This window comes from Propionicimonas sp., from assembly GCF_049840635.1.
In the GTDB taxonomy this organism is placed as follows: Bacteria; Actinomycetota; Actinomycetes; order Propionibacteriales; family Propionibacteriaceae; genus Propionicimonas.
This window is the reverse complement of sequence record NZ_JASGKL010000005.1, coordinates 114,406-168,777: the sequence shown is the minus strand read 5'-3', so window position 1 is coordinate 168,777 and position 54,372 is coordinate 114,406. Positions and strand designations below refer to the sequence as shown.

Genomic DNA, 54,372 nt, shown 5'->3' with positions numbered 1-54,372 from the left:
GACCAGGCGCCGGTCGCCTGCGGCATCAGGCCGATCCGGGCGTTGGCGGACGCGCTGCCCGCCGGCTCGCCCAGTACCGTGATCCGGCCCGCGTCCGGGCTGAGCAGGCCCGTGCAGCAGCGGATCATGGTCGTCTTGCCCGCCCCGTTCGGGCCGAGCACGGCGGTCACCTCGCCGGCTGCCGCGGTCAGCGAGAGCCCGTCCAGCACCGCCCGTCCGCCCAGCTCCAGACGCACGTCTTCGACGGTCAGGGCTGCGGGCACCCGCTCAGTCTAGGGGCTGCGTCGGCCGGAAAAGGCCGCTGCCCGGCCCCCTCGCGGGAACCGGGCAGCGGCGGTCGTGCGGGTCGGTCAGGCCTTCGCGGGGACCTCCACCGGGGCGTCCGCCACGGGCGCGGTTGCGCCGGTGCCGGGCTCGGCGGGAGCCTCCTTGAGGTAGGCGAAGTCCGCCTTGGTGAGCATCGGCTGGTCGATCCGCATGCCGTAGAACGACCGCCACACCATGTAAACGCTGGCCAGGAAGAACACCACGGCCAGGATCGCGTTCACCGTCGGGTTGTTGATGATCAGCGAGAGCTCGATCGCCAGCATGCCGAACAGGGTGGTGAACTTGATCACCGGGTTCAGGGCCACCGAGGAGGTGTCCTTGAACGGGTCGCCCACGGTGTCGCCCACGATGGACGCGTCGTGCAGCTCGGTGCCCTTGGCCTGCAGGTCGACCTCCACGATCTTCTTCGCGTTGTCCCAGGCGCCGCCGGCGTTGGCCATGAAGATGGCCTGGTAGAGCCCGAACATGGCGATCGAGATCAGGTAGCCGATGAAGAAGTACGGCTCAACGAACGCGAACGCCAGGGTGGCGAAGAAGATGCCGAGGAAGATGTTGAACATCCCCTTCTGGGCGTACTGGGTGCAGATCTCGACCACCCGCCGGGAGTCCTTGACCGAGGCCTTCTCGGAGGTCTCCAGGTTGATGTTGCCCTTGATGAACTCCACCGCCCGGAACGCCCCGGTCGTGACCGCCTGCATCGAGGCGCCGGTGAACCAGTAGATGATCGCGCCACCGGTGAGCAGGCCGAGCAGGAACGGCACGTGCAGCAGCGAGAGGTTGGACACGTTCTCGGTGAGCCCGTTGGTGAGGCCCATGATGATCGAGAACACCATCGTGGTCGCGCCCACGGCCGCCGTGCCGATCAGCACCGGCTTGGCGGTGGCCTTGAACGTGTTGCCCGCGCCGTCGTTCATCTCCAGCAGGTACTTGGCCCGCTCGAAGTTGGCGGTGATGCCGTAGTCGCGCTTGAGTTCGTCCTCGATGCCGGGGATTGACTCGATCTGGGACAGCTCGTACACCGACTGGGCGTTGTCGGTGACCGGCCCGTAGGAGTCGACGGCGATCGTGACCGGGCCCATGCCCAGGAAGCCGAACGCGACCAGGCCGAGGGCGAACACGCCCGGGGCCAGCATGATGCCGCCGGCCGAGGTGTTGGCCGGGTCGATGCCGGGGATCAGGGTGGACACGAAGAACGCGCCGCCCATCAGCGCCACGATGGCGATGCCCAGCCAGTAGGCCGAGAAGTTGCCCGCGACGAGGCCGGAGAGGATGTCGAGGGACGCACCGCCCTCCTTGGCCGACTTCACGACCTCCTCGGTGTGCTTGGCCTTCACGCCGGTGAACACCTTGACCAGCTCGGGGATGACCGCGCCGGCCAGCGTGCCGAAGCTGATGATCAGGGCGAGCTGCCACCACAGGTTCGGGTAGCCCTCGAGGTTCGACATCAGCATCGCCGAGATCACGAAGGTGAGGATGATCGAGACGATCGAGGTCAGCCACACCAGCGAGGTGAGCGGGGTCTCGAACTCCATCTCGTCCGCGTCGCCGTACTTCGCCTTCGCCCACAGGTTGTTGGCGAAGTAGGACAGGGCGGACGCGACGAGCATGATCGCGCGGATGAAGAAGATCCAGATCAGGAAGTGCGCCTGCAGGTCGGCCTGGACGCCGAGCAGGATGAACGTGATCAGCGCGACGCCGGTGACGCCGTAGGTCTCGAAGCCGTCGGCGGACGGGCCGACCGAGTCGCCCGCGTTGTCACCGGTGCAGTCGGCGATGGTGCCGGGGTTGCGGGGGTCGTCCTCGCCGATCTTGAACACGATCTTCATCAGGTCGGAGCCGATGTCGGCGATCTTGGTGAAGATGCCGCCGGCGATGCGCAGCGCGGACGCGCCGAGCGACTCGCCGATCGCGAAGCCGAGGAAGCACGCGGTCGCGATGTCGGCCGGCATGAACAGCAGGATCAGCAGCATCATGATCAGCTCGGTGCTGATCAGGACCATGCCGACGCTCATGCCCGAGCGCATCGGGATGTTGTGCACCTTGTAGGGCTTGCCCTCCAGCGCGGCGAACGAGGTCCGCGAGTTCGCGAACGTGTTCAGCCGGATGCCGTACCACGCGATGCCGTACGAGCCGCCCATGCCGATGATCGCGAACAGCAGCACGATCACCACGCGTCCCCAGCCGCCGGAGGTGTTCAGGAAGCCGAAGTAGATGAAGATCGTGGCGCCGATGAACGCGAACAGCAGCAGCAGGAACCGGCCCTGCTGGAGCAGGTAGGCCTTGCAGGTCTCGTAGATGAGCTCGGAGACGTCCCGCATGGACTGGTGGACCGGCAGGTTCTTCAGCTTCATGTAGCTGAGCAGGCCGAAGGCGAACCCGCCGATGCAGATGATCAGGCCGAGGAACAACAGCCACCACCCGCTGATCCCGCCGAACGTCACGGCGTGCAGGTCGGGCAGCGGCAGGTCGAACTCACTCGTGTGGGTGGTGTGGGTGGTTTCGCCCCCGCCGCCGGAGCAGGCGGTCAGGACGGGGGCGAGGAGCCCGAAAACCGCGATCAGGCCGGGCCGCACGCGCCGGTGCGGCCGTCCCTGGGCTGGTTGGGTATCGAGCACGGGTGTGGTCACGATGGATCCTTTTGGAGTGTCCGTTTGGTTGGGGATGACCTGTCACCTTTGACAAGACGAAGTCACCGTCTGCACTCTACGACGCAGTGTCGTAGATGCTGGAATCGCGTCGACTGGTGGAAGGGAGCGTCTCGCCATCCGGGTGCCCGCTGCCGCGCGGAGTTGAGCGGACGCGACAATAAGGTGAGAATGGCGTTGTGAAAAGCGATGCGGAACTGGACGTTGATGCCTTCGGGGCGGAAGCGGAGCAGCAGGCCGCCGACGCCTCCACCCGTAGCCGGGTGGCTCGTTCCATCCTCCAGCATGGTCCCTCCACTGCGAACGACCTTGCCGGCCGGCTGGGGCTGACCCCGGCCGCCGTGCGCCGGCACCTCACGGTACTCGCCAGCACCGGTCAGGTCACCAGTAGGCAGCAGCGAATCTACGGCCACCGCGGACGCGGTCGCCCGGCGAAGGTGTTCGCGCTGACCGACACCGGCCGCGCGGAGTTCTTCCAGGCCTACGACCGGCTCGCGATCCGGGCGCTGGAGTACCTGCGCCAGGCCGCCGGCCCGGACGCGGTCGACACGTTCGCCGCCCAGGTGGCCGACGCCGTCACCCAGCGATTCCGCAGCATCGCCGTGGAATACGAGACCCCCGCCGAGGCGTTGGTCGAAGCGTTGACCGCCGAGGGCTTCGTCGCGTCCCTGCAGCCTGTGGCCTCCGGCGTGCAGCTGTGTCAGTACCACTGCCCGGTCGCCCACGTGGCGGCCGAGTTCCCGCAACTGTGCGAGGCCGAGACCAAGGTGTTCGCCACACTGCTGGACTCCCACGTGCAGCGGCTGGCGACCATCGCCCACGGCGACGGGGTGTGCACCACCCACGTCCCGCGACCGGTGGTCCCGGCCATGCATCCGTCTCCGACACCGAAGGGTTGATCCGATGACCTCCACAGCTCCCACGGCACCCGGCCTGGGTTCCACCCAGGAAGAGCACCTGCAGGCCCTGGGCCACTACCAGTACGGCTGGCGGGACTCCGACGCCGCCGGCGCGGCGGCGAAGCGTGGCCTCACCGAGGACGTGGTCCGCAACATCTCCGCGCTCAAGAACGAGCCGGAGTGGATGCTGAACACCCGCCTGAAGGCCCTCAAGCTGTTCGAGCGCAAGCCGATGCCGGCCTGGGGTGCGGACCTGTCGGGGATCGACTTCGACACGATCAAGTACTTCGTGCGCTCGACGGAGAAGCAGGCCCAGAGCTGGGAGGACCTGCCCGACGACATCAAGCGCACCTACGACCGGCTCGGCATCCCCGAGGCCGAGAAGATGCGGCTCGTCGCCGGCGTCGCGGCGCAGTACGAGTCCGAGGTCGTCTACCACAAGATCAACGAGGAGCTCGAGCGCCAGGGCGTGATCTTCCTCGACACCGACACGGGTCTGAAGGAACACCCGGACATCTTCGAGGAGTACTTCGCCTCGGTGATCCCGGTCGGGGACAACAAGTTCGGGTCGCTGAACACCGCCGTGTGGTCGGGCGGCTCGTTCATCTACGTGCCGAAGGGCGTCCACGTCTCGATCCCGCTGCAGGCCTACTTCCGGATCAACACCGAGAACATGGGCCAGTTCGAGCGGACGCTGATCATCGCCGACGAGGGCTCCTACGTCCACTACGTCGAGGGCTGCACCGCGCCGATCTACAGCTCCGACTCGCTCCACTCCGCCGTGGTCGAGATCATCGTGAAGAAGAACGCCCGCGTGCGCTACACCACGATCCAGAACTGGTCGACGAACGTGTACAACCTCGTCACCAAGCGCGCCACCTGCGAGGAGGGCGCGACGATGGAGTGGATCGACGGCAACATCGGCTCCAAGGTGACCATGAAGTACCCGGCCGTGTACCTGCTCGGTGAGCACTCCCGCGGCGAGACGCTCTCGATCGCCTTCGCGGGCGAGGGCCAGCACCAGGACGCGGGCTCGAAGATGGTGCACGCGGCGCCGAACACGTCCAGCTCGATCATCTCCAAGTCGGTCGCGCGGTCGGGTGGACGCTCGTCCTATCGCGGCCTGGTCCAGGTGCAGGAGGGCGCGCACCACTCCGCCAACTCGGTGAAGTGCGACGCGCTGCTGGTCGACACGATCTCCCGTTCCGACACCTACCCGTACGTCGACGTCCGCGAGGAGGACGTGTCGATGGCGCATGAGGCGACGGTGTCCAAGGTGAGCGAGGACCAGCTGTTCTACCTGATGAGCCGCGGGATGGGCGAGGACGAGGCGATGGCGATGATCGTGCGCGGTTTCGTCGAGCCGATCGCCAGGGAGCTGCCCATGGAGTACGCCCTCGAGCTCAACCGGCTGATCGAACTGCAGATGGAAGGAGCCGTGGGCTGAGCCCGCGGCAGGACGGGGAAAGACAAGACGTGAGCGCTGTTCCGAACGTTGCCGAGGCCGCGGAGGCCATCGAGTCGCACCTGCACCCGGTGGCGTCCTTCGACCTCGCCGACCATCCCGTGCCGAACGGCCGCGAGGAGGTGTGGCGGTTCACCCCGCTGCGCCGGCTCCGCGGCCTGCTGGACGGGGCACCCAGCGGTGCCCACCTGACGTGGGAGACCGTGCTGCCCGATGGCGTGACCGTGCGCGAGATCAGCACCGCCGACGCGGTCGCGCTCGGCGTGCCGGCGCCGGTGGACCGGCCCTCGGCCCTCGCCGTCGCGCAGGGCGGAGGTGCGGTCCTCGTCGAGGTGCCGGCCGGTGCCGTGCTCGCCGACCCGGTGGTCATCGACCTCATCGGCAACAGCGTGGACGACCAGGTGTACGGCCAGGTCGTGTTCTCGATCGGTGCCCACGCGAGCGCGACCGTCGTGCTGCGCCACCGTGGCTCCGCGAAGTACGCCTCCAGCGTCTCCGTCCTCGTCGGCGAGGGTGCCAACCTCGCGTTCGTCGGCCTGCAGGACTGGGCGGACGACGCCGTCCACGTCGGCCACGTTGGGCTGAAGATCGGCCGTGACGCGCACGTCCGCACGGTCACGGCCAGCCTCGGCGGCGACCTCGTCCGCCTGGTCGAGACCGCAGAGTACGACGGACCCGGCGGCGAGCTCGAGCAGTTCGGCCTCTACTTCGTGGACGCCGGCCAGCACATCGAGCACCGGTTGTTCGTCGACCACAACGCCCCGCACACCCGCAGCCGCGTCGACTACCGCGGCGCGCTGCAGGGCAAGGGTGCGCACTCGGTGTGGGTGGGCGACGTCCTGATCCGCAAGGTCGCCGAGGGCATCAACACCTACGAGACCAACAAGAACCTCGTCCTGACCGACGGCTGCCGCGCCGACTCGGTGCCGAACCTCGAGATCGAGACCGGGGAGATCGAGGGCGCGGGACACTCCTCGACGACCGGACGGTTCGACGACGAGCAGCTGTTCTACCTGCGCAGCCGAGGGATCCCCGAGGACGAGGCGCGCCGGCTGGTCGTGCACGGCTTCTTCGTGGACATCATCCGGCGGATCGGCGTCCCCGACGTCGAGTCGCGCCTGCTCGCGACGGTGGAGAAGGAACTGGCCATCCTGGTCGGTTCGACGGCCGACCACACCGGGGCGGCCGAGTGAGCTTCGTCCGTGCCTGTGCGGTCGGTGAGGTGCCGGTCGGGTTCGCGATCGGCGTCGACCTCGGTGGAGACGCCGACATCGCCGTCGTGAACACCGACGAGGGCTTCTTCGCCATCCGCGACGAGTGCTCGCACGCCGCCGTCCCGCTCAGCGAGGGCGAGGTCGACGGCTGCACGCTCGAGTGCTACATGCACGGTTCCCGCTTCGACCTGCGCACCGGGCGTCCGCTCGAGCTGCCGGCCGTGGCCCCCGTGCCCGTCTACCCGGTGCGGGTGGACGGCGGCAACGTTTTCATAGACCCAGACAATCCGATCGACATCCAGGAGCAGTAAGTGTCAGAACTCCGTATCAGCGGCCTCCACGTCGAGGTCCAGACCGAGAGCGGCCCCAAGGAGATCCTGAAGGGGGTCGACCTGGTCGTCCGCAGCGGCGAGGTCCACGCGATCATGGGCCCCAACGGGTCGGGCAAGTCCACCCTGGCCTACTCGATCGCGGGTCACCCCAAGTACACGATCACGTCCGGCTCGGTGACCCTCGACGGCGTCGAGCTGACCGGGCTCACCGTCGACGAGCGAGCCCGGGCGGGCCTGTTCCTCGCGATGCAGTACCCGATCGAGGTGCCGGGTGTCTCCGTGGCGAACTTCCTGCGCACCGCGAAGACCGCACTGAGCGGCGAGGCGCCCAAGGTGCGCACCTGGGTGAAGGACGTCAACGCCGCCCTCGAGCGGGTCGGCCTGGACGGGACCTTCGCGAGCCGATCCCTCAACGAGGGCTTCTCCGGCGGCGAGAAGAAGCGCAACGAGATCGCCCAGCTCGAACTGCTGAACCCGAAGTTCGCGATCCTCGACGAGACCGACTCCGGCCTCGACATCGACGCGCTCCGGATCGTGTCCGAGGGCGTCAACCGGTACACCGCCAACGGCGACCGCGGCCTGCTGCTGATCACGCACTACACGCGGATCCTGAACTACATCAAGCCCGACTTCGTGCACGTCTTCGTCGACGGCCACGTCGTCGAGGAGGGCGGCGTGGAACTGGCCGACCGCCTCGAGATCGAGGGCTACGACCGGTTCGTCCGCGCGGCCAAGGCCGATGCCTGATCCCTTGGACCTCGACCGGGTCCGGCGTGACTTCCCCATCCTGGACCGCAGGGTGGGGGAGTGGCCGCTGACCTACCTCGACTCGGCGAACACCTCGCAGAAGCCGAAGCGGGTCGTCGAGGCGGTGGCGCGCCACTACCTCGAGCACAACGCGAACGTCGCCAGGGCCATGCACACGCTCGGCGGCGAGGCGACCGCAGCCTTCGAGGGTGCCCGCGCGAAGGTGGCCGACTTCATCGGTGCCGCAGGGCCCGAGGAGGTCGTGTTCACCAAGAACGCGTCCGAGGCGCTGAACCTCGTCGCACACAGCCTGGGCGGCCGCCTCGGCGTCGGCGACGAGATCGTGGTGTCCGTGATGGAGCACCACTCCAACATCGTGCCGTGGCAGCTGCTCGCCGAACGCACCGGGGCGACCCTGCGCTGGTTCGACATCACCGCGGACGGCCGGCTCGACCTGGAGAAGGCCGTGGCCGAGCACCTGATCAACGAGCGCACCGGCATCGTGTCGGTCGCGTGGGTCTCCAACGTGCTGGGCACGGTCAACCCGATCCGCGAGATCGCGGCGATGGCACACCGGGTGGGCGCCCACGTGGTGGTGGACGGCTCGCAGGGCGTCCCACAGCTGCCCACCGACGTCGCCACGCTCGGCGCGGACCTGCTCGCCTTCACCGGCCACAAGATGCTCGGTCCGACCGGCATCGGCGTCCTGTGGGGGCGCTACGACCTGCTGGAGACGCTGCCGCCGTTCCTCGGCGGCGGCGAGATGATCGAGATCGTCCGGATGAGCGGGTCGACCTTCGCGAAGCCGCCAGCGCGGTTCGAGGCCGGCACGCCCCCGATCGCGCAGGCGGTGGGGCTGGGCGCGGCGATCGACTACCTCAACGCCCTCGGCATGGACGCGGTCGCGGCCCACGAGCAGGAGCTGACCGCCTACGCGCTCGCCCGGCTGCAGGAGGTCGAGGGGGTCGCGATCCTGGGGCCCACCGAGGCCGTCGACCGCGGCGGGGCGATCGCGTTCACCCTGACCACGCCGGACGGGCTCGAGGTGCACCCGCACGATGTGATGCAGCTGCTCGACTCCCGCGGGATCGCCGTCCGCGGCGGCCACCACTGCGCACGTCCGCTGCACGAGCGGCTCGGACTGACCGCGTCCAGCCGGGCTTCGGGGTACCTGTACACCACGCAGTCCGAGTTCGACCGGCTCGCCGAGGGGCTCGACTACGTGCGGGACTTCTTCGGGGGTGTGCGATGAGCGTGGAGGCGATGTACCAGGAGATCATCCTGGACCACTACAAGGCGAAGCACCACAGCGGGCTGCGGGAGCCGTACCAGGCGCAGGTCACCCACGTGAACCCGACCTGCGGCGACGAGGTGATGATGCGGGTGGAGCTCGACGGTGACCGGGTCATCGACGTCTCGTACGAGGGCGTCGGCTGCTCGATCTCGCAGGCGTCCACCTCGGTGATGACCGACCTGGTGATCGGGAAGACCGTGCCGGAGGCGCTCGCGCTGCACGAGGAATTCACCGAGATGATGCACTCGCAGGGGAAGGCGGAGCCCGACGAGGACCGGCTCGAGGACGCGGTCGCGTTCATCGGGGTCTCCCAGTTCCCGGCTCGCGTGAAGTGTGCGCTGCTGGGCTGGTCGGCGTTCAAGGATGCGGCGGCGCAGGCGCTGGCCGTCGAAGGAGAGGTGGAGGAATGAGCCAGAACCCCCGTCCGTCCGACCTGGTGCAGGACACCTTCCCCGACCCCGCGGCGCACGCCCGGCCGTCGGAGGAGGACGTGCTGGAGGCGATGAAGGACGTCGTCGACCCCGAGCTGATGGTGAACGTGGTCGACCTCGGCCTGATCTACGGCGTGACGATCGACGACGAGGCCAACGCGACCATCGACATGACGCTCACCTCGCCCACGTGCCCGCTCACCGACCGGCTCGAGTACGACACGCAGCTGGCGCTGGAGGGCCTGGTGAACTCGGTCACGATCAATTGGGTGTGGCTGCCGCCGTGGACGCTGGAGCTGATCAGCGAGGACGGCCGCGAGCAGCTGCGTTCGATCGGCTACAACCTGTAGGACGCGACCCGGCGGCCGCTCCCGACGCGATTGCCCCTCGGCTGCGTAATGTGATATCACTTAGATATCAGATTACGAGTGAGGGGAGTGGTCCCGATGTCCGAGAAGGATCTGCCGCGCGACACGCAGGAGGCCGCGGGAGGCGATCCGGCCGGTGTGCCCGTCGGCCATGACGGTGCGAGGGTCGAGGTGTCGGAGCGCGCGGCGTGGTCGGTGCCGGGAGGCGCGGCGCTGGTCGGCCTGTTGGTGGTCTTCGCCCTGGCCGTCTGGCTGGTCGTCCTGGCGGCGCAGGCGGAGGACGCCGGACTCAGCGGAGCCGGCTTCGGCGTCACCGGCGTCGTCCTGCTGCTCGCGGGCAGCGTGCTGGCGACGGGCATCTCGGTGGTCAGCCCCGGTGACACCCGCGTCCTGCAGTTCTTCGGACGCTACGTCGGCACGCTGCGGCGGACCGGCCTGCAGCTGAACCTGCCGCTGGTGAAGGGCACGCGGGTGTCGGTGAAGGTCCGCAACTTCGAGACCAACGAACTCAAGGTGAACGACGCCGACGGCAACCCGGTGAACATCGCGGCGATCGTGGTGTGGCAGGTGGCCGACACCGCGAGGGCGCGATTCGCTGTCGAGGACTACCGCGAGTTCGTCCGCGTCCAGTCCGAGGCCGCGCTGCGCCATGTCGCGACGACGCACCCCTACGACAATGCGGCGGCAGGAGAGGAGTCGCTGCGGGGCTCCACCGACCTGGTCGCGGCAGAGCTCGCCACGGAGGTCGCCGCACGGATCGCCATCGCGGGCCTGGAGGTCGTCGAGGCCCGCATCTCCAGCCTCGCCTACGCGCCGGAGATCGCCCACGCCATGCTGCAGCGGCAGCAGGCCGCGGCCGTGATCGCCGCGAGGGAGAAGATCGTGGAGGGCGCGGTCAGCATGGTGCAGGGTGCGCTGCGGCAGCTCGAGGCCGAGGACGTCGTGGCTCTGGACGAGGAGCGCAAGGCGGCGATGGTCTCCAACCTGCTGGTCGTGCTGTGCGGATCGACCCAGGCCACGCCCGTGGTGAACGCCGGGACGCTCTACAACTGAGCCGATGGTGGAACCAGAAGGTGCCGGGTCCGGGCCGGCGGGAGGACGGGAGCGCAAGTCCGTCCTGCTCCGGCTCGACCCGGCCGTGCACGAGGCCCTGGCCCGCTGGGCGGCCGACGACCTGCGGTCGCTCAACGCACACATCGAGTTGCTCCTGCGCCAGTCCCTGGCGAAGGCAGGACGCGCGCCCCGCGACGCCGGCCCGCTACCCCGCCGGGGACGGCCGACCAAGGGCGAGTGAGGGGTCGCGAGCGTACGTGGCGTACGGGTCTAGTCGAATGCCTTCAGGATGATGAGCAGCCTGCGCGGGGAGTCTGGATCGACGACGGCGTAGAGAACTCCATGGGTGCCGAGGGGTAACGCCTTCTCTCTGGACGCGCTCTGGTCGAAGTACTGGCTGAGCCGCCAGCCATCGTTATCGGCGGCGGTGAGTGCGTTCGCCTGGGCGGACACGGCCTCTTCGGGCCGGGTGAAGGTGATGACCCGCTGGATGGACGCGAAGTTGACTCCGGATGCGAGCTGCGGGATGGCCCCGCTCTCGGAGGAGTTGATCATGGTCGCGTTGGCGGGTGTCCAGCGCGACATGCTCTCCAGACGGAGAAGGTTGAGCTTGGCATCGAGCGGGCCAAAGCTGCAGGTGGCGAGCATCAGAGCGATGCAGACCACCATTCCGGCAGCGAGGAAGACTCTCCGGCGCCGCGTCATGGCGGCACGCTACCTGAGGATGGTCGACCGCGTGGGCGTAGCGGTCGCGTCCGCCGCCGGCGAGTTCGATCGTGGGCACCGTCAGGGGCAGCTGTTCTGAAGCACGGATCGAGGTGAGACACCCCGAAGATGGTCTCCCATCTCGTGTCGGCTGGTTCAGCGGGTCAGCGTTCGTCCCCGGCGAACTGCTCAGCCAGAAGTGAGTTCGTGGACCGGGCGATCCTGTTGCTCGCTTGCAGCTCGGTGACGACGAGGCCGAGTCGCCAGAAGATCAGGAAGGGCATCGGCAGCACCGCCAGCGCGTAGAGTCCGGCGAGGACCATGAGCAGTTCCATCGTTTTCCTATCTGTAGTTCGGAATCAGAGCCAGATCGCGTCTATCATTTCTCCGCTGATGCGCTGTCGGCGGCGTTCCACGACCATCGCCATTTCCGGCGTATGAAGGCCTTCACCGGCGTCCTCCTGTCTCGCCGTTCAGCCCCGGGTTTCGACGGGGCCCGGGCGGGGCAGCATGGCAGGCGTGGAACGACACCTGACCTGCCATCTGGAACTGTCCGCCACGGGTCCGGCGGAACTCGTCCTCTCGATCTCCACCGCGAAGGGCGTCCCCCTCTCCGCGGAGTCGCTCGTGGTGACGGCGGGCGGTGCCCCGGTGACGCCTGAGGAACTCCTCGAGGACCACGGCACCCGGCTGCACCGGTTGTTCGTGGACGCGGGACCCGTCCTGGTCGACTACGCGGCAACCGTGGCGGGGCTGGCCGAGCCCGCGCCTGTGACCGCCGTCGACCGGCTGCGCTACTTGCGGCAGAGCCGCTACTGCGAGGCCGACCGGCTCGCGCCGACCGCCGCGGCCGAGTTCGCCGGGCTCACGGGAACGGCCCTCCTGGCCGCTGTCGTCGAGTGGGTGAACGCGCGGCTGACCTACGTGAGCGGGTCGAGCACGGGCACCGACAGCGCGCTGGACACGCTGCTCGCCCGCCAGGGCGTGTGCCGCGACTTCGCGCACCTGTCCATCGCCCTGCTACGCGCACTCGGCGTCCCTGCCCGACTCGCCGCGGTGTACGCGCCCGGCCTCAGCCCGATGGAGTTCCACGCCGTCTGCGAGGCGCTCGTCGATGACACCTGGTGGGTCGTGGACGCCACCGGGCTCGCCCCCCGACAGAGCCTCGTCCGGGTTGCCACCGGACGAGACGCCGCCGACACCGCCTTCCTGACCAGCTACGGAGCCTCCGTCGAGCTCGTCGGCCTGGAGGTGACGGCCGTCGCCGAGCAGTTCGCCCTCGACGACCAGGCCACCCTGACCCAACTCCGCTGAGGCCCGCGCCCGTCCCCCTCTTCCGTCGAGGGCCCGTGCTGGTACTCGAGGGCCACCGCTCCCGTCGAGGGCCCTTGTCTGGACAACGGCTCTGGACGTGAAGGGTGGCGCTCGTTGGGTGTTGGTGGCGGCGGCCCTTCGTGACGCCGTCCCTCGTTCGTCGGGGCGGCTCCTCAGGGACCGTGCCCGCCTGGTTGTTGTCGTCCCGGTCGTGCCGGGATCTCCGCGCCGCCCGCAACTGTCATCCCGGGCTTGACCCGGGATCTCCGCGTCAACCGACGTACGAGGGTGCGCTGCGAGCCGGGTTCAGAGCCTGAACGGCGGGTCCGAGAGGGCCTCGGCGAGGCCGTGTCGGGCGACGGCGGCGAGTGCCGGCATGTCGTCGCTGGCGAGCGCGAAGACGCAGGCCAGGCCCAGCGCCCACGCCCAGGCGCGACCCCAGGCACCGCCGTCGTAGGCACCCGACCGCGTGCAGGACGCCTGGAACTCGCTTCGTGCAGGGGCGTCGAACGCCAACCACGCCACGGACAGGTCCCCGGCCGGATCGCCCGCACAGACGTCGCCGAAGTCGATCACGCCGGCCAGGGTGCCGTCACTGTGCAGCAGGAGGTTGAGCGAGTGCGGGTCGCCGTGCAGCCACACCGGGGGGCCCGACCAGGCCGGGGCGGCCGCGCACTCCTGCCAGCGCCTCCACGCATCCTCCCCGGCCACGGTGCGAATCCTGGGCCCCCAGTCCGCGGCCCTCGCCGTCAGCGGTACCCCACGGAACGGGTTGACCGGGGCGTCGGCCTCCGCCGGCCTGTGCAGGGCGACGAGGAAGGCGGCCAGCCCGTCCGCTGCGGGCGCGCGGTCGCGCACGGGAACCTCCGTGGCACTGTGGCCGGGGAGCCGCGGCACTACCGTCCACGGCCACGGGTAGCCGTGGCCGGGGCGTCCGGCGAACACAGGGACGGGGACGGGTACGGGCAGCCTCGGCGCCAGCCGGGGGAGCGCCAGGATCTCGTGACCGATCAGCTCGGCCGCGGCCGCACGGCGTGGCAGCCGGACCAGCAGGTCCGGGCCGAGCGCGAACAGCTCGTTGTCCCAGCCGTGGCTGAACGCCTCGACGTGCTCGTCGGCCAGGTGCGGGCACTGGTCGGCCAGCAGCCGGCGCACCAGCGCGGCGTCCGGGCTCACCTCGGCGGCGGGAATGCGGGGCACCCGCGACAGGGTAGCCTTGCCGGGCGATGTTGGTGGTACGTGAACTGGAGGTCCGGGCAGGAGCCCGGTTGTTGCTGTCCCCGGCCTCGTTCCAGGTCGCGGCCGGCGACAAGATCGGTCTGGTCGGACGCAACGGCGCCGGCAAGACGACCCTCACCCGGATCCTGGCCGGCGAGTCGCTGCCCGCGGCCGGCACGGTGACCCGCTCGGGCCAGATCGGCTACCTGCCGCAGGACCCGCGCACCGGCGACCTCGACCAGCTCGCCCGCGACCGCATCCTGTCCGCGCGCGGCCTCGACTCCATCCTGCGCCGGTTGAACACCTACTCCATGGCCATGGCCACCGAGGTCGGCGAGGCCCAGGACAAGGCGATGGCGTCCTACGCCCGCGCGGAGGCCGAACTCGCGGCTGCCGGCGGGTACGCCGCCGAGTCCGAGGCGGCCCGGATCGCCGCCAACCTCGGCCTCCCCGATCGCGTGATGGGGCAGGAGCTGCGGACGCTGTCCGGCGGCCAGCGCCGGCGGGTCGAACTCGCCCGGATCCTGTTCTCCGGTGCGGACAACCTGCTCCTGGACGAGCCGACGAACCACCTCGACGCGGACTCCATCGTCTGGCTTCGGGGCTTTCTGCAGTCCTACCCCGGCGGGCTGCTGGTGATCTCGCACGACGTCGGGCTGCTGGAGGCGACCGTCAACAAGGTGTTCCACCTGGACGCCAACCGCGCCGAGATGGACGTCTACGCCATGGACTGGAAGCGCTACCTGCTCCAGCGCGAGACCGACGAGAAGCGCCGCAAGCGCGAGCGCGCCAACGCCGAGCGCAAGGCGGACGCGCTGCTGGCCCAGGCCGACAAGATGCGGGCGAAGGCGACCAAGGCGGTCGCCGCCCAGAACATGGCGCGGCGGGCCGAGAAGCTGCTCAGCGGGCTGGAGGAACAGCGGGCGGCCGACAAGGTCGCGAAGATCCGGTTCCCGCAGCCCGCGCCGTGCGGGAAGGTGCCGCTGACCGCTGCCGAGCTGAGCAAGTCGTACGGCTCGCTGGAGGTGTTCACCGACGTCGACCTGGCCATCGACCGAGGGGCGAAGGTCGTGGTGCTGGGCCTGAACGGCGCAGGGAAGACCACGTTGCTGCGCATCCTCGCCGGGATCGAGGAGGCCGACACCGGCGAGGTCGTGCCCGGGCACGGGCTGCGGCTGGGCTACTACGCGCAGGAGCACGAGACGCTGGACGTGACGGCGAGCGTGCTGGAGAACATGATGACCGCCTCGCCGGAACTCAACGAGACCGAGGTGCGCAAGATCCTCGGCTCGTTCCTGTTCACCGGCGACGACGTCGAGAAGCCCGCGCGGGTGCTGTCCGGCGGCGAGAAGACCCGGCTTGCGCTGGCGATGCTGGTCGTCTCGGCCGCGAACGTGCTGCTGCTCGACGAGCCCACCAACAACCTGGACCCGGCCTCTCGCGCGGAGGTGCTGAACGCCGTCCGCACCTACGCCGGCGCGGTGATCCTCGTCACCCACGACGAGGGGGCGGTCGAGGCGCTGCAGCCCGACCGCGTCCTGCTGCTCCCCGACGGCATCGAGGACCTCTGGAACCCCGACTACACCGATCTGGTGTCGCTGGCCTGAGCGGGCTCCGTCCGTCCGCGGTCGAGAGCCCCGGGGACTCGTGCTGCGGGTTGAGGGCCATCGTTCAGCATCGAGGGCCACGCTCCGAGTCGAGGGCCTGTGTCTGGACAGGGGCTGTCGACAGGAGCGGTGGCTGTCGAGCGGGAAGGGTGGCGCTCACCGTCTGGCGCACAACGGGGGACGGTTCTCCTTTCGCGCCACAGGGGCCCGGGGGCGACGACCACGTTCCGCGGACCGGCCCGGCGAGGACGGGTGCCAGCGGCGGCACGATGGGAACCGTCCCCATCGATCCGGGGCGGCAAGGTCCGTCCCCACGGACCCGGCACGAAGGAACCGTCCCCGCGTAACCGGCACGAAGGAACCGTCCCCGCGTAACCGGCACGCGGGGACGCCCGTCCGCTCAGCGGGCGAGCTGGGCCCCGCCCACATAGCCGGCGGCCAGCGCGAGCGCAAGGTGGCGGATCGACTCGTCCGCGGGCAGGAACGTCGGGTGGTGCAGGCCGACCCGGTGCCGGGCCCCGGTGGACGGGCCGCCGGTGCCGACGAACATCATCAGGATCGGGGCGATCCGCGAGTAGTGCGAGAAGTCGTCCGCGCCGCACGAGCGGAACGGCTCGTGGGCGACCGGCAGCCCGAGGTGGACCAGCAGCGGATCCACGAACTGGACGAGCCGTCGGTCGTTGTTGAGCACGGGGTCGCCGACGATGATGTTCACGTCGGCGTGCGCGCCGCGACCCGCGGCCGTGTGCTCGGCCAGCCGCCGGATCGCGGCGTGCAGGTGCGTGCGGTCCTCCTCGAACATCGTCCGGATCACGCCGTGCAGCGACGCGGTCTCGGGGATGATGTTGTGCGCGGTGCCGGCCTCGACACGTCCCACCGTGATCACGGCGGGGTGGATCGGGTCGACCGTGCGCCCGACCAGTTCCTGCAGGCCGAGCACGATCGCCGCCATCACCGGGACGGGGTCGATCGCGACGTGGGGGTAGGCGCCGTGCCCCGGCTGGCCGTGGATGACGATGTCGAACTGGTCGGCGGCGGCATTGACCGCTCCGACGCCCGTGCTGACCACCCCGCTGGGCACCCGGGGCTGGACGTGCCCGCCCACCACGGCGCGCACCTCGTGCTCGAGCAGCAGCCGCGACCCGACGACCTCTTCCGCCCCGGAGGGCTGTACCTCTTCGCGGGGCTGGAACAGCCCGACCAGTCCGACCGGGAGGTCGACGTGTCGCGCCGCCTGCAGCAGCGCCCACAGCGCGGAGAGGTGGACGTCGTGCCCGCACGCGTGCATCGCCCCGTTGGTGGATGCCCACTCGACGCCCGTGCGCTCGACCACCGGCAGCGCGTCCAGCTCGGCCCGGAGCGCGACCGCGGGCCCTGGCGGGCCGACGCGGACCAGGAAGCCCGTGTCGGCGACCCGGGTGTGCCGGAAGTTCGGCATGGCGTGGCGCAGCCGTTCGACGGTCGGACGCTCCGCCCCGCTCAGGTCGGGGTGCCGGTGCAGCTCCCTGCGGAGCGCCTGCGCGTGGGGCAACTGCTGGTCGAGCTGGGCGACCAGCTCCGCCAGCAGCGTCGTCGCCGGGTCGCTCGGCCAGGTGGTTGCCACAGGGGCCATCTTCGCGGCTGGAGTCGTCACCGGTCCAGCGGGCGGTAGGTCTGGACGGTCACGTCGATGGACACCTCCGCGGCCCCGACGTCGTCCGGAACCCTGTGGAAGGCGTTGGGCCCCATCGCGATCAGGTCACGGGCCAGGGCCGCCTCCACGGCGACCCGGTACCGGGCGACGTGCGTGTCGACCAGCTCGAAGAACTCCTCCGCGGCGGCGGCGACGAGCGCGTCCTTGCCCTCGGGGACCCGCAGCAGCCCGTGCCGGTCGCGCAGCCCGTCCAGGTGGGCGGATCCCGGGGTGGCCACGACCAGCCGGCCGTCCGGACGCAGCACCCGGGCGAACTCGCCGAGGTTCCGCGGCGCGAACACGCAGACCACCGTCCCGACGCACCGCGAGCGGACCGGCAAGGGACGCCACACGTCGGCGACGACGGCGCCGACCCGGGGATCGGCGCGGGCGGCGACCCGCGCTGCTGCCTTCGACACGTCCAGCGCGAGCCCGACGGCATCGGGGTCGTCGCCCAGCGCCGCCACGAGGTAGTGGGCGGTGCCCGCGCCGACGTCGAGGACGGGGGATCCGCCCCGTGCTGCGGCTGCGACCAGCTCTGCAACGGGTGTGAACAGGCCCGCGGCGTGCACCCGCGCCCGCGCCTGGAGCATCAGCGGAGTGTCGGCGTTGGCGGGTTCCGGCCCGCCGAGCAGGTTCACGTAGCCCTGCCGGGCGAGGTCGTAGCTGTGGCCGGCCGCGCACCCCAGCGTCCCGTCCCGCTCGGCGAGCCCGCCGCCGCAGCGGGGGCAGGCGAGCAGGTCGAGGACGCCGTCGATCACGACGCGGCGGTGAACACCAGGCCGGTGCCGTCGTCGGCGGAGATGGTGAGCTGGTCACCCTTGATCGCGTAGGACGTCGCGGCCTGGAGGGTGGCCAGCACGGTGTTCTCCTGCTTCGTCAGCGCCTCGGAGGTACAGGCCATCTTCGTCGACACCAACGGCCCTGCCTTGAAGCTGCCGCCCGACGCGGTGACCGAACCGCGGAAGGTGTTGCAGGCCTTGCCGCTGAGCTGGCCGTCGGAGATGGTGATGGTCACGCTGCCCTCGGTGGTCGTCGAGCTGATGGCTTCGTCCGCGATGATGCCGCTGAGCGTCCACCCGGTGCCCTCCAGCGGCTTGTCCTCCAGGGCGGCGAGCGTCAGCACGGCCGTCCCGGACGCGTTCACGAGCTCGACCCCCGACCCGGCCGAGCGGGCGCCGGCGATCTGGGTGAGCGCGAGGGTGAAGGCGTGTTCCTGCGTCATCACGTCGTCCGCGCAGGCCATCTGGGTGAGCACGCCCGGCGTGACGGTGACGGACGCGCCGTCCTGGGTGAACGATCCGGTGTACCGGTTGCAGCTGGCCGAGCCGGCCACATCGGAGGTCCCGAACTCCATCGTCGGCTCGTGGCCGGCCAGGGCTGCGCTGCCGTTCAGCTGCGTCACCGTCCACGACGTCCCCGCCAGCGCAGGGGCGGACGCGGACGCGGGCGCGGCCGGTGTCGGCGAACTGCAGGCCGCCAGGAGAGCGAGTAGGCCCAGCGGAACCAGCCACATCTTGCTCATCAGGTCTCCCCTTCGTCGTTGGCGGCCGTGGGTGCCCGCGGCTTCCTCGCCGCGCGCAGATCCGAGCGGATCAGCACCACCAGGCCGATGCCGGCGATGCCGGCGAACGTGAACCATTGAATCGCATAGGAGAAGTGGTTGCCCTCCGTCAGCTCCGGCGGCTGCACCGGAACCAGGTTCCCCTCCTGCGCGGGCGTCATCTCGATCGCGGAGACGAAGCCGTTCACGATCGGGTACGGCAGTGTCGCGGCGAGGGCGCCGGAGTTCACCAGCCGGATCGTGTTCGAGGGCTGCACCGGCGTCATCGCGTCCGTGCTGCCCTGCTCGTCGCGGCGGACGTAGCCCACGATGTCCACCGTCCCCGTCGGCGGCGCGGGCAGGACGGTGGGGTAGTCCTCGGTGTTGGCCTTCACCCCGAAGCCGCGGTCGACCAGCACCCACTGGCCGGTCGTCGTGTGCAGCGGGGTGACCACCTCGTAGCCGCTCGCCTCTCCCTGCGAGCGGTAGCGGACGAGGAACTGGTGGTCGGCGTCGAAGGTGCCCGACACGCGGACGCGCTGCCACTGGTCGGCCTCGACGATCGTCCGGGTGAAGACCGTGGAGAAGTCGACGACGGCGGAGTTCTCGTGGTCGACCACCGAGCTGTTCATGGCGCGCCGCTGGTCGAGCCGGGCGAGTTGCCAGAAGCCGAGGTTCACGAACGCGACGGCCAGGGCGACCACGAACACGGCGAGCGCCAGCCAGCGCAGCCACAGCCGTCCCCCGGTGGGGCTGGTGCCCATCGGTGTCGAGAGCAGCTTCATTCGTCGTCCTCCACGGTGCCACCGATCGTCTCACCCGGCGGCAGTTCGAGCCGACCGGGGTCCTCTGCGTCCGGCTCGGGCAGTCGGCGCTGGTCGATCGCGTTGGCCAGCATCACGGCGATCGCGGGCAGCACTGCGGCGGCGAGGAGGAGCAGCAGGTTCCACGGCAGCGGCGTGAGGGTCGCCGCGATGAAGCACGCGACCCGGACGGCCATCGTCCACAGGTAGCGGGTGCGCCGGGCGTCGGTGTCGAGGGTCTTGCCCACCCGGGCGCTGGTGATCAGCGCCGGTCGGTTCGCTCGGGCCGGACTCACGGCACAAGACTAGGTCGAAGACTTCCCGGACACCTTCCGATAGTTTGTCGCCCGTGACTGAAACCTCAACCAGTGCAGTGGCCCGCAGCGTGGTGGTGACCGGTGGCAACCGGGGCATCGGACGGGCCATCGTCGAGAAGTTCCTCGCGGGCGGACACAGGGTCGCCAGCTTCGACATGGGCGGTGAGCCGCCGGAGGGCGTCCTCGGCGTCACCTGCAACGTGACGGACTCCGAGCAGGTGGACGCGGCGTTCAAGGCCGCCGAGGAGGCCAACGGCCCCGTCGAGGTCCTGATCGCGAACGCGGGCATCACCAAGGACACCCTGATCCTGCGGATGTCGGACGCCGACTGGGACGCGGTGATCAACGTCAACCTCACCGGGGCGTTCCGGGTCGCCAAGCGGGCGGCGAAGAGCATGATCCGCGGCAAGTGGGGGCGGATCGTCTTCACCGGCTCGGTCGTCGGCCTGTACGGCTCGGCGGGCCAGGTCAACTACTCCTCGTCCAAGGCCGCGCTGGTCGGCATGGCCCGCTCGCTCACCCGCGAGCTCGGCAGCCGCGGCGTGACTGCGAACGTGGTGGCCCCCGGGTTCATCGAGACCGACATGACCGCCGTCCTGCCCGAGGACGTGATCGCGCGCTACCTCGCGTCCATCCCCGCGGCACGGCTCGGCCAGCCGTCCGAGGTGGCGTCCGCGGTGGCGTTCCTGGCGTCCGAGGAGGCCGGGTTCATCTCCGGCGCCGTGATCCCGGTCGACGGCGGCCTGGGCATGGGGCACTGAGGAGCGGGCCATGGGAATCCTCGAGGGAAAGAACATCCTGGTCGCCGGCGTGACCATGAACACGTCCATCGGCTACCGCGTGGTCGAGATCGCGCAGGCCGAGGGTGCCAACGTCGTGGTGTCCAACTTCGGACGGGCGATGAGCCTGACCGCCCGCGTCCTGCGCCGGCTCGACCCCGAGCCGCCGCTGATCGAGCTGGACGTCACGAACGACGAGCACCTGGCCCGGCTGCCCGAGCTGCTCGGTGAGCACTTCGACCACCTCGACGGCGTCGTGCACTCGATCGCCTTCGCGAACCCGGAGACCGCGCTCGGCGGGAAGTTCCTGTCCACGCCGTTCAGCGATGTCGGGTTCTCCGTCCACGTCTCTGCCTACTCGCTGGTCAGCCTCGCGATGGCCTGCAAGCCGCTGTTCGCCGAGCAGGCGTCCGTGGTCGGGATGACGTTCGACGCGACCGTGTCGTGGCCGACCTACGACTGGATGGGCGTGTCGAAGGCCGCGCTCGAGAGCACCTCGCGCTACCTCGCCCGGTACCTCGGCCCGGAGGGCGTCCGCTGCAACCTCGTCGCCGCCGGCCCGCTCGAGACGATCGCGAAGAAGGCGATCCCCGGCTCGGAGGAGTTCAACGCGATCTGGGGCACCCGGGCGCCGCTCGGCTGGGACCCGAAGGACCTCACCCCAACGGCCAAGGCCGTGGTCGCGCTGCTGTCCGACTGGTTCCCGGCCACCACCGGCGAGATGGTCCACGTCGACGGCGGCCTGCACGCGACCGGCGCCTGACCCCGCGTCCCCACAAACGCTCCCGAAACGCGCAGAGGCTCCCGAAATTTCGGGAGCGCGGACGAGTTTCGGGAGCGTTTGCGCGCGCTGGGCGGTAGGGGCGTCGAGACTCGCGCGCGTGTGGGCCGGTTCGGGGCTCCGGAGTCGGTAGGTTGGGCGCATGAGCGTTGCTGACCTCCAGGGAGTCTCGATCGTCCGGTCGGGGTCGACCCTGCTCAGCAACGTCACGTGGCAGGTCGAGGAGGACCAGCGCTGGGTGGTGATCGGCCCCAACGGGGCGGGCAAGACCACCCTGCTGCAGGTGTTGAGCTCGCAGTGGCACCCGACCTCGGGGACGGCGACGATCCTCGGTGACCGGCTGGGTGAGGTGGACGTGTTCGAGCTGCGGCCACGGATCGGTGTGACGTCGGCGGCGCTCGCCGACCGGATCCCGAAGGGGGAGCGTGTCTCCGACGTCGTCGTGTCCGCCGCCTACGCGGTGATGGGACGCTGGCGCGAGGCGTACGACCAGCTCGACCACGACCGGGCGACGCTGCTCATGCAGCAGCTGCAGGTCGACCACCTCGCCGACCGCACGTTCGGGACGCTCAGCGAGGGCGAGCGCAAGCGCGTCCAGATCGCCCGCGCGCTGATGACGGACCCCGAACTGCTGCTGCTGGACGAGCCGGCCGCCGGCCTGGACCTGACCGGACGCGAGGCGCTGGTCGCGACGCTCTCGGAGATCTGTACCGACCCGTTCGCCCCTGCCACCGTGCTGGTGACCCACCACGTCGAGGAGATCCCGCGCGGGATCACGCACGCGCTCCTGCTCAAGCACGGCCGGATCGTGGCGTCAGGGCCGGTGGCCGAGGTCCTCACCGGCCCCCGCCTGAGCGCGACGTTCGACATCCTGCTCGAGGTCAGCCAGATCGACGGACGCTGGTCGGCCCGCGCGTCGGCGCGCGCGGCGCAGCGTCCGCCCGCCCGGCTCGCCTGATCGGGAGCGTCCGGGGCAGGACGGCCCGCGGGCGCATCGACCGTCGCCGGGTCGTCCTGGTGCGGTAGGGCAAGCAGCCCTTTCGAGCATTCGGCCCGAACGATTCGGTGCGCTTGGCATGATGGAGGGCAGGAAGGGGGTGCACGATGGAGTGGCTCGGTGAACACCTGTGGGTGTTCTGGATGGGGCTGGCGGCAGTGCTCGGGGTGACCGAGCTGCTCACCCTCGACTTCACGCTGTTGATGCTCGCCTCCGGTGCGCTGGCCGGGGGCCTGGTCGCACTCGCCCTTCCCGGTGTGCTGTGGGTGCAGATCGCCGCGGCCGTGGTGGTGGCCGTCGCGATGCTCGCCCTGGCCCGTCCCACCCTGCTGCGCAAGGTGCGCGCGCTCCCCGGCTATCGCTCGAGCGTGGACAAGATGATCGGCAGCTCCGGCGTCGCGCTCACGGAGATCACCTCCGGTGCCGGTGAGGTGAAGGTCGCCGGCGAGGTCTGGACCGCACGCAGCGTGGAGGGGACGATCGCCGCCGGCACCGAGATCGAGGTCTACAAGATCGACGGGGCGATCGTGATCGTCTACCCCCGCAACCTGGCCCTGCCCTGAACCCCGAGGAGAAGAAGAGATGCCCGCATTCCTGGCCGCGATCCTGTGGCTGCTGGTCGCGCTGGTCGTGGTGACCGTCATCCTGCGCGCGGTCCGCGTGGTCCGCCAGCAGCAGGTGGGGGTGGTCGAACGGCTCGGCAAGTTCCGCCGGACGCTCGAACCCGGCCCGCACCTGCTGGTCCCCGTGATCGACGCGGTCCGCTACACGATGGACATGCGTGAGGCGGTCGTCCCGTTCCCGCCGCAGGGAGTGATCACCGAGGACAACCTGATGGTGAACATCGACTCGGTCATCTACTACCAGGTGGTCGACCCGGTCCGCGCGGCGTACGAGGCCCAGAACTACATCCAGGCGATCGAGCAGCTCACGATGACCACGCTGCGCAACATCATCGGCGGCCTCGACCTGGAGCAGACGCTGACCAGCCGCGAGGAGATCAACCAGAAGCTGCGCGCCGTGCTGGACGAGGCGACCGGCAAGTGGGGCATCAAGGTCAACCGCGTGGAGCTGCGCTCGATCGAGCCGCCGGCGACCATCAGGGACGCGATGGAGAAGGGCGCGCGCGCCGAGCGGGACAAGCGGGCCGCGATCCTCACCGCGGAGGGCCAGCGCCAGTCGATGATCCTGTCCGCGTCCGGTGACAGGGAGGCGTCGATCCTGAGGGCGCAGGGCGAGCGCGAGTCCGCGGTGCTGCGCGCGCAGGCCGACCGGCAGGCCGCGATGCTGAGGGCGGAGGGCGAGGCGCAGGCGATCACGACCACCTTCAACGCCATCCACGCCGGCCAGCCCACGCAGTCGCTGCTGGCCTACCAGTACATGCGAATGCTGCCGAACCTGGCGCGCGGTGAGTCCAACAAGGTGTGGATCATCCCCAGCGAGCTCAACGATGCCCTGAAGGGGCTGGGCCAGGTGGCCGGCAACGCCGCGGCGAAGGCGATGGGGCTGGACGCGGAGGCCGACGGCACCTTCCAGGCGCCGGAGCCGGTGGACGTGTTCGCAGAGATCGAGGCGCAGAAGAAGGTCGACGAGGAGAGTTCCGCTGCGTCCGTCCAGCAGGCGATCGCCGAGGCCGAGGCGCTCGAGGGACGCAGGGCCGCGCGGCTGGCGACCGAACCGACGAACGCGCTCCCCGCGCGGGCGACCACCGCGTCGGCGGCGAGCCCGTCGTCCGACGCGGAGCCCGAACCGGCCCCCGCACCCGCAGACCCGGCGTCCTGACTCGCGGCTACTCGCCCAACCCCAGCAGGTCGACCAGGTAGCCGAGGTGCTCGGCCATGTCGGTCCCCGGGTCGAGCAGCCATTGGGTCTGCAGGCCGTCGGAGGCGGCGATCAGGAGGTTGGCCAGCTTCGCCGCGTCCAGGTGGGCGGGCAGGGTGCCGGCCTCCTGGCGGGCGCGGAGGTCGGCGACGAGGTACCCGCGGATCCGGTCGTAGCGCTCCACGAAGGCCTCGTGCTCGGGGTGCTCGGGGTGCGCGGCCTCCACCGAGTACTGGGCGTAGAGCTGCACGAGGCCGGGCACCTCCGCGTTGTGGCGGACGATGTCGACCAGCGTCCTCACGGCGGCCTCGCCGCCGGCGGCGCGCTCCCTGTCGACGGCGTCCCGCTTGAGCAGGACCTCCGCGAACAGCTCCTCCTTCGAGGAGAAGTAGTGCAGCAGGCCGGCCTGGCTGAGCCCCACCGCTGCGGCCAGCTCGCGGACGGAGGTGCGCTTGTAACCGCTGCGTGCGATCACCTCGAGGGCGGTGGTCAGGATCTCCTCACGCTTGGCGAGGCCCTTGGCGTAGCGGGCGGGGCGGGTCACAGGGACATGGTAGGGGGTCGCGTCGCCCACACGGCGGGTAGCCTCCAGAGGGTGGGGAAGCCGCGGAGCGCCGTGATCGCGCTGCTGGCGCTGCTCCTGGCCCTCTCGACCGCCTGCACGGCGCCCGCCCCGACGGGCTCGCCGGCGCCCGTGGCGTCCACGGCCCCCACGGTTGCGTCGACGGGGACCGCGCACCCGTCCGGCCCCGCGCTCGACGTGCGGGCGATGAGCTGGAATGTCCTGGGGGGTCCGGTGCCGGAGGACTGGTTCCCGCTGATCCCGCGCACCGAGCTGGAGCCGATGAGGCGCGCTCCCGCCACGGTCGCCAAGGTGCGGCTGGCCGACCCCGACGTCGCCGGGTTCCAGGAGTTCCAGAACGGGAGCGACTCCGCCGCGTGGATCGAGCAGCAGCTCGTCGACTACACCTGGGTGCACGGACCCGACAACCACGCGATCATCGTGCGTACCAGCCGCTTCGCCGTGGTCGACCAGGGCAACCGGCGCCTCAACGTGGCGGGCGAGCAGGGCGCGATCCTCGACCGGTACGTCGACTGGGTGCGCGTCCAGGACCGCGCCAGTGGTCGGACGATGCTGGTCCTGGACCTCCACGCGCACGCCTGGCAGTCGTCGGCGCTGGCCGCCGTTCGGGCGCTGGCGATCACGCGTCTCGTCGACCTCCTCGCCGAGCTCGACCCGGAGCTGGCCGAACCGCTGGTCCTGCTGGGCGACTTCAACGCCAAGAGCACGGAGACCCGCCCGGTCTATCGCGCGCACCTGGTGAAGCTGGCCGCGGCCGGTCTGGTGGATGCACAGCACGCGGCGCGGAAGGACACCTCCGACGTCCCGGGGGCCGCCTCGCTGAACCAGATGTCGGCGACCGTCGACGGGACGCCGACAGCGAAGGCCGTCAAGCGCACCGGGGTGCACATCGACTACGTCTGGGCGCCGGCGGCCGGCGTCACGGTACGGACCTGGGCGGTCCTGTCCGGTCCGGGGGTGGAGTGGAGTCGGACGACCCGCGGACGCGTCGCGATGTGGACGGGGATCATCCCGTCCGACCACTCACCGGTCGTCGCCGACCTGCGGTTCCGGAGGCGCTGAACGGGCGTAACGCCCTGCGAGGGCCGAGCAGGCCATCAGCTGGGCCTGGTGGAACAGCACCAGCGGCAGGATCAGCAGGCCGACCGGCTGACCGGCGAAGATGACACCGGCCATCGGCAGGCCGCTGGCGAGGGACTTCTTGGTGCCGCAGAACTGGATGGCGATCGCGTCCGCGCGGTCGAAGCCGAGCCGCCGCGCCGTCCACCAGGTCAGGCCCAGCATGATCGCGAGCACCACCACACTGACCGCCAGCACGACCAGCAGGGACGTCCACGACGTCTGCGTCCACATGCCCTCCCTCATGCCGGTGGAGAACGCCGAGTACACGACGAGCACGATCGAGCCGCGATCGACCAGCTTCAGTTCGGGGTGCGCCTTCACGAAGCCGCCGATCCACCGCCGGGCCAGCTGGCCGAGCACGAACGGGACGAACAGCTGCAACAGGATGTCGACGATCGTCGAGGTGGTGAACTCGACGCGTCCCGTCCCGCTCAGGAGCAACCAGCACAGCAGCGGGGTGAGGAATACGCCCAGGATGTTGGACGCGGACGCGCTCACCACCGCGCCGGCGACGTTGCCCTTCGCGATCGAGGTGAACGCGATCGAGGACTGCACGGTGGAGGGGACCAGCGTCAGGTACAGCAGGCCGGTGGACAGCCCGGGGCCGACCAGCGGGCCGGCGACGGCCACCACGGCCAGGCCGACCAACGGGAAGAGCACGTAGGTGAAGGAGAGGATCGTCAGGTGCAGGCGCCAGTGCTTCAGGCCCGCGAGGGTCTCCGCCGGGCTGAGCCGGGCCCCGTAGAGGAAGAACAGCAGTGCGATCGCGACCGTGGTGGTGACGTCGAGCGCGTCCGCCCAGAACCCGGTGGCGGGGAAGAGGGACGCCAGGACGGCCGCCGTGACGATGGCGAGCAGGAACCGGTCGATGGGGAGTCGGGAGAGCCAGGACATCGTCGAACATCCTAGGGCCGCGCCAGCTCCTACAATCGCGGCGTGGCCACCCTGATCCGCATCGACGACCCGTCCGACCCGCGACTGGCCGACTACGTGGGGCTACGGGAGGCGACGCTGCGGCGGCTGTTGGAGACCGAGCAGGGGATCTTCATCGCCGAGGGCAGCACGGTGATCCGACGTGCGGTCGAGGCCGGCTACCCGCCGCGCTCGTTCCTGCTGGCCGAGCGCTGGCTGGCGGGGCTGGCCGACCTGCTCGACGGCCTGGACGTCCCGGTGTACGTGGTCACCGAGCCACTCGCGGAGAGCGTCACCGGATTCCACGTGCACCGAGGCGCGCTCGCGTCCCTCCACCGGGTGGGCCGGCACACGGTGGCGGACGTGCTGGCCGGGCGGCGGGTGATGGTGCTGGAGGACCTCGTCGACCACACGAACGTGGGGGCGATCGCCCGCAACGCGGCCGGTCTGGGCTGGGACGGGATGCTGGTCAGCGCACACTGTGCCGACCCGCTGTACCGGCGGTCGGTGAAGGTCTCGATGGGGACCGTGCTGTCGCTGCCGTGGGCACGGCTCGACGACCGGGTCGACCTCGGCGTGCTGCTCCGCGACGCCGGCTACCGGGTCGCGGCGCTGGCACTGGCCGACGACGCGGTGGACCTCGCCACGTTCGCCGGATCGCTGCGGCCCGACGACAAGGTGGCGGTGCTCCTCGGCACCGAGGGGCACGGGCTGAGCGCGGCATGGCTCGAGGCCGCGGATGCGGTCGTCACCATCCCGATGCGGGCGGGCGTGGACTCGCTGAACGTCGCCGCGGCCAGCGCGATCGCCGGTTACGTGCTCGCCTGAACGGTCAGGCCGGGGGCAGCACCACCGTCCAGGCGATCGCCTTCGCGCTGGCCACCGCGCTGGTGCCCGCCATCGTGCCCGACGCGCCCGCGCCGGACTGGACGGCGTCACCCGCCGCGGCCGTGACCATGCCGCTGCCCGTTCCGGCGATGTCCTCGCGCTCGGTGAGGCTGGAGGGCGCAGACCAGGTGTGGGCCGTGTTCACCTTGTCCGCCCAGTACCGCACGACGACCGACCCTGCCTGGGCGACGGACGCCGACGGTGCGAGGTGATCGGTGACGGACGCGCTTCCCTCGGCCAGACCGGTCGCGGCAGGAGCGCCCGCGTCGGCGTACGCCAGCAGCGTGGCAGAGGCCTTGGAGATCGCGTCGAGCCCGATGCTGACGGTGGAGCCCCCGGTCGCCCCGACCGCGACCCTGGTGAACACCCAACTGCGCACCTCGGTGCCGTCGCTCACGGTGTCGACCAGCGTCCAGCCGGTCGGTGTGGTCGCGGTCGCGGCACGGTTGGTCGTCACGAAGAGCAGCAGCCTGTCGTCCGCCTTCACTGTGGCCGGCACGGTGACCTTTGCGCTCGTCGTGTTGGCGTAGCTGCTCACGGACGCGCGGAAGGTCGGGCTCGTCGCGGGGGGCGGCGGGTCGGTGGGGTTCGCCGACACGGTGGCGGTGCTGCTGGCGGCGTCGTCGTCGGTCACCGTGAGGGTGACCGTGAAGGTGCCGGCCTGCGCGTAGGTGTGGCTCGGCGCGGCAGCGGTGGCGGTGGCCCCGTCACCGAAGTCCCAGGCGAAGCTCGCGATCGTTCCGTCGGAATCGGCCGAGGACGAGCCGTCGAAGCTGCAGGTCAGGTCTGCGCAGCTCACCGTCGCGACCGCGCTGGGGGGCTGGTTGGTGGGTGGTGCGGAGTCGGCGACGAGGATCACCGCGTACTCGGCGCCTCCGCCGCCGGCCTTGACGGCGTTGGTCACGCCCGACACGTACACCGCGGACGTGCGGGTGGTCGTCGTGCCGTCGCCCAGCTGGCCGGTGGCGTTGTACCCCCAGGCCTGGGCGCGTCCGTCCGCGGTGGTGACGATCCCGAAGTCCCGGCCCGCCCCCATCGTGGTGGCGTTCGACACGCCGAGCACCTGGACCGGTCGGGTGCGATCGGTCGTCGTGCCGTCGCCCAGGGCCGCCCGGTAGTTGCGCCCCCAGGCCAGGACGCGGCCGTCGGTCGTCCGCGCCTGGGAGTGGTGGGCCCCCGCGGCCACCTCGGCGACGCCGGAAGTGATCAGGACCGGGGAGGTGCGATTGACCTTGGTGCCGTCCCCGACCTGGCCGTAGGCGTTCCAGCCCCACGCCCAGACCTGCCCGCTGCTCGTGACGGCCAGCCCGTGGTCGCGGCCGCCGGCCACGCCGACGACGTCGGTCAGGCTGCCGACGCGGACGGGGGAGAGGCTGGCGACCGTGGTGCCGTTGCCCAGCTGGCCCTCGACGTTGCGTCCCCAGGCGACGAGTTGCCCGTTGCTCCGGATCGCATAGGTCATGTCGCGGCCGGCAGCGATACCGACCGCATCGGTGAGTCCAGACACCTGGACGGGGCTGCGCCGCAGCGTGGTCGAGCCGTCACCGAGCTGGCCGTCGCTGTTGAGGCCCCAGTCCCAGACGGTGCCGTCCCCTTTGAGCGCAACCGTGTAGTTGTGGCCCGTTTCCACCGCGATGACGCCCGAGAGGCCGGGCACCTCGGTCGGGGTCGACCTGTTCCCCGTGGTCCCGGTCCCCAGCTGGCCCTCGTCGTTGCTGCCCCAGGTGTAGACGTGACCGTCCGACGTCAGGGCGGCGACGTGCTCGCGACCCCCGTGGATGTCGACGAAGGTGTGGCCACCCACCACCTCGGTCGGGACCAGGCTCGACGTGGTCGTCCCCGTGCCGAGCTGGCCGTACCCGTTGCCGCCCCACGTGACGGCGCGGGCCTCCGTGGTGGCGGCGTGGGCGACCGGCCCGGCGATCGTCGAGGCGAGACCGGTCAGGACCACACCGGTCGCGAGCAGTGCGAATCCACGCGTGCGAACACTTCTCTGCATCATCAGCCCCCCGAAGCGCAACAACCCCCTAACGGGAGATGCTCCGCCGCCACGTCGCCGACGTCAATACTCAGCCCGGTTCGAACCTCAGCCGTCGGCGGAGGACCTCTTCGGGGTGACCGGCCAGTCGGCGGGGTAGAGGTGGGCGAGCTCCTCGTGCTGGGCGTACAGCTTGCGGCGCATCCGGGTGGACAGCCGGTCACCGAAGACCGTCCCGTTGAGGTGGTCTGTCTCGTGCTGGAGGCAGCGGGCCAGCGTCCCGGTGCCGTCCACCGTCACCGGATTGCCCCAGGGGTCGACGCCCGTGCAGGTGGCCTTGTCGGGTCGGGCGAGCGGCTGGTAGCCGCCGGGAAGGGACAGGCACCCCTCCTCGGTCGACTCGAGATTGCGCTGGTCGCCCTCGGGCAGCGTGACGACGGGGTTGCAGATGGCGCCGACGCGGTTGATGTCGTCCGCGTCGGGGCAGTCGTAGACGAACACCGCGAGGTCGACCCCGACCTGGGTGGCGGCCAGGCCGACGCCCCGGGCGGCCTCCATCGTGGCGAACATGTCGCGGACGAGCGCGTGCAGTTCGTCGTCGAAGCTGGTCACGGGACGGGTGCGCGCGTGCATGACCGGCTCACCCCAGCGGGTGATCGGCCGCAACGTCCCGCCGGTGGTCAGTTCCTCGATGCCCATGCTCTCCTCGCTCCTGGTCGCCCCCGACATCTTATGGTTCGCGGCGGGTGCGCTTGCACGAGCGCGGCCCCGGGGTGACGCTGGCCGGGTGGACGAGACGGTGGAGCTGGCCCCGCGTGCTGCGGCAATGATCGCGGCCTTCGCCGACCACCTCCGGCTCGAACGGGGGCTGTCGCCCCACACCGTCCGTGCCTACACCGGGGACCTCACCCACCTGTTCAGCCACCTGGCGCGAGTGGGGGAGGGCGAGCCGGGCGAGGTCACGCTGGCCGACCTGCGCACCTGGCTGGCCAACCAGCACGCCACCGGCGCGGATCGGGCGACCCTGCAGCGGCGGGCCGCGGGAGTACGCGCCTTCTTCGCCTGGGCTGCCCGGACCGGCCGGCTGCCCTCCGATCCGGCGCAGGCCCTACGCTCGCCACGCGTGGACCGGCGGCTGCCCCCCACGGTCGATGTTGACCAGGCCCGCCGCGCGCTGGACGGGCTGGCGGCCAGGGTCGAGGAGGCCGAACCGGAGGACGAGCGCGCCGCTCGCCGCAGGGACCTCGCCATCGTCGAGGTGCTCTACGCGAGCGGCATCCGGGTCTCCGAACTGGTCGGCCTCGACACCGACGACCTCGACACCCAGCGCGGCCTGCTGCGGGTGATGGGCAAGGGCGGCAAGCAGCGGACGGTGCCACTCGGGGCTCCGGCCCTGCGCGCCCTGGATGGCTGGCTGGACGTCCGTCCACGACTGGCCCGCGCGGCGGCGGGCAGGGCCATGTTCGTCGGCGACCGCGGCGCCCGCATCGACCCCCGTGTCGTCCGCCGAATGGTGCACAGGGCCCTCGGCGCCGTGCCGGACGCTCCCGACCTCGGGCCGCACGGACTCCGCCACGCGATGGCCACCCACCTGCTCGAGGGTGGCGCCGACCTCCGCTCGGTGCAGGAACTCCTGGGGCACTCCTCGCTGGCCACCACGCAGCTGTACACGCATGTTTCGGGCGACCGGCTGCGGAAGGCCTACCAGCAGGCGCACCCGCGCGCCTGACCGGGTCCTGGTCGGGCCCCGGAAGGCGCCGACGGGCCCACGCGGGCCGGCGTCGCCCCGGGACAGCCGCTCGGAGGGTCACGTCCCGACGCCGGCGATGGCGGTGCCGGGGAGCAGCCGCAGCGGCTCCGGGTCGAGGAGGCCCATCGGGTCCAGATAGGTGTCGCCGCGCTTCAGCCCCCAGTGCAGGCAGGTGCCACCGGGGCACGGGTGGCCGGCCCGCAGCGTCCCCAGCCGCTCGCCCGCGGCGACCGTGTCGCCCGCCCGCACCGACGCCTCGACCGGCAGGTAGGTCGTGCGCAACTCCCCATGGGAGACCACGACCACGCCACGCCCGGCGATGGTGCCGGTGAAGACCACAGTGCCGGCCATCGCCGCGCCCACGCGCGCGCCGACCGGTCCCCGGATGTCCACGCCACGGTGCCCGGCCAGCCAGGGCTGGTCCGGGGGATCGAACCCCCGCACGACCGGTCCGTCGAGAGGCAGCACGGCGACCGGCCCCGCGGTGGCGGGCGGGGCGGCCCCGGCGGCCCACAGGCAGGCCGCCAGCGCCGCCAGCATCACGAGTCGTAGCTTCTTCATGCCCTCATCCTCGGCAACGGGGGCCGGCAGCGCTCACCCGGTTCCGCCGCCTGTGGATGACGCTCCGGGAACCGCTCGTCTGTGGAAAACCCCGATTGGTGGCCGCGCCCGTCGAGCGCGTAGGATGGCCGGAGCGTTCCGGACCGATCCGGGGCGACTTCGCACGCAGTCCCTCCGCCACTGGCGGGCCGGCCCCGTGGTCCCAGCGATGGGTGGGTCACCGGCGGCTGCGTCAGGCGGGCCGAAGAGTTCGGCCCGGACAACCCAAGCGGGTTTCGGCGGCCGCGTCCGCCCGCCCGCGCAGAAAGGAACCGCCATGGCCGTCGTCACCACGCGCCAGCTGCTCGACAGCGGCGTCCACTTCGGGCACCAGACCCGTCGCTGGAACCCCAAGATGAAGAAGTTCATCTTCACCGAGCGCAACGGCATCTACATCATCGACCTGCAGCAGTCGCTCTCCTACATCGACACCGCCTACGGCTTCGTCAAGGACACCGTCGCCAAGGGCGGCCAGGTGCTCTTCATCGGCACCAAGAAGCAGGCCCAGGAGGCCATCGCCGAGCAGGCGACCCGCGTCGGGATGCCCTTCGTGAACCAGCGCTGGCTGGGTGGCATGCTCACCAACTTCGGCACGATCAGCAAGCGGATCGCGAAGATGAAGGAGCTCGAGGGCATCAACTTCGACGACGTCGCCTCGTCCGGGCTGACCAAGAAGGAACTGCTGCAGCAGAAGCGCAAGAAGGACAAGCTGGCCAAGACCCTGGGCGGCATCCGCGACATGCACAAGCTGCCGCAGGCCATCTGGGTGGTCGACACCAACAAGGAGCACCTGGCGATCGACGAGGCCCGCAAGCTGCGGATCCCGATCGTCGGCATCCTCGACACCAACTGCGACCCCGACCAGGTCGACTTCCCGATCCCCGGCAACGACGACGCGATCCGCTCGGTCGCCCTGCTCACCCGGGTGCTCGCGGACGCCGTGGCCGAGGGCCTGCTCGCCCGCTCCTCCGGTGCCGCCACCGGCGAAGAGGCCGAGCCGATGCCCGACTGGGAGCGTGACCTGCTCTCCGGTGACGCCGCCCCGGCCGAGGCCGAGCCGGTCTCCGCCGTGAAGGAGGCGGAGCTCGAGGAGGTCGCCGCCGGCGCCGAGAAGATCGCCGAGGACGTCGCAGAGATCACCGCTGAGGTGGCCGCAGAGGTTGAGGCCGAGATCGCGGCCGAGCCCGAGGCCGAGGTGGCCGCTGAGCCCGTCGTCGAGCCTGAGCCCGTCGTGGCCGCTGAGCCTGTCGTCGAGGCCGAGGCCGTCGTGGAGACCGAGCCCGAGGCCGAGCCTGTCGTCGAGGCCGAGGTGGCCGAGCCGGCCGCAGCGAAGCCCGCCAAGAAGACCAAGTAAGGGAAACGAAGAGAATGGCAACGATCACTGCCGCGGACGTCAAGAAGCTCCGCGACGCCACGGGCGCCGGGATGATGGACGCGAAGAAGGCCCTCACCGAGGCTGACGGCGACTTCGACGCCGCCGTCGAGATCCTGCGGGTCACCGGCCAGGCGAAGATGGCCAAGCGGAGCGACCGCGAGGCCACCAACGGCCTGGTCGCCGCGTCCGGCAACACGGTCATCCAGCTGGCCGCCGAGACCGACTTCGTGGCGAAGAACGAGGAGTTCATGGAACTCGCCGCCCAGATCGCCGCCGCGGTGGACGCCGCCGGTGCCCACGGTGTCGAGGCGGCCAGCGCCGTCGCGCTCCCGTCCGGCAAGACCGTCCAGGACGCCGTCAACGAGCTCTCGGCCAAGATCGGCGAGAAGCTCGAGCTGGCCAACTCGGCGACCTACGCCGGCCCGGTGGACATCTACCTGCACAAGCGGTCCCAGGACCTGCCGCCGCAGGTCGGCGTCATGATCGAGTACACGGGCAAGGAGGACGCGGCGTTCATCCGCGGCATCGCCCACCAGATCGCGGCCATGTCCCCGCAGTGGGTCACGCGCGACGAGGTCCCGGCCGACGTGGTCGCCAACGAGCGTCACATCGCCGAGCTGACCGCCAAGGAGGAGGGCAAGCCGGAGGCGATCATCCCGCGGATCGTCGACGGACGCCTGGGCGGCTTCTACAAGGAGGTCGTCCTCGTCGAGCAGCCGAGCGTCTCCGACGACAAGCTGACCGTCGGCCAGCTGCTGAAGAACAACGGCGTCGAGGTCAAGCGCTTCGTGCGGTTCGCCGCCGGCGCCTGAGCCAGGCCCACCCGGGCGGCCGTCCAGCTGTGCTGGGCGGCCGCTTCGGCGTCCTGCGTCCGTTAGTGTGGGGCAGGCGCCCTGACGACGACGCCCGCCCGCGACCGCCCTGGAGGATCCCCGATGACCAGTCCCTACCGCCGTGTCCTGCTGAAGCTCTCGGGTGAGGCCTTCGGTGGCGGGAAGCTGGGCGTCGATCCGGACGTGATCGCCGGTATCGCAGAGGAGATCGCCGGCGTGGTCGCGACCGGCGTGCAGGTGTCGATCGTCACCGGTGGCGGCAACTTCTTCCGCGGCGCGGAGCTGCAGACCCGCGGGATGGACAGGGCGCGCGCGGACTACATGGGCATGCTCGGCACCGTCATGAACAGCCTCGCGCTGCAGGACTTCCTGGAGAAGGCGGGCGCGGCGAGCCGCGTCCAGACCGCGATCGCCATGGGCCAGGTGGCCGAGCCGTACATCCCGCTGCGGGCGATCCGGCACCTCGACAAGGGCCGGGTCGTGATCTTCGGCGCCGGCTCGGGGATGCCGTTCTTCTCCACCGACACGGTGGCGGCGCAGCGGGCGCTGGAGACCCACGCCGACGTGCTGCTGATGGCCAAGCAGGGCACCGACGGCGTCTACGACTCCGACCCCCGCACCAACCCGGACGCGAAGAAGTTCGACGAGCTCACCTACGACGACTTCCTGTCCAGGGACCTGAAGGTGGCGGACGCGACGGCGATCAGCCTCGCCCGCGACTACCGGCTGCCGATGGTCTTCTTCGACCTCGGCGTGCCGGGGAACATCGCGCGGGTCGTCGCAGGTGAGAAGATCGGAACCACCCTGCACGCCTGAACGCGCGCGGGAGAACGAGAAGGGAAGGGACCTCGTGATCGACGAGATCATCAAGGACGCCGAGCACAAGATGGTCGCTGCGGTCGACCACGCCCGCGAGGAGTTCGCGGCGATCCGGACGGGCCGGGCCCACCCGGCGATGTTCAACAAGCTGATGGTGGACTACTACGGGGCACCGACGCCGCTGCAGCAGCTGGCCACGTTCCAGGTGCCGGAGGCCCGCACGGTGCTGATCAGCCCGTTCGACCGCGGCGCGATGGCCGGCATCGAGAAGGCGATCCGGGACTCCGACCTCGGCGTGAACCCCGCCAACGACGGCAACGTGATCCGGCTGGTGATGCCGCAGCTCACCGAGGAGCGTCGCAAGGAGTACATCAAGCTGGCCCGCCACAAGGCCGAGGAGGCCAGGGTCGCCGTCCGCAACGTTCGCAGGCACGGCATCGAGAGCGTGAACAAGCTGGTCAAGGACAAGGAGATCAGCGAGGACGACGCCCGCGGGGCGGAGAAGCAGCTGGAGGCCGCGACCAAGAAGCACGTCGACAGCGTCGACGAGCTGCTGAAGGCCAAGGAAGCGGAACTGCTGGAGGTCTGAGTTGAGCACCCCACGGAGTTCTTCTCCTCCGCTGCGCTCCTCCGAACAACTCCGCGGGGGCCCCGAGTGACCGCTAGCGACCCCCAGCCCGGTCCGCGCACCTCGCGTGCGGGCCGGGACCTGCCCGCCGCCATCGCGGTGGGGCTGGGCCTGTTCATCTACGTGGTGATCACGCTCGCCTGGTGGCCGGTGGGCTTCATCGTCCTGCTCGTCGCGCTGACCAGCCTGGGCACGATCGAGGTGCACCAGGCGCTGCTGCGGATCGGGATGCGCTCGGCGATCGTGCCGGTCGTGATCGGCAACGTCGCGATCATCGGGGGGTCGTACGCCGCCGCGGCCCTCCAGTCGGTGTCCAAGGTGCCCTGGCACGTCGTCCTGCTGGGGACGATCGGCGGGACGGTGCTGCTGGCGCTGATCTGGCGCATGTTCGGCGGCGCGGAGAACTACGTGAAGGACAGCGCCGCGAGCCTGTTCATCATCGGCTACATCCCGCTGCTGGCGTCCTTCGTCGGGCTGATCCTCGCCGAGCAGCACGGGGTGGCGAAGGTGGTGGCGGTGTTCGTCTGCGTGGTCGCCAGCGACGTCGGCGGTTATGCCGCGGGCGCGACGCTGGGCCGGCACGCGATGGCCCCGAACATCAGCCCGAAGAAGACCTGGGAGGGCATGGCCGGCTCGGTCGTCCTCGCGAGCACGCTGGGCATCCTGTTGAGCGTCTACGTGCTCCACCAGGCGTGGTGGTTCGGGCTGCTGCTCGCCGTCGTCGTCGTGGTCACGGGGACGGCCGGTGACCTGATCGAGTCGCTGATCAAGAGGGACGTGGGGATCAAGGACATGAGCTCGTTCCTGCCCGGGCACGGCGGCGTGATGGACCGCCTCGACTCCACGCTGGTCGCCGCGCCGGCCGCGTGGCTGGTGTTCGTCCTCTCGGGGGTGGCCTGGTGACCGGGCTGACGCCGGAGGAGGTGTCGGCGTACGCGGAGTCGGTCGCCCACGCCGAGGCGGGACGCACTGTCCCGCTGGCCCTGGGCACCCCCCGGCGCGGCAAGCCGCCGTTGCACTGGGCGGACCTGGACGCGGCGCAGCGGGCGGACGAGATCGCGGCCCTCGGGTTGCCGAAGTTCCGGGTGAACCAGCTCACCCGCCACCTGTTCGACCGGCTGGAGGCCGACCCGTCCGGGTGGACCGACATCCCGAAGGTCGAGCGGGAGGTGCTCGCCGCGCGCTTCGCCCCGTCCCTGTTGGAGCGGGTGCGCGACCAGTCGGCCGACGGCGGCACGACGGTGAAGACGCTGTGGCGGCTGCACGACGGCTCGCTCGTCGAGAGCGTGCTGATGCGCTACGGCGTGCCCGGCGTCCGGGCGAGCGGCTCCGGGCGGGAGCGGGCGACCGTCTGCATCTCGTCCCAGGCCGGCTGCGGGATGGCGTGCCCATTCTGCGCGACAGGGCAGGGCGGGCTGCAGCGCAACCTGAGCACCGGGGAGATCCTCGCCCAGGTCGTGGACGCCGCGCGCCGGCTGCGCGACGGCGAGGTGCCCGGCGGCCCGGGCCGGATCAACAACATCGTGTTCATGGGCATGGGCGAGCCGATGGCGAACTACACGGCCGTGCTGCGGGCGGTCCGGACGATGGTCGCCCCTGCCCCCGAGGGGCTCGGCATCTCCGCACGCGGGATCACGATCTCGACGGTCGGACTCGTGCCCCAGATCCAGCGGCTGACCGCGGAAGGGCTGCCGGTCACCCTGGCGGTGAGCCTGCACGCCCCGGACGACGAGCTGCGCGACGAGCTGTGCCCGATCAACACGCGCTGGAACGCCCGCGAGGTGGTGAACGCCGCCCGCGGCTACTTCGAGACGACCGGACGCAGGGTGTCGATCGAGTACGCGCTGATCCGGGACGTGAACGACCAGGCCTGGCGTGCCGACGCGCTGGCCGACCTGCTCGGCGGTACCGGCTACGGCTGGGTGCACGTGAACCTGATCCCGCTGAACCCGACCCCTGGCTCCCGCTGGACCGCGTCCCGCCGCTCGGACGAGGACGCCTTCGTGCGCAGGCTGGAGGCCCGCGGCGTCGCCGTCACCGTCCGCGACACCCGGGGCCGCGAGATCGACGGCGCCTGCGGCCAGCTCGCCGCCCAGGGCGCCTGAAAGGTCGTCGCTCGCGGATCGGACGTTCGGCGCGCGTAGAGTTTCGGGCGACTCGTCGGGAGGAGACCGGTCGTGGCGAAATCCGGCAAGGCGCCCGCGCCGGCCGTGCTCTGGCTTGATGCGCCGGAGGAGCACGACTACCCGGCGGCGGCGTCCTACCTCAGTCTGGTCGCGCCCGCCGACGTGGTCGACCCGCTGGTCGCGAAGTTCAGGGCGGCGAGCATCGTCCACTTCAAGGCCAAGGACATCCTGCGGGCAGCGCAGCTGCCGCTGCTCGGGGTGACCAACCCGCACGTCGCCTCCGACCTGGCCAAGGTGCGGTCCGGCGCCGCGCTGTCGCCGATCCTGCTGGTCCGCGGCCTCCTCGCGCAGGGCCTGCGGCTGGAGATCGCCGACGGCTACCACCGGGTGTGCGCGTGCTACTACACCGACGAGAACATCGACATCCCGTGCCTGGTGGTGGATCGGTGAGCTTCGCCCTGCTCGCGCTGATCTGCGCGGTGGCCATGCTGGGGCCGATCGTCAGCCTCAACCGGATGGTGCACATCCCCGTGGTGATCGGCGAACTGGCGGTCGGCGTCCTGCTCGGACGCACCGGGCTCGGCGTCGTCGACCCGGAGGACACCACTTTGGCGTTCCTCGCGCAGGTCGGGTTCGCCCTGGTGATGTTCGTCGCGGGGACGCACGTGCCGATCCGGCAGAAGGCAATGGCAGGCGGGCTGCGCAACGGCGCCCTTCGGGCGATCGCCGTCGGCGTCCTCGCCGTCCCGCTGGGCCTCGGCATCGGCGCATTGTTCGGCACGGGCCACGGCGCCCTGTACGCGGTGTTGATCGCGTCCTCGAGCGCGAGCATCGTGATGCCGGCGCTCGGCGGCACACCGGTGACGAGCCGGGCCGGGCTGGAGATGCTCGCCCAGCTGGCGATCGCCGACGCGTCCTGCATCGTGGTCCTCCCGCTCGTGCTCGACCCGGCGAACGTGGGCAGGGCGGCGCTCGGAGCGGTGGCGGTGCTGGCCGTGGCGGCCGCGTTCTTCGCCTTCCTCTCCTGGGCCGAGCGCACCGGACGCCGGAAGGCCCTGCACGAACTCAGCGAGAAGCGCGAGCTCGCGATGGAGTTGCGGGTGACGCTGACGATGCTGTTCGTGCTCGCGACGGTCGCGGTGACGATGCAGGTCTCGGTGATGCTGGCCGGGTTCGCGATGGGTCTCGCGGTGTCGGCGGCGGGCGAGCCCCGTCGGGTCGCCAACCAGACCTTCGCCCTCACGGAGGGCTTCTTCGCGCCGATCTTCTTCGTCTGGCTGGGCAGTTCGCTGGACCTGCGGGCGCTGGTCACCTCCCCGCAGGCGATCGCGCTGGGGGTGGCGCTGGGGCTGGTGCCGTTGCTGGCCCACGGCCTGCTGTCGTTCACCGGGCAGCCGTGGCCGCTCGCCGTCAGCACCGCCGCGCAACTCGGTGTCCCCGTCGGCGCCGCGGCGCTGGGCAAGACGCTCGGCCTGCTGGTCGAGGGCGAGGCGACAGCGATGCTGCTGGGGGCGCTGATCACCATCGCCGCCGTGACGCTGGTCAGCAAGCGGGTGGTGACGCTGGTGGCGGACGACCGCGCGACCTGAGCAGGAATGGAGAAGCGCGCGGCAGGGTTGGCGCGTCAGGATGGACCCCGACGACGGAGCACAGGAGGAGCGGTATGGCACGGGAGAGCACGTCCTCGGCAGGGTTCAGCGCCGAGGAACGCGCGGCGATGAAGGAGTACGCCGCGGAGTTGAAGGCGGAGAAGCAGCGCAAGGGCGCGGCGGACAAGGCGGCGCTGGACGTCCAGGACCTGCTGGACAAGATCGCCGCACTGGACGACGGTGATCGCCAGACGGCGCAGATGGTGCACGCCATCGTGACGAAGGTCGCGCCGGACCTCGCCCCGAAGACCTGGTACGGCATGCCGGCCTACTACCGCGACGGCAAGGCGGTGGTGTTCTTCCAGCCCGCCGGAAAGTTCAAGGCCCGCTACTCCACCCTCGGCTTCAACGACGGCGCCGCCCTCGACGACGGCGCGATGTGGCCCACGTCCTACGCGCTCACGACGATCGGCCCCGCGGAGGAGGAGCAGATCGGCGAGCTGGTCAGGCGCGCCGCCGGCCTGTCGTGACCTGGGGAAGCCACACGTCGAGCGTTCCCTGAGGAGCGTCCGCCTGATCGTGGCGGCGGCCCTTCGTGACGCCGTGGGGCTCGTTCCTCGCCGCGCGGCTCCTCAGGGACCGTGACCGCTCGCTCGCCCTTGTCATCCCGGGCTTGACCCGGGATCTCCGCGTCAGCGCGACAGGAGGGCGGGGACGTCTGCCACGGTGTCGACGAGGTGGGTGGCCGCGGCCATCGGACGGCCTTCGGCGAGCGCGCGGAGGAGGGGCCACGCCGGCTGGGTGTGCGTCCAGTAGTCGACGCCAACCAGGACGAGCGGCGGGACGGGGTCGTCGGCCAGCGCGTAGAAGCGGGGCGTGACGGCCTGGAAGACCTCCTGCACGGTGCCGGCGGCGCCCGGCAGGCAGACCAGGCCTCCGGACGCCTGCCGCAGCAGCACGTCCTCGCGGATCGCGTTCGAGAACAGCTTGGCGATCCCCGTGCTGAAGACGTTCGGCGGCTCGTGCCCGTACAGCCACGTCGGGACGCCGTAGCTGGCGCCACCCAGCTCCCAGCGGTCCCTGACGGCGAACGCCGCAGCCACCCACGACTCCACGTCCTCGCTGAAGCGGGGCTGCTCGGCCAGCAGCGCGAGCGCGGCGGACAGGTCGTCCTCCCCGCCGACCAGCGACGCCCCGAGGTTCACCGCCTCCATCGCCCCCGGCCCGCCGCCGGTGATCACGGCCCTCCCCTCGCGGGCCAGCGCGCGTCCCAGCCCCGCGGCCTCCGTGTAGCCGTCAGACCCGCGCACGAGCTGGTGGCCGCCCATCACGCCGACGGCCCCGTCCAGGTGGAGGTCGGCGAGCGCGTCCGACATGGCGTGGTCGTGCAGGGTCATCGCGAGCTCGCTGGTCAGGCTGCGGTGCCGGCCGACGTGTCGCCACCAGCGGTAGTTCCTCGCGTCCAGGGTGTAACGGTAGCCGCGCTCCAGGCCCGCGTACAGCTCGTCCGCCGTGTACAGGCCGGCGCGGTACGGGTTGAACGGGAGGTCGGGCAGCAGTGGGAAGACGAGCGCGCCCCTGGCCTCGATGCCCGCCTCGACGCCCGGCGCGAACGTGCAGCCGAGGAACACCGCCCCGCGCACGTCGGCCGATGCCAGGGACGCGCTGCGCCCGGTGAGGTCGAGGGACGCGACCGAGCAGCCGGCCAGCGGACGGCCGGCAGCGAGATGGGCGTCGAACTGCGCGAGCGACTCGATCTCGATCGCGGGGAGATCCGGGGTGTCCATCGGCTCAGGTCGTGAGCGAGCTCGGGTCGTCGGGGACGTCCGCGGCGAAGTCGGAGAGGACCTCCAGCGGCACGATGTCGAGAGCGCGGACGTTGGTCGCGGCGAGGATCACCGGCGGCGCCACGCCGGCCGCGTACGCCTGGGCCCAACGCTCGGCCACCACGCACCAGCGATCACCGGGCACCAGGCCGGGGAACCCCGCGGACGGGCTGGTCAGGTCGTTGCCGACCAGCCGCTGGTGGGCGAGGAACTCGGTGGTGACGACCGCGCAGACCAGGTGTCGGGCCTGCGCGGGTCCGCACGTGCAGCTGCCGTCCCGGTAGAAGCCGGTGACCGGGTCGCCGCCGCAGGGTTCGAGCGGCCCGCCCAGGACGTTGCGCTCCTCGCTCATGCAGGACCCCGTCGGGTGCTCATGCGGGGTCCCCGTGGGGTGCTCATAGCTGTGCAGCCTAGCGAGAGCCGTAAGCTGCGTCGGTAGCCCGTTCGGAAGGAAGTGCCTTGACCCGCGACGTCGTGATCCTCGGGAGTACCGGCTCCATCGGCACCCAGGCGATCGATGTCGCGTCCCGCCATCCCGAACGGTTCCGCGTCGTCGGGCTCGCCGCCGGCGGGTCGTCGGTCCCGCTCCTGGTCGAGCAGGCGCGCGCGCTGCGTCCCGCCGTCGTGGCGGTCGGGGACGCGGAGGCCGCCGACCAGGTCGCGTCCGCACTGCCCGGCACCGAGGTGTGGGCGGGCCCGGACGCGGCGACACGGCTCGCCGCGCTGGAGTGTGACGTCGTGCTGAACGGCATCACCGGCGCCGCAGGGCTCGAGCCGACCCTGGCCGCCCTCGGGGTCGGCACCACGCTCGCCCTGGCCAACAAGGAGTCGCTGGTGATCGGCGGCCGTCTGGTCACCGACGCCGCGGCGCCCGGCCAGATCGTCGCCGTCGACTCCGAGCACTCCGCCTTCGCGCAGGCGCTGCGCGCGGGTCGGTCCGACGAGGTCCGCCGGCTCATCCTGACCGCTTCCGGCGGACCGTTCCGCGGTCGCTCCCGCGACCAGCTGCGGGGCGTCACGCCGGGGCAGGCGATGGCGCACCCCACCTGGCGGATGGGCAGGGTGATCACGATCAACTCCGCGACCCTCGTCAACAAGGGGCTCGAACTGCTGGAGGCCGCGCTGCTGTACGGGGTCGACCTCGACGCGATCCAGGTCGTCGTGCACCCGCAGTCGGTCGTCCACTCGATGGTCGAGTTCCACGACGGCTCCACGATCGCCCAGTGCTCCCCGCCGGACATGCGGCTGCCGATCGCACTCGCTCTCGCCTGGCCCGACCGGCTGCCGGACGCCGTGCCTGCCTGCGACTGGACGAAGGCCGCGGCCTGGACGTTCGAGCCGCTGGACGACGAGGCGTTCCCTGCCGTCGAGCTCGCCCGGCGCTGCGGGAAGGCCGGTGGGCTGGCCCCCGCGGTGTACAACGCGGCCAACGAGGTGTGCGTGGACGCGTTCTGCGCGGGGAAGTTGGAGTTCACTGGCATCGTTGAGGTGATCGCCGACGTGGTGGACGCCCACCTCGCCCGTCCGGAGGAGGCGCCGCCCAGCGTGGCGTCCGTCCTGGCGGCGGATGGCTGGGCGCGCACGGAGGCAGCGGCACGGATCGACCAGGAGTAGTGGATGGACACCCTCATCGTGATCGGGTTCGGGATCGCGTTCTTCGCGCTGATCATGGTCTCGGTGGCGCTGCACGAGATCGGGCACATGGTGCCGGCGAAGCTGTTCGGCGTCCGGGTGCCCCGGTACTTCGTGGGCTTCGGCCCGACCCTGTGGTCGACGAAGCGCGGCGACACCGAGTACGGCGTGAAGGCGTTCCCCCTGGGCGGCTTCGTCCAGCTCCTCGGGATGTACCCGCCCCGGCAGGACGGGAAGCGGCGTCGTACCCGGCTGGCCGAGTTCGCCGACAGCGCCCGCGAGGTCGAGTGGGAGGACATCACTCCTGACGACGTGGCCAACGAGCGGCTGTTCTACCAGAAGAAGACCTGGCAGAAGCTGGTCGTGATGGCCGGCGGGCCGGTGATGAACCTGCTGATCGCGTTCTTCCTGCTGCTCGGTGTGACCGCCGGCTACGGCGCCGTCCGTGCCCAGACCACGATCGCCTACGTGCAGGCCTGCGTGATCACCGACACCACCCGCACCGAGTGCGCGGCGTCCGACCCCGCCTCGCCCGCCGCGCAGGCCGGCCTGCAGGTGGGGGACAGGGTGGTCAGCTTCAACGGCGTCACGATCACGTCCTACGACCAGCTCAGCGGCCTGATCCGCGCCAACCTGGACGGCGAGGCGCGTCTCGTGGTCGAGCGGAACGGCGCCGAGGTCACGCTGACCCCCGTGCACACGGTGGTGAACTCGGTGGCCGACACGCTCGACCCGGGCACGACCGTGCAGGCGGGCTGGCTCGGCGTGAGCCCGCAGCGGGAGCTGGTGAAGGGCGGTCCGGTCGAGGTGATCGGCGACATGTGGACGCTGACCAAGCAGAGCGCGGTGGCGCTGGTCCAGTTCCCCGTCCGCGTGTGGCACGTCGTCACGGACATGGTGACCGGCCAGCCGCGCAGCCCGTACGACCCGATCAGCATCGTCGGTGCGAGCACGGTCGCCGGCCAGGTGGTCGCGTCCGGCGACGTGGGGTGGCCGGCCAAGGCGGCCACTTTCTTCTCGCTACTGGCCTCGGTGAACCTGTTCCTCGCGCTGTTCAACTTCCTGCCACTGCCCCCGCTGGACGGTGGCCACATCGCCGGCGCGCTCTACGAGGGTGCCCGCCGGAGGCTCGCGAAGCTGTTCGGACGCCGCGATCCCGGCTTCTTCGACACCGCCAAGCTGCTCCCGGTCGCCTACGCGGTCGGCGGCCTGCTGCTGGTCAGCGGCGTGGCGCTGATCCTCGCCGACATCATCAGCCCCGTGCAGCTGTTCTGATCTCCGCGTTTGCTCCCGAAAGGCGGCCTTGCTCCCCGAATTCCGGGAGCAAGGCCGCCTTTCGGGAGCAAGAACCGGTGGACGGGGCCCAAGGGCGCGCGCCGAGGGGAGCGGCCGCGGCTCAGGCGCCAGGCACCAGCGCGGTGATCAGGATGCCGACGACGATAGAGGCGACCACGGCGAGGGTGGCGAGGCCGGCGACGATCAGGGCCATCCGCCGGCCGCGGAGGGCCTCGTGGGCGTCGTCGAGGATCGCTGCGCGATCGACCTCGACAGTGGCGTCTGTCCCTGCCGAGGGTGCGCGGCGGCCGCCCTCCTCACGGCGCATCAGTGCGACGACGTGCGCGGCCGCGTCCTGCGGGGCGAGCTTCTTCCCGCTGACGTAGGTGCGGACCAGCGCCCGGTGCAGCAGGTCGGACGCGGCCTCGCCGTCACCGGCCAGGCGCAGGGCCTGCTCGGCCAGTGGCGCGGACGCGGCATCGAGGAAGGTCGAGAATTCCGCGTCCCGGTCGGACAGCTCGGCCATGCTTCTCACCTCTCGCTGCGGCGTGTGGGCGGTCCCATCCTGCCCTGCGCGGCCGACAACTGTGCAGGTGGGCCCCGATGGCTGCTGCGCGACGAGTCCGGATAGGTAGGCTGTCTGCGCAGGCGGTGGCAGGAGTGCCGCCGCCGGACAGAACGAGGAGTAGATGACCGTCAACCTGGGAATGCCCGCCACCCCTCCGCCCGTGCTGGCCCCGCGCCGGCCGACCAGGCAGATCCGGGTCGGCAAGGTGCTCGTGGGTGGGGGTGCGCCGGTCTCGGTGCAGTCCATGACCACCACGAAGACGACCGACATCAACGGCACGCTCCAGCAGATCGCAGAGCTCACCGCCACCGGCTGTGACATCGTGCGGGTGGCCGTCCCCAGCCAGGACGACGCCGACGTGCTCCACATCATCGCCAAGAAGAGCCAGATCCCGGTCATCGCCGACATCCACTTCCAGCCGAAGTACGTGTTCGCCGCGATCGACGCCGGCTGCGCGGCCGTCCGGGTGAACCCCGGCAACATCCGCGCCTTCGACGACCAGGTCAAGCAGATCGCCCAGGCGGCGACCGAGGCCGGTGTCTCGATCCGGATCGGCGTCAACGCCGGGTCGCTCGACAAGCGGCTGCTCGCCAAGTACGGCGCCCCGACCCCCGAGGCCCTGGTCGAGTCCGCGCTGTGGGAGGCCAGCCTGTTCGAGGAGCACGGCTTCCGCGACTTCAAGATCTCGGTCAAGCACCACGACCCGGTCGTGATGGTGCGCGCCTACGAGCAGCTCAGCGAGGCCTGCGACTACCCGCTGCACCTGGGCGTCACCGAGGCCGGCCCGGCCTTCCAGGGGACGATCAAGTCCTCGGTGGCCTTCGGTGCGCTGCTCGCCAAGGGCATCGGCGACACGATCCGGGTGTCGCTGTCTGCCCCGCCCGCCGAGGAGGTGAAGGTCGGGATCAAGATCCTCGAGTCGCTGAACCTGCGTCCGCGGCACCTGGAGATCGTGTCCTGCCCCTCGTGCGGCCGCGCCCAGGTGGACGTGTACTCGCTCGCCGAAGAGGTCACCGCCGGCCTGGAGGGCATGGAGGTGCCGCTGCGGGTGGCCGTGATGGGCTGTGTCGTGAACGGGCCGGGTGAGGCCCGCGAGGCCGACCTCGGGGTCGCGTCCGGCAACGGCAAGGGCCAGATCTTCGTCCGCGGTGAGGTGATCAAGACCGTCCCCGAGTCGGAGATCGTCGCGACACTGATCGAGGAGGCGAACCGGCTGGCTGCCGAGATGGCCGACGTCGAGTCCGGCCCGGTCCAGGTTTCCGTCGGCTGACGATGTCCGCCCGGATCCTCACCAGCTGGGACGCTGCCACCGCCCGGCGCCTGGTCGCCGAGGACCCGGTCCTGAACGTGTTCGTCGGCTCGCGCCTGGACGCGGGCGTGCTCGGCGCAGGCGCGCCGGGCGTCCTGTGGGGCTGGCCGGCCGAGGCGCCGACCGCGCTGCTGCACATCGGGGCGAACCTCGTCCCCGTCGTGACGGACGCCGAGCCGCTGCCCGCGTTCGTCGAGGCGGCGGGGAGACGGAGGACCTGCCAGTCGATCGTCGGCCCCTCCTGGTTCGTGATGCCGCTGTGGCGGGCCCTGGGTGAGCGCTGGGGCCGGGCCTACAGCCAGGTCAGGGAGGTCCGCGCGCGGCAACCGGTGATGGCGACCAGCGAGGCGCCGAAGGTGGCCGCCGACCCACGGGTGCGTCCGATCGCCGCCGTCGACTTCGACTCCTACTTCGCGGCCTCGGTGGCGATGTACACCGAGGAGGTCGGGACGGATCCGCTCGCCGGCGGCGACACCAGCTACCGCACGTACTGCCGCTGGCTGGTCGACTCCGGGCGCGCGTTCGGCATCGTCGAGAACGGCCGGGTGGTCTTCAAGAGCGACGTGGGGGCCGTCAGCGGTCCCGCGGCGCAGATCCAGGGCGTGTGGCTCGACCCGTCCCTGCGGGGACGCGGCCTGTCGGAGCCGGCGATCGCCGCGGTCACCGAGTACGTCCTCGCAGACTTCGGGACGGCCTGCCTGTACGTGAACGACTTCAACACCCGCGCGATCCGCTGCTACGAGCGGGTCGGCTTCGAGCAGGTGGGGGAGTTCTCCACGATCCTGTTCTGAGCCGCGTGCCGCGGTCAGGTGACGTCGGCCACGGGGGCGCCGGTGAGCGCGACCAGTTCGTCGGGGGAGAGCGGGAAGACCGCGTACGGGTGGCCTGCGGCCGCCCAGATCTGGTCGAACCGGAAGAGTTCGCGGTCGACCAGGATCACCGGCGGCGTGGTGTGGCCGACCGGCGAGACGCCCCCGATCGAGAAGCCGGTGCTCGCCTTCACGAAGTCGGCGTCCGCGCGGCCCAGGGTCCCGACCAGCGCGGCCACCTTCTTCTCGTCCACCCGGAGGTCGCCGGACGTGACGACGAGCACGGCCGCGTCATCGGACTTCCGGCGGAACACGATGCTCTTGGCGATCTGGCCCAGCTCCACGCCCAGTGCCGTGGCCGCGTCGGCGGCCGTCCGGCCGGTCACCGGCAGCAGGACGACCTCGTGCGGGTGGCCGAGCTTGGCCAGCTTCTCTGCGACGCGACGCGCGCCGTCGGGGATCGGGGTCTCGCTCACTCGGCCATCCTGCCAGTCGTGGTCAGGTGGCCAGCCCGAGGCCGAACAGCAGGACGCCGAGCAGCGGCGGCGACGCCTGCACCAGCGCCGCGCGCAGCTTGTCGGGCGAGGACAGCGCGAGGACCGCGCCCGCCGCGACCATCGACCCCGCTCCCGCGAAGACGAGAGTGGATCCCACCGTCCTCCAGCCCCACGCGAACAGCGCGATGCCCAGCGCGACGATGATCGCGAGGAACAGGTTGTAGAAGCCCTGGTTGAACGCCATCTCGCGGGTCGCCGCGGCCTCCTCGGCCGAGGTGCCGAAGACGTTCCTGGCCCGCGGCGTCGTCCACCACAACGACTCCAGCGCGAAGATGTAGACGTGGATCCCCGCCGCCACTCCGGCGAGCACGAGGCCGATGATCTGCATTCTCTGCTCCTTGGTTCGACATGGAAGGCACAGCCGTCGCCTGACACGGTATTCCTGCGCTGCCGCGGGAGGCGGCTAGCGTGGCCGCATGGATCCGTCGGACAGCTGGACGCAGCCGCACCTGGACCGCTCGGCGCTGCTGGTGATCGACGTGCAGGCCGATTTCCTGGACGGTGGCGCGCTGCCGGTGCCGGGGACGTCCAGCCTCGTTCCCTCTCTGGGGGCGCTCACCACTGCGTTTCGTCGGGCCGGACGGCCTCTGTTCCACGTCGTCCGGCTCTACGCGGTAGCGGACGTGGACCTCGTCCGGCGCGGCCTGGTGGCGGACGGGGTGGGCCCGGTGCGGCCGGGGCCCGATGGCGCCCGGGTCCCTGCCGGCCTGCTCGGCAGGGACGTCGCCCCCGATCCCGACGTGCTGCTGGCCGGCAGGCCACAGGAGGTCGGCCCGGGGGAGTGGCTGCTCTGGAAGCCGCGCTGGAGCGCTTTCCACCGGACCGGGCTGGAGGACCTGCTCCGTGCCCTGGACGTCGACACCGTGGTCGTGGCCGGGTGCAACCTGCCCAACTGCCCGCGCGCGACGATCCTGGACGCCTCCCAGCGTGATTTCCGCGTGGTGATGGTCGTCGACGCGATCTCCGGGGGAAGCGACGAGAGATGGGGCGACCTGCGGGGTATCGGTGCGGTCGGGATGGCCACCGCCGACCTCGTGGCCGCATTGGGCGATTTTCGATAGGTGAGGCTAACCTAAATCTGCACGCCCCTGACGATGAAGGACCACTGATGACCCTGACTGCCCCCGCCGTGTTCGAGACCGTCGCACTGGAGCCGGAGTTCCGGCCCGCCGAACTGGTCTCCCGGGAGTGGCTGACCTCCGGCTACGTCCGCCTCCGGGTCGCGGGGGAGGCGCTGCACAGCTTCCACGCCCCCGGCGCGGACGACCACGTCCGGCTCTTCTTCGCCCCGGCCGACGGCCCGGTGCCCTCCACCCCGGAGGAGTGGCGCGAACTCCCCAGCCGCGAGTACACGCCGATGAACGCCGATGCGGACGCCGGCTGGGTCGAGTTCGACTTCGTCATCCACGGCGACGGCCCGGGCTCGACCTGGGCGGCCACCGCACCGCTCGGAGCCCGGCTCGCCGTGGCCGGCCCCCGCCGCAGCAGCCAGGTCACGGGCGAACCGGACGCGTGGTTCCTCGCCGGCGACGAGACCGCCGTGCCCGCCATCTGCCGCTTCCTGCGCACCCGCCGCCCCGGCACCAGCGCCCGGGTGATCCTCGAGGTCGACGAGGCGAACGAACTCGTCCCGATCCCCACCGAGGCCGGCACATACGTGACCATCCTCGTCCGCGGCACCGACAGCCTGGTCGCCGCACTCGCCGCCCTCGGCGAGCGTGACCGCCCGCAGGGGTCGGTGCTGGGCTTCGTCGGCGCGGAGGCCGAGATCGTCCCGGCCGCGCGGGCGCTGCTGCTCGACCGCTGGGGCCTGCCGGCCGAGGCCGTGATCACGAAGGGCTACTGGCGCCGATAGGATCCCCGGGTGATCACCCGTCTGTCCCAGCTCTTCGTCCGCACCCTCCGCGAGGACCCCGCCGACGCCGAGGTCCCGAGCCACCGCTGGCTGGTCCGGGCCGGCTACATCCGACGGACCGCGCCCGGCATCTACACCTGGTTGCCGCTCGGGCTGCGGGTGCTCCAGAACGTCGAGCGCATCGTCCGCGAGGAGATGGACGCGATGGGCGCCCAGGAGGTGCGGTTCCCCGCGCTGCTGCCGCGTGAGCCCTACGAGGCGACCCGCCGGTGGACCGAGTACGGCCCGAACCTGTTCCGGCTCAAGGACCGCAAGGGCGCCGACTACCTGCTCGGCCCCACCCACGAGGAGATGTTCACCCTGCTGGTGAAGGACCTGTACTCCTCGTACAAGGACCTGCCCCTGTCGCTGTACCAGATCCAGACCAAGTACCGGGACGAGGCCCGCCCCCGCGCCGGCCTGCTGCGCGGCCGCGAGTTCGTGATGAAGGACTCCTACTCCTTCGATGTCGACGACGCAGGGCTCGCCGCGTCCTACGAGGCGCACCGGCAGGCCTACATCCGGATCTTCGAGCGGCTCGGCCTGACCTACGTGATCGTCAAGGCGATGTCCGGCGCGATGGGCGGGTCGGCCTCCGAGGAGTTCCTCGCCGTCTCCGCGACCGGCGAGGACACGTTCGTCCGCTCGCCCGGCGGCTACGCCGCCAACGTCGAGGCGGTCAGCATCACCCCTCCGCCCGCGCAGGACGCGTCCGGCATTGCGCCCGCTCACACGGTCGACACCCCGAACACCGGCACGATCGTCGAGCTCGTCGACGTCGCCAATGCGCAGTTCCCGCGTCCGGACCGGGCGTGGACGGCCGCCGACACGCTCAAGAACGTGGTCTTCAAGCTCGTCCGGCCGGACGGGACGTCAGAACTGCTGGTCGTCGGCCTGCCCGGCGACCGCGACGTCGACACCAAGCGCCTCGAGGCGGCCATCGCCCCCGCCGAGGCCACCCCGCTCACCGACGAGGACTTCGCCGCCAACCCCGGGCTGGTCAAGGGCTACATCGGCCCCGCGTCGATCGGCGACGGCTCGGCGACGTCCCACCTCGGCGCGGAGGGGCCGCTGAAGGTGCGCTACCTCACCGACCCGCGCGTCGTGCCCGGCACCGCCTGGATCACCGGCGCGAACATCGTCGACACCCACGCCGTCGACGTGGTCTGCGGCAGGGACTTCACCAGCGACGGCGTGCTCGACGTCGCGGAGATCAGGGAGGGCGATCCCGCTCCCGACGGCTCGGGCCCGCTGAGCCTGGCCCGCGGCATCGAGATGGGCCACATCTTCCAGCTCGGCCGCAAGTACGCCGAGGCGCTCGGGCTGAAGGTGCTCGACGAGAACGGCAAGCTGGTCACGGTGACGATGGGTTCCTACGGCGTCGGGGTGTCCCGGGCCGTCGCGGCGGTGGCGGAGGCGACCTGTGACGAGCGCGGGTTGGCGTGGCCGCGCGCGCTCGCACCGTTCGACGTGCAGGTGCTGGCCACGGGCAAGGGGGACGAGATCCTCCAGGCGGCGACGACGCTGGCCGAGCAGCTGGACGCGCGTGGCGTCCACGTCCTGCTCGACGACCGGAAGGCGAGCCCCGGCGTGAAGTTCACCGACGCGGAACTCCTGGGCGTCCCCACGGCCGTCGTGGTCGGACGCGGCCTGGCCGAGGGCCTGGTGGAGGTGCGCGACCGGGCGACCGGCGAGCGCGCAGAGGTGCCGCTGGTCAACGCCGTCGACTACCTGGTGGCCGTCGTCGGCCGCTGACCGCTCCTGGACGGGGACCGCCGGCCGCTAGACTTGCCGGATCCCCCGCCGCACAACCGCATCGCACAACCGAATCGAGGACTGGCCATGAACACCGCAGACCTGGAGGCACTGGTCGCTCCGGTGGCCGCAGCGCACACGCTCGAGGTCGATCGCCTCGAGGTGATGACGGCGGGGAAGCGGGCCGTGGTGCGGGTGTTCCTCGACGGTGACGGGCCGGAGGGACACGGCCCTTCCCTGGACGAGATCGCCTCGGCGACCAGGGACATCTCCGCGACGCTGGACGCCGCGGACATCACGAAGGGCAAGCCGTACACGCTGGAGGTGTCGTCCCGGGGCGTGAGCCGTCCGCTCACCGAAGCGAAGCACTTCCGGCGCAACACCCGACGACTGGTCGCCCTCACCCTCGCCGACGGCACGGTGACGGGCCGCATCCGGGGTGTGACCGACGACGGGATCGAGCTGGACGTGGACGGCGAGGCACGGACCGTGCCGCTGGCCGAGGTGCAGCGTGCGCTCGTGCAGGTGGAGTTGAACCGCCCCGTCGCGGGCGAGGAGTACGAAGAGGAAACGGAGGGCTGACGTGGACGTCGACATGAGCGCGCTCAAGCAACTGGAGCGCGACAAGGAGATCAGCATGGACGTGCTGATCGAGGCCATGTCCGAGGCGCTGCTGAACGCCTACGAGAAGACCCCGGGCGCGATCGCTGGGGCGCGGGTGGAGATCGACCGCCGCAGCGGCAAGGTGAGCGTCTACGCCCCGGAGCTGGACGAGGACGGCGAGCGCATCGGCGAGTTCGAGCACACCCCCGAAGGGTTCGGACGGGTGGCGGCCGCGACGGCGCGGCAGGTGATCTTCCAGCGCCTGCGCGAAGCGGAGGACGAGCAGAAGTACGGCCACTTCGCCGGCGTCGAGGGCGACATCGTCCTCGGTGTCGTGCAACAGGACCGGGACTCGCGCACGGTGCGCGTCGACCTCGGCACGATCGAGGCGATCATGCCGCAGGCGGAGCAGGTGCCGGGCGAGGACTACAGCCACGGCAAGCGGCTGCGGGTCTACGTGGTCAGCGTGCGTCGTGAACTGCACGGCCCGCAGGTCGTGGTGTCCCGCACGCACCCCAACCTGGTGGCGAAGCTGTTCCGCCTCGAGGTGCCGGAGATCGAGCACGGGATCGTCGAGATCAAGGCGATCGCCCGTGAGGCGGGGCACCGCTCCAAGATCGCCGTCGTCAGCCACAACGCCGACGTGTCGGCCAAGGGGGCCTGCATCGGCCCGATGGGCCAGCGGGTGCGCGCGGTCATGCACGAGCTGAACGAGGAGAAGATCGACATCGTCGACTTCTCCGACGACCCGAAGGTGTTCGTGGCGCAGGCGCTGAGCCCGGCCAAGGTGACCTCGGTGACCGTGACCGACGAGGCAGCCCGCGCCGCGCGGGTGATCGTCCCGGACTACCAGCTGTCGCTGGCGATCGGCAGGGAGGGCCAGAACGCGCGGCTCGCCGCCCGGCTCACCGGCTGGCGGATCGACATCCGGCCGGACACCGCGGAGCAGTAGCCGGCCGGAGCGTCGCGTCCTACTTGGTGGGCTGGCCGGACGGCTGCCCGCCGCCGAAGCCGCCCTGGTCCTGCCAGACCTCCTGCAGCGCGCTCAGGACCTTGGTCTCGTCGAGGCCGAGCTTCTCGGCCAGCCCCTTCGCCATGGTCTCCAGGAACTGGCTGTTGTCCCTGCCGCCGCCGGGCGCACCGCTGGCGTCGCCGGAGGGCATCCCGCTCGGCCGGCCGGACGGCATCCCCGAGGGGTCGCCCGACGGCATGCCGGACGCACCGCCGGAGGGACGGGACGCGCTCATGACCTCCTTGAGGGCGGCCTCCACCTTCGACTCGTCCACGCCCAGCTTCTCCGCGAGCGCACTCGCCAGCTTCGCCGTGTCCATGCCGTTGCTGCGGTTCTGGCCGTCACCCTGCCCGCGTCCGCCCTGGCCCTGGCCGTAGCCCTGCTGCTGGCCCTGCCCGTCCGCGCCGGCGAGGTTCGCCGCCAGGGCTCCGACACCCACCGCCGCGCCGAGCGCGACGACGCCCGCCCCGATGCCGATGCCAATCTTCGCCGAGGTCTTCATTCCGCTCCTTGTCATGGTCTGCGACAGGGTATGGAACCGCGACGCGCTGTGGCGCCGCTCGGCTGAACCTATGGACCGCCTGTGAATCAGTGCCGCCGCCCGGCCCGGACGTGGCCGCCGTCATCGACGCGGAGATCCCGGGTCGAGCCCGGGATGACAGGGTGTCGGCCGGTCGTCACGAAGGGCCGCCGTCGTCGACGCGGAGATCCCGGGTCGAGCCCGGGATGACAGGTCCACTTCCTGGTCATCCCGGGGAGCTCCCGGGCGGCTAAGACGTGGCGCTGGCGGACGGCTGCGCGCTGCGGAGGCTCTGCATGGCCTCGGTCAGCGCGGTGGAGACGGTCGACTCGTCGAGGTCGAGCTTCTCGGCCAGGCCCTTGGCGAGGGTCTCGATGTACGCGCTGTTGTCACCGCCGCCGCCGCCGCCCGGGTTGCCGCTGGGCTGGCTCGTCGGCTGACCACTGGGCTGGCCGGACGGTTGCCCGCTGGGCTGTCCGCTCGGCTGGTTGGCGTCCATCACCTCGGTGAGTGCGGTCGAGACCTTGTCCTCGTCGACGCCGAGCTTGGTGGCGAGCAGCGCGGCCAGCTGGCTGGTGTCGATGCCCATGCCCTGGCCCTTGCCAGCGGGGCCGCCGCCCTGGTCCTGGCCGCCGGCCTGGGTGCCGCTCGTCGACGCGGCCGTGCTGGTGGCCGCGCAGCCGACCACGCCGACCGCCGTGCCGACGGCGAGGATCGCCGTCCCGATCCTGGTGCCGAGCCGTGCGCGTGTGTTCATGTCGCTCCTTGTCGTTTGCCTGCGTCCACGAAAGCCGCCCGGCCTGTGCGACCGATCGGTCGGGTCTCGGCGTGGCCTGTGGGTCCTAGACTTCGACCGTGACCCCCGAGCGCACGTGTGTCGGCTGCCGGAGCACCGAACCGAAGGCCGGGCTCGTCCGGCTGGTCTGGGACGAGGCGTCCGCCGCCGTTGTCCTCGACCATCGACAGGCGCTTCCCGGACGCGGCTGCTACCTGCACCCCGCCTGTGGCCCGGTCGCGCTCAAGCGACGCGCCATCGGACGGGCTCTCCGGCGTACCGTGGACGGCGACCAGGTGGCC

Annotated in this window: 61 protein-coding genes and 1 pseudogene (2 of these 62 cut by a window edge); 40 read left to right on the top strand and 22 right to left on the bottom strand. The window is 71.0% G+C overall.

Annotated elements, in window-relative coordinates:
* Together QM779_RS06800 and QM779_RS06795 are read right to left on the bottom strand one after the other, a co-directional pair.
* A protein-coding gene (locus QM779_RS06800) for an ABC transporter ATP-binding protein (RefSeq protein ID WP_428533544.1) crosses the window boundary here: on the bottom strand, nucleotides 1–263 show its 5' portion. Its footprint begins 445 nt before the window's first position; only the first 263 of its 708 coding nucleotides appear in the window; it begins with the start codon at nucleotides 261–263; its stop codon lies beyond the left edge, outside the window.
* Between the two features lie 87 nt (nucleotides 264–350).
* Nucleotides 351–2,900, bottom strand: a complete 2,550-nt coding sequence (locus tag QM779_RS06795; protein WP_428538339.1) for a sodium-translocating pyrophosphatase — start codon at nucleotides 2,898–2,900, stop codon at nucleotides 351–353.
* A 251-nt stretch (nucleotides 2,901–3,151) separates the two neighbouring features.
* On the opposite strand from QM779_RS06795, the gene QM779_RS06790 reads away from it, so the two are divergent.
* From QM779_RS06790 to QM779_RS06745, 10 genes are all read left to right on the top strand, one after another.
* Entirely contained in the window at nucleotides 3,152–3,871 is a 720-nt protein-coding gene (locus tag QM779_RS06790) for a helix-turn-helix transcriptional regulator (protein ID WP_428533542.1), read from the top strand.
* A 4-nt stretch (nucleotides 3,872–3,875) separates the two neighbouring features.
* A complete protein-coding gene (gene sufB / locus QM779_RS06785) occupies nucleotides 3,876–5,318 on the top strand; it encodes a Fe-S cluster assembly protein SufB (protein WP_428533540.1) in 1,443 nt (480 codons plus the stop codon).
* A 29-nt stretch (nucleotides 5,319–5,347) separates the two neighbouring features.
* Nucleotides 5,348–6,529, top strand: coding sequence for a Fe-S cluster assembly protein SufD (gene sufD / locus QM779_RS06780; RefSeq protein ID WP_428533538.1), 1,182 nt, complete (start codon nucleotides 5,348–5,350; stop codon nucleotides 6,527–6,529).
* Nucleotides 6,526–6,861 carry a non-heme iron oxygenase ferredoxin subunit gene (locus QM779_RS06775; protein ID WP_428533536.1) on the top strand — a complete coding sequence of 112 codons (336 nt, stop codon included), beginning with the start codon at nucleotides 6,526–6,528 and terminating at the stop codon, nucleotides 6,859–6,861. Before sufD ends, QM779_RS06775 begins: the two co-directional genes overlap by 4 nt.
* Complete coding sequence (gene sufC / locus QM779_RS06770) at nucleotides 6,862–7,629, top strand: Fe-S cluster assembly ATPase SufC (protein WP_428533534.1); 768 nt, start codon at nucleotides 6,862–6,864, stop codon at nucleotides 7,627–7,629.
* Complete coding sequence (locus tag QM779_RS06765) at nucleotides 7,622–8,881, top strand: cysteine desulfurase (RefSeq protein ID WP_428533532.1); 1,260 nt, start codon at nucleotides 7,622–7,624, stop codon at nucleotides 8,879–8,881. The genes sufC and QM779_RS06765 overlap by 8 nt, the downstream gene beginning before the upstream one ends.
* Nucleotides 8,878–9,333: a Fe-S cluster assembly sulfur transfer protein SufU gene (sufU, locus tag QM779_RS06760; protein ID WP_428533530.1), complete on the top strand. Its 456-nt coding sequence runs from the start codon at nucleotides 8,878–8,880 to the stop codon at nucleotides 9,331–9,333. Before QM779_RS06765 ends, sufU begins: the two co-directional genes overlap by 4 nt.
* Nucleotides 9,330–9,704: a metal-sulfur cluster assembly factor gene (locus QM779_RS06755; RefSeq protein ID WP_428533528.1), complete on the top strand. Its 375-nt coding sequence runs from the start codon at nucleotides 9,330–9,332 to the stop codon at nucleotides 9,702–9,704. The genes sufU and QM779_RS06755 overlap by 4 nt, the downstream gene beginning before the upstream one ends.
* 96 nt (nucleotides 9,705–9,800) lie before the next feature.
* A complete protein-coding gene (locus QM779_RS06750) occupies nucleotides 9,801–10,775 on the top strand; it encodes an SPFH domain-containing protein (protein ID WP_428533526.1) in 975 nt (324 codons plus the stop codon).
* A gap of 4 nt (nucleotides 10,776–10,779) precedes the next feature.
* Entirely contained in the window at nucleotides 10,780–11,016 is a 237-nt protein-coding gene (locus tag QM779_RS06745; RefSeq protein ID WP_428533524.1) for a hypothetical protein, read from the top strand.
* Nucleotides 11,017–11,045: 29 nt separating this feature from the next.
* Here QM779_RS06745 and QM779_RS06740 read toward each other — a convergent pair whose 3' ends face one another.
* Nucleotides 11,046–11,423: a hypothetical protein gene (locus QM779_RS06740; protein ID WP_428533522.1), complete on the bottom strand. Its 378-nt coding sequence runs from the start codon at nucleotides 11,421–11,423 to the stop codon at nucleotides 11,046–11,048.
* 7 nt (nucleotides 11,424–11,430) lie between these two features.
* Between QM779_RS06740 and QM779_RS06735 the strand changes: the two genes are divergently transcribed.
* Nucleotides 11,431–11,580, top strand: coding sequence for a hypothetical protein (locus QM779_RS06735; RefSeq protein WP_428533520.1), 150 nt, complete (start codon nucleotides 11,431–11,433; stop codon nucleotides 11,578–11,580).
* A gap of 64 nt (nucleotides 11,581–11,644) precedes the next feature.
* On the opposite strand, the gene QM779_RS06730 is transcribed toward QM779_RS06735, so the two are convergent.
* Nucleotides 11,645–11,815 carry a hypothetical protein gene (locus QM779_RS06730; RefSeq protein WP_428533518.1) on the bottom strand — a complete coding sequence of 57 codons (171 nt, stop codon included), beginning with the start codon at nucleotides 11,813–11,815 and terminating at the stop codon, nucleotides 11,645–11,647.
* Between the two features lie 184 nt (nucleotides 11,816–11,999).
* Here QM779_RS06730 and QM779_RS06725 point away from each other — a divergent pair, with 184 nt between their 5' ends.
* The gene (locus QM779_RS06725) at nucleotides 12,000–12,794 is read left to right on the top strand and encodes a transglutaminase-like domain-containing protein (protein WP_428533516.1); all 795 of its coding nucleotides are present in this window, start codon (nucleotides 12,000–12,002) and stop codon (nucleotides 12,792–12,794) included.
* Between the two features lie 306 nt (nucleotides 12,795–13,100).
* Here the strand turns inward: QM779_RS06725 and QM779_RS06720 are convergent, their stop codons facing one another.
* Nucleotides 13,101–13,994, bottom strand: a complete 894-nt coding sequence (locus tag QM779_RS06720; RefSeq protein WP_428533514.1) for an aminoglycoside phosphotransferase family protein — start codon at nucleotides 13,992–13,994, stop codon at nucleotides 13,101–13,103.
* A 26-nt stretch (nucleotides 13,995–14,020) separates the two neighbouring features.
* On the opposite strand from QM779_RS06720, the gene QM779_RS06715 reads away from it, so the two are divergent.
* Nucleotides 14,021–15,619, top strand: a complete 1,599-nt coding sequence (locus tag QM779_RS06715; RefSeq protein WP_428533512.1) for an ABC-F family ATP-binding cassette domain-containing protein — start codon at nucleotides 14,021–14,023, stop codon at nucleotides 15,617–15,619.
* A gap of 400 nt (nucleotides 15,620–16,019) precedes the next feature.
* Here the strand turns inward: QM779_RS06715 and QM779_RS06710 are convergent, their stop codons facing one another.
* From QM779_RS06710 to QM779_RS06690, 5 genes are read right to left on the bottom strand one after another with little or no spacing between them, the layout of a single operon-like run.
* Nucleotides 16,020–17,222, bottom strand: a complete 1,203-nt coding sequence (locus QM779_RS06710; RefSeq protein ID WP_428533510.1) for a M20 metallopeptidase family protein — start codon at nucleotides 17,220–17,222, stop codon at nucleotides 16,020–16,022.
* 26 nt (nucleotides 17,223–17,248) lie between these two features.
* Complete coding sequence (locus tag QM779_RS06705; RefSeq protein WP_428533508.1) at nucleotides 17,249–18,052, bottom strand: putative RNA methyltransferase; 804 nt, start codon at nucleotides 18,050–18,052, stop codon at nucleotides 17,249–17,251.
* Nucleotides 18,049–18,816, bottom strand: coding sequence for an META domain-containing protein (locus tag QM779_RS06700; RefSeq protein WP_428533506.1), 768 nt, complete (start codon nucleotides 18,814–18,816; stop codon nucleotides 18,049–18,051). The genes QM779_RS06705 and QM779_RS06700 overlap by 4 nt, the downstream gene beginning before the upstream one ends.
* Nucleotides 18,816–19,619, bottom strand: a complete 804-nt coding sequence (locus tag QM779_RS06695) for an SURF1 family cytochrome oxidase biogenesis protein (RefSeq protein ID WP_428533504.1) — start codon at nucleotides 19,617–19,619, stop codon at nucleotides 18,816–18,818. Before QM779_RS06695 ends, QM779_RS06700 begins: the two co-directional genes overlap by 1 nt.
* Entirely contained in the window at nucleotides 19,616–19,933 is a 318-nt protein-coding gene (locus QM779_RS06690; protein ID WP_428533501.1) for a DUF3099 domain-containing protein, read from the bottom strand. Before QM779_RS06690 ends, QM779_RS06695 begins: the two co-directional genes overlap by 4 nt.
* 53 nt (nucleotides 19,934–19,986) lie before the next feature.
* On the opposite strand from QM779_RS06690, the gene fabG reads away from it, so the two are divergent.
* The 5 genes from fabG to QM779_RS06665 all read left to right on the top strand — a co-directional run bounded on the left by fabG (nucleotide 19,987) and on the right by QM779_RS06665 (nucleotide 24,293).
* A complete protein-coding gene (gene fabG, locus QM779_RS06685) occupies nucleotides 19,987–20,715 on the top strand; it encodes a 3-oxoacyl-ACP reductase FabG (protein WP_428533498.1) in 729 nt (242 codons plus the stop codon).
* Between the two features lie 10 nt (nucleotides 20,716–20,725).
* Nucleotides 20,726–21,496 carry an enoyl-ACP reductase FabI gene (fabI, locus tag QM779_RS06680; protein ID WP_428533495.1) on the top strand — a complete coding sequence of 257 codons (771 nt, stop codon included), beginning with the start codon at nucleotides 20,726–20,728 and terminating at the stop codon, nucleotides 21,494–21,496.
* 160 nt (nucleotides 21,497–21,656) lie between these two features.
* Nucleotides 21,657–22,472 carry an ABC transporter ATP-binding protein gene (locus tag QM779_RS06675; RefSeq protein ID WP_428533492.1) on the top strand — a complete coding sequence of 272 codons (816 nt, stop codon included), beginning with the start codon at nucleotides 21,657–21,659 and terminating at the stop codon, nucleotides 22,470–22,472.
* 146 nt (nucleotides 22,473–22,618) lie between these two features.
* Complete coding sequence (locus QM779_RS06670) at nucleotides 22,619–23,074, top strand: NfeD family protein (protein ID WP_428533489.1); 456 nt, start codon at nucleotides 22,619–22,621, stop codon at nucleotides 23,072–23,074.
* Nucleotides 23,075–23,093: 19 nt separating this feature from the next.
* On the top strand, nucleotides 23,094–24,293 hold the full coding sequence (locus QM779_RS06665; RefSeq protein ID WP_428533486.1) for an SPFH domain-containing protein: 1,200 nt from the start codon (nucleotides 23,094–23,096) through the stop codon (nucleotides 24,291–24,293).
* 7 nt (nucleotides 24,294–24,300) lie between these two features.
* Here the strand turns inward: QM779_RS06665 and QM779_RS06660 are convergent, their stop codons facing one another.
* A complete protein-coding gene (locus QM779_RS06660) occupies nucleotides 24,301–24,876 on the bottom strand; it encodes a TetR/AcrR family transcriptional regulator (protein WP_428533483.1) in 576 nt (191 codons plus the stop codon).
* A gap of 51 nt (nucleotides 24,877–24,927) precedes the next feature.
* On the opposite strand from QM779_RS06660, the gene QM779_RS06655 reads away from it, so the two are divergent.
* Nucleotides 24,928–25,977, top strand: a complete 1,050-nt coding sequence (locus QM779_RS06655; RefSeq protein ID WP_428533480.1) for an endonuclease/exonuclease/phosphatase family protein — start codon at nucleotides 24,928–24,930, stop codon at nucleotides 25,975–25,977.
* On the opposite strand, the gene QM779_RS06650 is transcribed toward QM779_RS06655, so the two are convergent.
* Nucleotides 25,939–26,931 (bottom strand): bile acid:sodium symporter family protein, encoded by a 993-nt coding sequence (locus QM779_RS06650; RefSeq protein ID WP_428533477.1) that lies wholly within the window; start codon nucleotides 26,929–26,931, stop codon nucleotides 25,939–25,941. The genes QM779_RS06655 and QM779_RS06650 overlap by 39 nt on opposite strands.
* 42 nt (nucleotides 26,932–26,973) lie before the next feature.
* Here QM779_RS06650 and QM779_RS06645 point away from each other — a divergent pair, with 42 nt between their 5' ends.
* A complete protein-coding gene (locus tag QM779_RS06645; protein ID WP_428533474.1) occupies nucleotides 26,974–27,777 on the top strand; it encodes a TrmH family RNA methyltransferase in 804 nt (267 codons plus the stop codon).
* Nucleotides 27,778–27,781: 4 nt separating this feature from the next.
* Here QM779_RS06645 and QM779_RS06640 read toward each other — a convergent pair whose 3' ends face one another.
* Together QM779_RS06640 and def are read right to left on the bottom strand one after the other, a co-directional pair.
* Nucleotides 27,782–29,836: a PKD domain-containing protein gene (locus tag QM779_RS06640; RefSeq protein ID WP_428533471.1), complete on the bottom strand. Its 2,055-nt coding sequence runs from the start codon at nucleotides 29,834–29,836 to the stop codon at nucleotides 27,782–27,784.
* A gap of 87 nt (nucleotides 29,837–29,923) precedes the next feature.
* Nucleotides 29,924–30,514 carry a peptide deformylase gene (gene def, locus QM779_RS06635; protein WP_428533468.1) on the bottom strand — a complete coding sequence of 197 codons (591 nt, stop codon included), beginning with the start codon at nucleotides 30,512–30,514 and terminating at the stop codon, nucleotides 29,924–29,926.
* Nucleotides 30,515–30,641: 127 nt separating this feature from the next.
* On the opposite strand from def, the gene QM779_RS06630 reads away from it, so the two are divergent.
* Nucleotides 30,642–31,544 (top strand): tyrosine recombinase XerC, encoded by a 903-nt coding sequence (locus QM779_RS06630; protein WP_428538336.1) that lies wholly within the window; start codon nucleotides 30,642–30,644, stop codon nucleotides 31,542–31,544.
* Nucleotides 31,545–31,622: 78 nt separating this feature from the next.
* Here QM779_RS06630 and QM779_RS06625 read toward each other — a convergent pair whose 3' ends face one another.
* A complete protein-coding gene (locus QM779_RS06625; protein WP_428533465.1) occupies nucleotides 31,623–32,126 on the bottom strand; it encodes a murein hydrolase activator EnvC family protein in 504 nt (167 codons plus the stop codon).
* Between the two features lie 316 nt (nucleotides 32,127–32,442).
* Here QM779_RS06625 and rpsB point away from each other — a divergent pair.
* The 9 genes and pseudogenes from rpsB to QM779_RS06580 form a co-directional block, all read left to right on the top strand.
* A pseudogene (gene rpsB, locus QM779_RS06620) lies at nucleotides 32,443–33,279 on the top strand (30S ribosomal protein S2); the annotation flags it as partial.
* Between the two features lie 254 nt (nucleotides 33,280–33,533).
* A complete protein-coding gene (gene tsf / locus QM779_RS06615) occupies nucleotides 33,534–34,352 on the top strand; it encodes a translation elongation factor Ts (RefSeq protein ID WP_428533462.1) in 819 nt (272 codons plus the stop codon).
* Nucleotides 34,353–34,475: 123 nt separating this feature from the next.
* On the top strand, nucleotides 34,476–35,189 hold the full coding sequence (gene pyrH / locus QM779_RS06610) for a UMP kinase (protein WP_428533459.1): 714 nt from the start codon (nucleotides 34,476–34,478) through the stop codon (nucleotides 35,187–35,189).
* Between the two features lie 37 nt (nucleotides 35,190–35,226).
* Nucleotides 35,227–35,781 (top strand): ribosome recycling factor, encoded by a 555-nt coding sequence (gene frr / locus QM779_RS06605; protein ID WP_428538333.1) that lies wholly within the window; start codon nucleotides 35,227–35,229, stop codon nucleotides 35,779–35,781.
* Between the two features lie 66 nt (nucleotides 35,782–35,847).
* Nucleotides 35,848–36,723, top strand: a complete 876-nt coding sequence (locus tag QM779_RS06600; protein ID WP_428533456.1) for a phosphatidate cytidylyltransferase — start codon at nucleotides 35,848–35,850, stop codon at nucleotides 36,721–36,723.
* Nucleotides 36,717–37,925, top strand: coding sequence for a 23S rRNA (adenine(2503)-C(2))-methyltransferase RlmN (gene rlmN / locus QM779_RS06595; RefSeq protein WP_428538330.1), 1,209 nt, complete (start codon nucleotides 36,717–36,719; stop codon nucleotides 37,923–37,925). Before QM779_RS06600 ends, rlmN begins: the two co-directional genes overlap by 7 nt.
* Nucleotides 37,926–37,997: 72 nt before the next feature.
* Nucleotides 37,998–38,396 carry a hypothetical protein gene (locus QM779_RS06590; protein ID WP_428533453.1) on the top strand — a complete coding sequence of 133 codons (399 nt, stop codon included), beginning with the start codon at nucleotides 37,998–38,000 and terminating at the stop codon, nucleotides 38,394–38,396.
* Nucleotides 38,393–39,535 (top strand): cation:proton antiporter, encoded by a 1,143-nt coding sequence (locus QM779_RS06585; protein ID WP_428533450.1) that lies wholly within the window; start codon nucleotides 38,393–38,395, stop codon nucleotides 39,533–39,535. Before QM779_RS06590 ends, QM779_RS06585 begins: the two co-directional genes overlap by 4 nt.
* Before the next feature lie 74 nt (nucleotides 39,536–39,609).
* Nucleotides 39,610–40,065, top strand: coding sequence for an iron chaperone (locus QM779_RS06580; RefSeq protein WP_428533447.1), 456 nt, complete (start codon nucleotides 39,610–39,612; stop codon nucleotides 40,063–40,065).
* A gap of 162 nt (nucleotides 40,066–40,227) precedes the next feature.
* Here the strand turns inward: QM779_RS06580 and QM779_RS06575 are convergent, their stop codons facing one another.
* Together QM779_RS06575 and QM779_RS06570 are read right to left on the bottom strand one after the other, a co-directional pair.
* Nucleotides 40,228–41,322 carry an LOG family protein gene (locus tag QM779_RS06575; protein WP_428533444.1) on the bottom strand — a complete coding sequence of 365 codons (1,095 nt, stop codon included), beginning with the start codon at nucleotides 41,320–41,322 and terminating at the stop codon, nucleotides 40,228–40,230.
* Between the two features lie 4 nt (nucleotides 41,323–41,326).
* A complete protein-coding gene (locus QM779_RS06570; RefSeq protein ID WP_428533441.1) occupies nucleotides 41,327–41,713 on the bottom strand; it encodes a DUF2237 family protein in 387 nt (128 codons plus the stop codon).
* Nucleotides 41,714–41,820: 107 nt separating this feature from the next.
* Here QM779_RS06570 and dxr point away from each other — a divergent pair, with 107 nt between their 5' ends.
* Both dxr and QM779_RS06560 read left to right on the top strand, forming a co-directional pair.
* Nucleotides 41,821–42,975 (top strand): 1-deoxy-D-xylulose-5-phosphate reductoisomerase, encoded by a 1,155-nt coding sequence (gene dxr, locus QM779_RS06565; protein ID WP_428533438.1) that lies wholly within the window; start codon nucleotides 41,821–41,823, stop codon nucleotides 42,973–42,975.
* Nucleotides 42,976–42,978: 3 nt separating this feature from the next.
* Entirely contained in the window at nucleotides 42,979–44,268 is a 1,290-nt protein-coding gene (locus QM779_RS06560) for a M50 family metallopeptidase (RefSeq protein WP_428533435.1), read from the top strand.
* A gap of 121 nt (nucleotides 44,269–44,389) precedes the next feature.
* Here QM779_RS06560 and QM779_RS06555 read toward each other — a convergent pair whose 3' ends face one another.
* Nucleotides 44,390–44,794 carry a hypothetical protein gene (locus tag QM779_RS06555; protein ID WP_428533432.1) on the bottom strand — a complete coding sequence of 135 codons (405 nt, stop codon included), beginning with the start codon at nucleotides 44,792–44,794 and terminating at the stop codon, nucleotides 44,390–44,392.
* 163 nt (nucleotides 44,795–44,957) lie between these two features.
* On the opposite strand from QM779_RS06555, the gene ispG reads away from it, so the two are divergent.
* Together ispG and QM779_RS06545 are read left to right on the top strand one after the other, a co-directional pair.
* Nucleotides 44,958–46,106 carry a flavodoxin-dependent (E)-4-hydroxy-3-methylbut-2-enyl-diphosphate synthase gene (ispG, locus tag QM779_RS06550; RefSeq protein ID WP_428533429.1) on the top strand — a complete coding sequence of 383 codons (1,149 nt, stop codon included), beginning with the start codon at nucleotides 44,958–44,960 and terminating at the stop codon, nucleotides 46,104–46,106.
* Between the two features lie 2 nt (nucleotides 46,107–46,108).
* Nucleotides 46,109–46,936: a GNAT family N-acetyltransferase gene (locus QM779_RS06545; protein WP_428533426.1), complete on the top strand. Its 828-nt coding sequence runs from the start codon at nucleotides 46,109–46,111 to the stop codon at nucleotides 46,934–46,936.
* Nucleotides 46,937–46,950: 14 nt separating this feature from the next.
* On the opposite strand, the gene QM779_RS06540 is transcribed toward QM779_RS06545, so the two are convergent.
* Both QM779_RS06540 and QM779_RS06535 read right to left on the bottom strand, forming a co-directional pair.
* A complete protein-coding gene (locus tag QM779_RS06540; RefSeq protein ID WP_428533423.1) occupies nucleotides 46,951–47,430 on the bottom strand; it encodes a YbaK/EbsC family protein in 480 nt (159 codons plus the stop codon).
* A gap of 22 nt (nucleotides 47,431–47,452) precedes the next feature.
* Entirely contained in the window at nucleotides 47,453–47,839 is a 387-nt protein-coding gene (locus tag QM779_RS06535) for a DUF1304 domain-containing protein (protein ID WP_428533420.1), read from the bottom strand.
* Between the two features lie 88 nt (nucleotides 47,840–47,927).
* Here QM779_RS06535 and QM779_RS06530 point away from each other — a divergent pair, with 88 nt between their 5' ends.
* The 5 genes from QM779_RS06530 to nusA all read left to right on the top strand — a co-directional run bounded on the left by QM779_RS06530 (nucleotide 47,928) and on the right by nusA (nucleotide 52,715).
* Nucleotides 47,928–48,572 carry an isochorismatase family cysteine hydrolase gene (locus QM779_RS06530; protein WP_428533417.1) on the top strand — a complete coding sequence of 215 codons (645 nt, stop codon included), beginning with the start codon at nucleotides 47,928–47,930 and terminating at the stop codon, nucleotides 48,570–48,572.
* Between the two features lie 47 nt (nucleotides 48,573–48,619).
* A complete protein-coding gene (locus QM779_RS06525) occupies nucleotides 48,620–49,366 on the top strand; it encodes a siderophore-interacting protein (RefSeq protein ID WP_428533414.1) in 747 nt (248 codons plus the stop codon).
* Between the two features lie 21 nt (nucleotides 49,367–49,387).
* Nucleotides 49,388–51,160 (top strand): proline--tRNA ligase, encoded by a 1,773-nt coding sequence (locus tag QM779_RS06520; RefSeq protein WP_428538327.1) that lies wholly within the window; start codon nucleotides 49,388–49,390, stop codon nucleotides 51,158–51,160.
* 87 nt (nucleotides 51,161–51,247) lie between these two features.
* Entirely contained in the window at nucleotides 51,248–51,742 is a 495-nt protein-coding gene (gene rimP, locus QM779_RS06515; RefSeq protein ID WP_428533411.1) for a ribosome maturation factor RimP, read from the top strand.
* A gap of 1 nt (nucleotide 51,743) precedes the next feature.
* Complete coding sequence (nusA, locus tag QM779_RS06510; RefSeq protein ID WP_428533408.1) at nucleotides 51,744–52,715, top strand: transcription termination factor NusA; 972 nt, start codon at nucleotides 51,744–51,746, stop codon at nucleotides 52,713–52,715.
* A 19-nt stretch (nucleotides 52,716–52,734) separates the two neighbouring features.
* On the opposite strand, the gene QM779_RS06505 is transcribed toward nusA, so the two are convergent.
* Both QM779_RS06505 and QM779_RS06500 read right to left on the bottom strand, forming a co-directional pair.
* Nucleotides 52,735–53,277: a hypothetical protein gene (locus tag QM779_RS06505; RefSeq protein WP_428533405.1), complete on the bottom strand. Its 543-nt coding sequence runs from the start codon at nucleotides 53,275–53,277 to the stop codon at nucleotides 52,735–52,737.
* 268 nt (nucleotides 53,278–53,545) lie between these two features.
* Nucleotides 53,546–54,052 (bottom strand): PT domain-containing protein, encoded by a 507-nt coding sequence (locus tag QM779_RS06500; protein ID WP_428533402.1) that lies wholly within the window; start codon nucleotides 54,050–54,052, stop codon nucleotides 53,546–53,548.
* A gap of 98 nt (nucleotides 54,053–54,150) precedes the next feature.
* Here QM779_RS06500 and QM779_RS06495 point away from each other — a divergent pair, with 98 nt between their 5' ends.
* On the top strand, nucleotides 54,151–54,372 hold the 5' portion of the coding sequence (locus QM779_RS06495) for a YlxR family protein (RefSeq protein WP_428533399.1). 30 nt of this gene lie beyond the right edge of the window; 222 of the gene's 252 nt are visible here — the first part of the coding sequence; its start codon is at nucleotides 54,151–54,153; its stop codon lies off the right edge, out of view.

What these genes read in the sequence shown, in the direction of transcription:
- QM779_RS06580 (WP_428533447.1), top strand. Translation starts at nt 39,610, where the DNA reads ATGGCACGGGAGAGCACGTCCTCGGCAGGGTTCAGCGCCGAGGAACGC.
- sufB (WP_428533540.1), top strand. Translation starts at nt 3,876, where the DNA reads ATGACCTCCACAGCTCCCACGGCACCCGGCCTGGGTTCCACCCAGGAA.
- QM779_RS06500 (WP_428533402.1), bottom strand. Translation starts at nt 54,052, where the DNA reads ATGAACACACGCGCACGGCTCGGCACCAGGATCGGGACGGCGATCCTC.
- QM779_RS06575 (WP_428533444.1), bottom strand. Translation starts at nt 41,322, where the DNA reads ATGGACACCCCGGATCTCCCCGCGATCGAGATCGAGTCGCTCGCGCAG.
- QM779_RS06670 (WP_428533489.1), top strand. Translation starts at nt 22,619, where the DNA reads ATGGAGTGGCTCGGTGAACACCTGTGGGTGTTCTGGATGGGGCTGGCG.
- tsf (WP_428533462.1), top strand. Translation starts at nt 33,534, where the DNA reads ATGGCAACGATCACTGCCGCGGACGTCAAGAAGCTCCGCGACGCCACG.
- pyrH (WP_428533459.1), top strand. Translation starts at nt 34,476, where the DNA reads ATGACCAGTCCCTACCGCCGTGTCCTGCTGAAGCTCTCGGGTGAGGCC.
- QM779_RS06640 (WP_428533471.1), bottom strand. Translation starts at nt 29,836, where the DNA reads ATGCAGAGAAGTGTTCGCACGCGTGGATTCGCACTGCTCGCGACCGGT.
- sufU (WP_428533530.1), top strand. Translation starts at nt 8,878, where the DNA reads ATGAGCGTGGAGGCGATGTACCAGGAGATCATCCTGGACCACTACAAG.
- QM779_RS06535 (WP_428533420.1), bottom strand. Translation starts at nt 47,839, where the DNA reads ATGCAGATCATCGGCCTCGTGCTCGCCGGAGTGGCGGCGGGGATCCAC.
- QM779_RS06740 (WP_428533522.1), bottom strand. Translation starts at nt 11,423, where the DNA reads ATGCTCGCCACCTGCAGCTTTGGCCCGCTCGATGCCAAGCTCAACCTT.
- QM779_RS06765 (WP_428533532.1), top strand. Translation starts at nt 7,622, where the DNA reads ATGCCTGATCCCTTGGACCTCGACCGGGTCCGGCGTGACTTCCCCATC.
- QM779_RS06505 (WP_428533405.1), bottom strand. Translation starts at nt 53,277, where the DNA reads ATGAAGACCTCGGCGAAGATTGGCATCGGCATCGGGGCGGGCGTCGTC.
- fabI (WP_428533495.1), top strand. Translation starts at nt 20,726, where the DNA reads ATGGGAATCCTCGAGGGAAAGAACATCCTGGTCGCCGGCGTGACCATG.
- QM779_RS06755 (WP_428533528.1), top strand. Translation starts at nt 9,330, where the DNA reads ATGAGCCAGAACCCCCGTCCGTCCGACCTGGTGCAGGACACCTTCCCC.
- QM779_RS06560 (WP_428533435.1), top strand. Translation starts at nt 42,979, where the DNA reads ATGGACACCCTCATCGTGATCGGGTTCGGGATCGCGTTCTTCGCGCTG.
- QM779_RS06695 (WP_428533504.1), bottom strand. Translation starts at nt 19,619, where the DNA reads ATGAAGCTGCTCTCGACACCGATGGGCACCAGCCCCACCGGGGGACGG.
- QM779_RS06665 (WP_428533486.1), top strand. Translation starts at nt 23,094, where the DNA reads ATGCCCGCATTCCTGGCCGCGATCCTGTGGCTGCTGGTCGCGCTGGTC.
- QM779_RS06745 (WP_428533524.1), top strand. Translation starts at nt 10,780, where the DNA reads ATGGTGGAACCAGAAGGTGCCGGGTCCGGGCCGGCGGGAGGACGGGAG.
- QM779_RS06555 (WP_428533432.1), bottom strand. Translation starts at nt 44,794, where the DNA reads ATGGCCGAGCTGTCCGACCGGGACGCGGAATTCTCGACCTTCCTCGAT.
- QM779_RS06625 (WP_428533465.1), bottom strand. Translation starts at nt 32,126, where the DNA reads ATGAAGAAGCTACGACTCGTGATGCTGGCGGCGCTGGCGGCCTGCCTG.
- QM779_RS06570 (WP_428533441.1), bottom strand. Translation starts at nt 41,713, where the DNA reads ATGAGCGAGGAGCGCAACGTCCTGGGCGGGCCGCTCGAACCCTGCGGC.
- ispG (WP_428533429.1), top strand. Translation starts at nt 44,958, where the DNA reads ATGACCGTCAACCTGGGAATGCCCGCCACCCCTCCGCCCGTGCTGGCC.
- rimP (WP_428533411.1), top strand. Translation starts at nt 51,248, where the DNA reads ATGAACACCGCAGACCTGGAGGCACTGGTCGCTCCGGTGGCCGCAGCG.
- QM779_RS06525 (WP_428533414.1), top strand. Translation starts at nt 48,620, where the DNA reads ATGACCCTGACTGCCCCCGCCGTGTTCGAGACCGTCGCACTGGAGCCG.
- QM779_RS06675 (WP_428533492.1), top strand. Translation starts at nt 21,657, where the DNA reads ATGAGCGTTGCTGACCTCCAGGGAGTCTCGATCGTCCGGTCGGGGTCG.
- QM779_RS06735 (WP_428533520.1), top strand. Translation starts at nt 11,431, where the DNA reads ATGCAGACCACCATTCCGGCAGCGAGGAAGACTCTCCGGCGCCGCGTC.
- QM779_RS06700 (WP_428533506.1), bottom strand. Translation starts at nt 18,816, where the DNA reads ATGAGCAAGATGTGGCTGGTTCCGCTGGGCCTACTCGCTCTCCTGGCG.
- QM779_RS06650 (WP_428533477.1), bottom strand. Translation starts at nt 26,931, where the DNA reads ATGTCCTGGCTCTCCCGACTCCCCATCGACCGGTTCCTGCTCGCCATC.
- QM779_RS06730 (WP_428533518.1), bottom strand. Translation starts at nt 11,815, where the DNA reads ATGGAACTGCTCATGGTCCTCGCCGGACTCTACGCGCTGGCGGTGCTG.
- QM779_RS06530 (WP_428533417.1), top strand. Translation starts at nt 47,928, where the DNA reads ATGGATCCGTCGGACAGCTGGACGCAGCCGCACCTGGACCGCTCGGCG.
- QM779_RS06715 (WP_428533512.1), top strand. Translation starts at nt 14,021, where the DNA reads ATGTTGGTGGTACGTGAACTGGAGGTCCGGGCAGGAGCCCGGTTGTTG.
- QM779_RS06545 (WP_428533426.1), top strand. Translation starts at nt 46,109, where the DNA reads ATGTCCGCCCGGATCCTCACCAGCTGGGACGCTGCCACCGCCCGGCGC.
- QM779_RS06750 (WP_428533526.1), top strand. Translation starts at nt 9,801, where the DNA reads ATGTCCGAGAAGGATCTGCCGCGCGACACGCAGGAGGCCGCGGGAGGC.
- QM779_RS06630 (WP_428538336.1), top strand. Translation starts at nt 30,642, where the DNA reads ATGATCGCGGCCTTCGCCGACCACCTCCGGCTCGAACGGGGGCTGTCG.
- def (WP_428533468.1), bottom strand. Translation starts at nt 30,514, where the DNA reads ATGGGCATCGAGGAACTGACCACCGGCGGGACGTTGCGGCCGATCACC.